Annotated in this window: 61 protein-coding genes (1 of these 61 only partly in view); 50 read left to right on the top strand and 11 right to left on the bottom strand. The window is 70.0% G+C overall.

Translation table 11 applies throughout. From position 1 onward, the window contains the following. A protein-coding gene (locus GGQ69_RS09795) for a DNA-directed RNA polymerase subunit beta' (protein WP_183527566.1) crosses the window boundary here: on the top strand, positions 1-720 show its 3' portion. The gene continues 3,171 nt to the left of window position 1, outside the view; only the last 720 of its 3,891 coding nucleotides appear in the window; the start codon falls outside the window, past its left edge; the stop codon is at positions 718-720. A 76-nt stretch (positions 721-796) separates the two neighbouring features. Beyond that, the gene (locus GGQ69_RS09790; protein WP_183527564.1) at positions 797-1,654 is read left to right on the top strand and encodes an aldo/keto reductase; all 858 of its coding nucleotides are present in this window, start codon (positions 797-799) and stop codon (positions 1,652-1,654) included. A 25-nt stretch (positions 1,655-1,679) separates the two neighbouring features. Here the strand turns inward: GGQ69_RS09790 and GGQ69_RS09785 are convergent, their stop codons facing one another. Further along, complete coding sequence (locus GGQ69_RS09785) at positions 1,680-2,894, bottom strand: peptidoglycan bridge formation glycyltransferase FemA/FemB family protein (RefSeq protein WP_255459470.1); 1,215 nt, start codon at positions 2,892-2,894, stop codon at positions 1,680-1,682. Positions 2,895-2,946: 52 nt separating this feature from the next. On the opposite strand from GGQ69_RS09785, the gene GGQ69_RS09780 reads away from it, so the two are divergent. The 37 genes from GGQ69_RS09780 to rplQ all read left to right on the top strand — a co-directional run bounded on the left by GGQ69_RS09780 (position 2,947) and on the right by rplQ (position 30,372). Next, on the top strand, positions 2,947-4,236 hold the full coding sequence (locus GGQ69_RS09780; RefSeq protein WP_183527553.1) for a carbamoyl-phosphate synthase: 1,290 nt from the start codon (positions 2,947-2,949) through the stop codon (positions 4,234-4,236). A 236-nt stretch (positions 4,237-4,472) separates the two neighbouring features. Continuing rightward, positions 4,473-4,847, top strand: a complete 375-nt coding sequence (gene rpsL, locus GGQ69_RS09775) for a 30S ribosomal protein S12 (RefSeq protein ID WP_010145326.1) — start codon at positions 4,473-4,475, stop codon at positions 4,845-4,847. Beyond that, positions 4,847-5,317 (top strand): 30S ribosomal protein S7, encoded by a 471-nt coding sequence (gene rpsG, locus GGQ69_RS09770; protein WP_010145325.1) that lies wholly within the window; start codon positions 4,847-4,849, stop codon positions 5,315-5,317. Before rpsL ends, rpsG begins: the two co-directional genes overlap by 1 nt. A gap of 93 nt (positions 5,318-5,410) precedes the next feature. Continuing rightward, positions 5,411-7,525 (top strand): elongation factor G, encoded by a 2,115-nt coding sequence (fusA, locus tag GGQ69_RS09765; RefSeq protein WP_183527551.1) that lies wholly within the window; start codon positions 5,411-5,413, stop codon positions 7,523-7,525. 288 nt (positions 7,526-7,813) lie between these two features. After that, positions 7,814-9,004, top strand: a complete 1,191-nt coding sequence (gene tuf / locus GGQ69_RS09760; protein ID WP_183527549.1) for an elongation factor Tu — start codon at positions 7,814-7,816, stop codon at positions 9,002-9,004. A 117-nt stretch (positions 9,005-9,121) separates the two neighbouring features. Beyond that, complete coding sequence (locus GGQ69_RS09755) at positions 9,122-12,877, top strand: hypothetical protein (RefSeq protein WP_183527547.1); 3,756 nt, start codon at positions 9,122-9,124, stop codon at positions 12,875-12,877. A gap of 9 nt (positions 12,878-12,886) precedes the next feature. Continuing rightward, positions 12,887-13,015, top strand: coding sequence for a hypothetical protein (locus GGQ69_RS16515; protein ID WP_255459469.1), 129 nt, complete (start codon positions 12,887-12,889; stop codon positions 13,013-13,015). A 3-nt stretch (positions 13,016-13,018) separates the two neighbouring features. Then, complete coding sequence (locus tag GGQ69_RS09750; RefSeq protein WP_298044389.1) at positions 13,019-13,537, top strand: DUF3817 domain-containing protein; 519 nt, start codon at positions 13,019-13,021, stop codon at positions 13,535-13,537. A 346-nt stretch (positions 13,538-13,883) separates the two neighbouring features. Next, entirely contained in the window at positions 13,884-14,192 is a 309-nt protein-coding gene (rpsJ, locus tag GGQ69_RS09745; RefSeq protein WP_010145320.1) for a 30S ribosomal protein S10, read from the top strand. Between the two features lie 20 nt (positions 14,193-14,212). Beyond that, the gene (gene rplC, locus GGQ69_RS09740; RefSeq protein WP_183527546.1) at positions 14,213-14,863 is read left to right on the top strand and encodes a 50S ribosomal protein L3; all 651 of its coding nucleotides are present in this window, start codon (positions 14,213-14,215) and stop codon (positions 14,861-14,863) included. Positions 14,864-14,868: 5 nt separating this feature from the next. Further along, complete coding sequence (rplD, locus tag GGQ69_RS09735; protein WP_029139315.1) at positions 14,869-15,504, top strand: 50S ribosomal protein L4; 636 nt, start codon at positions 14,869-14,871, stop codon at positions 15,502-15,504. After that, positions 15,501-15,806, top strand: a complete 306-nt coding sequence (gene rplW, locus GGQ69_RS09730) for a 50S ribosomal protein L23 (protein ID WP_010145317.1) — start codon at positions 15,501-15,503, stop codon at positions 15,804-15,806. The genes rplD and rplW overlap by 4 nt, the downstream gene beginning before the upstream one ends. A 36-nt stretch (positions 15,807-15,842) precedes the next feature. After that, complete coding sequence (gene rplB, locus GGQ69_RS09725; protein WP_010145316.1) at positions 15,843-16,682, top strand: 50S ribosomal protein L2; 840 nt, start codon at positions 15,843-15,845, stop codon at positions 16,680-16,682. Between the two features lie 12 nt (positions 16,683-16,694). Beyond that, positions 16,695-16,976 carry a 30S ribosomal protein S19 gene (rpsS, locus tag GGQ69_RS09720; protein ID WP_010145315.1) on the top strand — a complete coding sequence of 94 codons (282 nt, stop codon included), beginning with the start codon at positions 16,695-16,697 and terminating at the stop codon, positions 16,974-16,976. A gap of 46 nt (positions 16,977-17,022) precedes the next feature. After that, on the top strand, positions 17,023-17,385 hold the full coding sequence (rplV, locus tag GGQ69_RS09715) for a 50S ribosomal protein L22 (RefSeq protein ID WP_029139314.1): 363 nt from the start codon (positions 17,023-17,025) through the stop codon (positions 17,383-17,385). Between the two features lie 3 nt (positions 17,386-17,388). Further along, the gene (rpsC, locus tag GGQ69_RS09710) at positions 17,389-18,201 is read left to right on the top strand and encodes a 30S ribosomal protein S3 (RefSeq protein ID WP_183527544.1); all 813 of its coding nucleotides are present in this window, start codon (positions 17,389-17,391) and stop codon (positions 18,199-18,201) included. Beyond that, on the top strand, positions 18,201-18,617 hold the full coding sequence (gene rplP, locus GGQ69_RS09705) for a 50S ribosomal protein L16 (protein WP_010145312.1): 417 nt from the start codon (positions 18,201-18,203) through the stop codon (positions 18,615-18,617). Before rpsC ends, rplP begins: the two co-directional genes overlap by 1 nt. 2 nt (positions 18,618-18,619) lie before the next feature. Beyond that, on the top strand, positions 18,620-18,940 hold the full coding sequence (rpmC, locus tag GGQ69_RS09700; protein WP_029139313.1) for a 50S ribosomal protein L29: 321 nt from the start codon (positions 18,620-18,622) through the stop codon (positions 18,938-18,940). Continuing rightward, positions 18,937-19,239, top strand: a complete 303-nt coding sequence (gene rpsQ, locus GGQ69_RS09695; protein ID WP_010145310.1) for a 30S ribosomal protein S17 — start codon at positions 18,937-18,939, stop codon at positions 19,237-19,239. The genes rpmC and rpsQ overlap by 4 nt, the downstream gene beginning before the upstream one ends. Before the next feature lie 334 nt (positions 19,240-19,573). Beyond that, the gene (gene rplN / locus GGQ69_RS09690) at positions 19,574-19,942 is read left to right on the top strand and encodes a 50S ribosomal protein L14 (RefSeq protein WP_010145309.1); all 369 of its coding nucleotides are present in this window, start codon (positions 19,574-19,576) and stop codon (positions 19,940-19,942) included. 5 nt (positions 19,943-19,947) lie between these two features. Next, positions 19,948-20,289 carry a 50S ribosomal protein L24 gene (rplX, locus tag GGQ69_RS09685; RefSeq protein WP_010145308.1) on the top strand — a complete coding sequence of 114 codons (342 nt, stop codon included), beginning with the start codon at positions 19,948-19,950 and terminating at the stop codon, positions 20,287-20,289. Beyond that, the gene (gene rplE / locus GGQ69_RS09680) at positions 20,289-20,885 is read left to right on the top strand and encodes a 50S ribosomal protein L5 (protein WP_010145307.1); all 597 of its coding nucleotides are present in this window, start codon (positions 20,289-20,291) and stop codon (positions 20,883-20,885) included. The genes rplX and rplE overlap by 1 nt, the downstream gene beginning before the upstream one ends. Positions 20,886-20,956: 71 nt before the next feature. Beyond that, entirely contained in the window at positions 20,957-21,355 is a 399-nt protein-coding gene (rpsH, locus tag GGQ69_RS09675; RefSeq protein WP_029139312.1) for a 30S ribosomal protein S8, read from the top strand. 28 nt (positions 21,356-21,383) lie between these two features. Continuing rightward, complete coding sequence (gene rplF / locus GGQ69_RS09670) at positions 21,384-21,917, top strand: 50S ribosomal protein L6 (RefSeq protein ID WP_029139311.1); 534 nt, start codon at positions 21,384-21,386, stop codon at positions 21,915-21,917. After that, positions 21,917-22,291: a 50S ribosomal protein L18 gene (gene rplR / locus GGQ69_RS09665; protein WP_183527542.1), complete on the top strand. Its 375-nt coding sequence runs from the start codon at positions 21,917-21,919 to the stop codon at positions 22,289-22,291. Before rplF ends, rplR begins: the two co-directional genes overlap by 1 nt. Beyond that, entirely contained in the window at positions 22,288-23,070 is a 783-nt protein-coding gene (rpsE, locus tag GGQ69_RS09660; RefSeq protein WP_010145303.1) for a 30S ribosomal protein S5, read from the top strand. Before rplR ends, rpsE begins: the two co-directional genes overlap by 4 nt. Next, positions 23,063-23,302: a 50S ribosomal protein L30 gene (gene rpmD / locus GGQ69_RS09655; protein ID WP_183527540.1), complete on the top strand. Its 240-nt coding sequence runs from the start codon at positions 23,063-23,065 to the stop codon at positions 23,300-23,302. The genes rpsE and rpmD overlap by 8 nt, the downstream gene beginning before the upstream one ends. After that, complete coding sequence (rplO, locus tag GGQ69_RS09650; protein WP_183527538.1) at positions 23,295-23,753, top strand: 50S ribosomal protein L15; 459 nt, start codon at positions 23,295-23,297, stop codon at positions 23,751-23,753. Before rpmD ends, rplO begins: the two co-directional genes overlap by 8 nt. A 162-nt stretch (positions 23,754-23,915) precedes the next feature. Beyond that, positions 23,916-25,223, top strand: a complete 1,308-nt coding sequence (secY, locus tag GGQ69_RS09645) for a preprotein translocase subunit SecY (RefSeq protein WP_183527536.1) — start codon at positions 23,916-23,918, stop codon at positions 25,221-25,223. 99 nt (positions 25,224-25,322) lie between these two features. Next, entirely contained in the window at positions 25,323-25,952 is a 630-nt protein-coding gene (locus GGQ69_RS09640) for an adenylate kinase (protein ID WP_183527534.1), read from the top strand. A gap of 10 nt (positions 25,953-25,962) precedes the next feature. Further along, a complete protein-coding gene (gene map, locus GGQ69_RS09635) occupies positions 25,963-26,805 on the top strand; it encodes a type I methionyl aminopeptidase (RefSeq protein WP_183527531.1) in 843 nt (280 codons plus the stop codon). A gap of 190 nt (positions 26,806-26,995) precedes the next feature. After that, complete coding sequence (gene infA / locus GGQ69_RS09630; protein ID WP_010080397.1) at positions 26,996-27,217, top strand: translation initiation factor IF-1; 222 nt, start codon at positions 26,996-26,998, stop codon at positions 27,215-27,217. A 49-nt stretch (positions 27,218-27,266) separates the two neighbouring features. Next, entirely contained in the window at positions 27,267-27,380 is a 114-nt protein-coding gene (rpmJ, locus tag GGQ69_RS09625) for a 50S ribosomal protein L36 (protein ID WP_010145295.1), read from the top strand. 290 nt (positions 27,381-27,670) lie between these two features. Continuing rightward, entirely contained in the window at positions 27,671-28,039 is a 369-nt protein-coding gene (gene rpsM, locus GGQ69_RS09620) for a 30S ribosomal protein S13 (RefSeq protein WP_010145294.1), read from the top strand. A gap of 104 nt (positions 28,040-28,143) precedes the next feature. Beyond that, entirely contained in the window at positions 28,144-28,548 is a 405-nt protein-coding gene (rpsK, locus tag GGQ69_RS09615) for a 30S ribosomal protein S11 (protein WP_010145293.1), read from the top strand. Positions 28,549-28,709: 161 nt separating this feature from the next. Then, the gene (locus GGQ69_RS09610; protein WP_010145292.1) at positions 28,710-29,711 is read left to right on the top strand and encodes a DNA-directed RNA polymerase subunit alpha; all 1,002 of its coding nucleotides are present in this window, start codon (positions 28,710-28,712) and stop codon (positions 29,709-29,711) included. A gap of 70 nt (positions 29,712-29,781) precedes the next feature. Then, the gene (gene rplQ / locus GGQ69_RS09605) at positions 29,782-30,372 is read left to right on the top strand and encodes a 50S ribosomal protein L17 (RefSeq protein ID WP_183527529.1); all 591 of its coding nucleotides are present in this window, start codon (positions 29,782-29,784) and stop codon (positions 30,370-30,372) included. A gap of 161 nt (positions 30,373-30,533) precedes the next feature. Here rplQ and GGQ69_RS09600 read toward each other — a convergent pair whose 3' ends face one another. Continuing rightward, complete coding sequence (locus GGQ69_RS09600; protein WP_183527527.1) at positions 30,534-31,361, bottom strand: CPBP family intramembrane glutamic endopeptidase; 828 nt, start codon at positions 31,359-31,361, stop codon at positions 30,534-30,536. A gap of 58 nt (positions 31,362-31,419) precedes the next feature. Between GGQ69_RS09600 and truA the strand changes: the two genes are divergently transcribed. Further along, positions 31,420-32,388, top strand: coding sequence for a tRNA pseudouridine(38-40) synthase TruA (gene truA / locus GGQ69_RS09595; protein ID WP_183527525.1), 969 nt, complete (start codon positions 31,420-31,422; stop codon positions 32,386-32,388). Between the two features lie 35 nt (positions 32,389-32,423). Here truA and GGQ69_RS09590 read toward each other — a convergent pair whose 3' ends face one another. Further along, entirely contained in the window at positions 32,424-34,133 is a 1,710-nt protein-coding gene (locus GGQ69_RS09590; RefSeq protein ID WP_183527523.1) for an HNH endonuclease signature motif containing protein, read from the bottom strand. A 675-nt stretch (positions 34,134-34,808) separates the two neighbouring features. On the opposite strand from GGQ69_RS09590, the gene rplM reads away from it, so the two are divergent. Next, a complete protein-coding gene (rplM, locus tag GGQ69_RS09585) occupies positions 34,809-35,252 on the top strand; it encodes a 50S ribosomal protein L13 (RefSeq protein ID WP_010145286.1) in 444 nt (147 codons plus the stop codon). Between the two features lie 35 nt (positions 35,253-35,287). Then, entirely contained in the window at positions 35,288-35,785 is a 498-nt protein-coding gene (gene rpsI, locus GGQ69_RS09580; protein ID WP_010145285.1) for a 30S ribosomal protein S9, read from the top strand. Positions 35,786-36,281: 496 nt separating this feature from the next. Here rpsI and GGQ69_RS09575 read toward each other — a convergent pair whose 3' ends face one another. From GGQ69_RS09575 to GGQ69_RS09565, 3 genes are all read right to left on the bottom strand, one after another. Beyond that, positions 36,282-37,301 (bottom strand): siderophore-interacting protein, encoded by a 1,020-nt coding sequence (locus GGQ69_RS09575; protein WP_183527521.1) that lies wholly within the window; start codon positions 37,299-37,301, stop codon positions 36,282-36,284. A gap of 106 nt (positions 37,302-37,407) precedes the next feature. Beyond that, positions 37,408-38,184, bottom strand: a complete 777-nt coding sequence (locus GGQ69_RS09570; RefSeq protein ID WP_221243383.1) for an amino acid ABC transporter ATP-binding protein — start codon at positions 38,182-38,184, stop codon at positions 37,408-37,410. Continuing rightward, entirely contained in the window at positions 38,181-39,671 is a 1,491-nt protein-coding gene (locus GGQ69_RS09565; RefSeq protein WP_183527519.1) for an amino acid ABC transporter substrate-binding protein/permease, read from the bottom strand. The genes GGQ69_RS09570 and GGQ69_RS09565 overlap by 4 nt, the downstream gene beginning before the upstream one ends. A gap of 553 nt (positions 39,672-40,224) precedes the next feature. Here GGQ69_RS09565 and GGQ69_RS09560 point away from each other — a divergent pair. The 4 genes from GGQ69_RS09560 (at position 40,225) to GGQ69_RS09545 (ending at position 46,435) form a co-directional block, all read left to right on the top strand. Continuing rightward, the gene (locus GGQ69_RS09560; protein ID WP_183527517.1) at positions 40,225-43,020 is read left to right on the top strand and encodes a helix-turn-helix domain-containing protein; all 2,796 of its coding nucleotides are present in this window, start codon (positions 40,225-40,227) and stop codon (positions 43,018-43,020) included. Positions 43,021-43,153: 133 nt separating this feature from the next. Beyond that, complete coding sequence (locus tag GGQ69_RS09555; RefSeq protein WP_183527515.1) at positions 43,154-44,347, top strand: type III polyketide synthase; 1,194 nt, start codon at positions 43,154-43,156, stop codon at positions 44,345-44,347. Further along, positions 44,344-45,210 (top strand): class I SAM-dependent methyltransferase, encoded by an 867-nt coding sequence (locus GGQ69_RS09550; protein ID WP_183527513.1) that lies wholly within the window; start codon positions 44,344-44,346, stop codon positions 45,208-45,210. The genes GGQ69_RS09555 and GGQ69_RS09550 overlap by 4 nt, the downstream gene beginning before the upstream one ends. Beyond that, positions 45,200-46,435, top strand: coding sequence for an NAD(P)/FAD-dependent oxidoreductase (locus GGQ69_RS09545; RefSeq protein ID WP_183527511.1), 1,236 nt, complete (start codon positions 45,200-45,202; stop codon positions 46,433-46,435). The genes GGQ69_RS09550 and GGQ69_RS09545 overlap by 11 nt, the downstream gene beginning before the upstream one ends. A 149-nt stretch (positions 46,436-46,584) precedes the next feature. On the opposite strand, the gene GGQ69_RS09540 is transcribed toward GGQ69_RS09545, so the two are convergent. Beyond that, a complete protein-coding gene (locus tag GGQ69_RS09540) occupies positions 46,585-47,385 on the bottom strand; it encodes a bifunctional 2-polyprenyl-6-hydroxyphenol methylase/3-demethylubiquinol 3-O-methyltransferase UbiG (RefSeq protein ID WP_183527509.1) in 801 nt (266 codons plus the stop codon). 191 nt (positions 47,386-47,576) lie between these two features. Here GGQ69_RS09540 and GGQ69_RS09535 point away from each other — a divergent pair, with 191 nt between their 5' ends. Genes GGQ69_RS09535 through GGQ69_RS09520 form a run of 4 tightly spaced genes read left to right on the top strand, consistent with a single transcriptional unit; the run spans position 47,577 to position 50,843 of the window. Further along, positions 47,577-48,200 carry a TetR/AcrR family transcriptional regulator gene (locus tag GGQ69_RS09535; protein WP_183527507.1) on the top strand — a complete coding sequence of 208 codons (624 nt, stop codon included), beginning with the start codon at positions 47,577-47,579 and terminating at the stop codon, positions 48,198-48,200. After that, positions 48,197-49,213 carry a DMT family transporter gene (locus GGQ69_RS09530; RefSeq protein WP_183527505.1) on the top strand — a complete coding sequence of 339 codons (1,017 nt, stop codon included), beginning with the start codon at positions 48,197-48,199 and terminating at the stop codon, positions 49,211-49,213. Before GGQ69_RS09535 ends, GGQ69_RS09530 begins: the two co-directional genes overlap by 4 nt. A gap of 11 nt (positions 49,214-49,224) precedes the next feature. Then, positions 49,225-50,571 (top strand): phosphoglucosamine mutase, encoded by a 1,347-nt coding sequence (glmM, locus tag GGQ69_RS09525; RefSeq protein ID WP_183527503.1) that lies wholly within the window; start codon positions 49,225-49,227, stop codon positions 50,569-50,571. 29 nt (positions 50,572-50,600) lie between these two features. After that, positions 50,601-50,843 (top strand): hypothetical protein, encoded by a 243-nt coding sequence (locus tag GGQ69_RS09520; RefSeq protein ID WP_183527501.1) that lies wholly within the window; start codon positions 50,601-50,603, stop codon positions 50,841-50,843. Between the two features lie 27 nt (positions 50,844-50,870). Here GGQ69_RS09520 and GGQ69_RS09515 read toward each other — a convergent pair whose 3' ends face one another. From GGQ69_RS09515 to GGQ69_RS09500, 4 genes are all read right to left on the bottom strand, one after another. Next, positions 50,871-52,151: a heparan-alpha-glucosaminide N-acetyltransferase domain-containing protein gene (locus GGQ69_RS09515; protein WP_183527499.1), complete on the bottom strand. Its 1,281-nt coding sequence runs from the start codon at positions 52,149-52,151 to the stop codon at positions 50,871-50,873. 294 nt (positions 52,152-52,445) lie between these two features. Further along, on the bottom strand, positions 52,446-52,892 hold the full coding sequence (gene mscL, locus GGQ69_RS09510; RefSeq protein ID WP_183527498.1) for a large conductance mechanosensitive channel protein MscL: 447 nt from the start codon (positions 52,890-52,892) through the stop codon (positions 52,446-52,448). Positions 52,893-52,954: 62 nt separating this feature from the next. Continuing rightward, positions 52,955-53,506: a hypothetical protein gene (locus GGQ69_RS09505; protein ID WP_183527496.1), complete on the bottom strand. Its 552-nt coding sequence runs from the start codon at positions 53,504-53,506 to the stop codon at positions 52,955-52,957. Between the two features lie 101 nt (positions 53,507-53,607). Beyond that, positions 53,608-54,222: a hypothetical protein gene (locus GGQ69_RS09500; protein ID WP_183527494.1), complete on the bottom strand. Its 615-nt coding sequence runs from the start codon at positions 54,220-54,222 to the stop codon at positions 53,608-53,610. Between the last annotated feature and the right edge of the window lie 221 nt (positions 54,223-54,443).

The following is a 54,443-nucleotide window of genomic DNA, read 5'->3' as shown; positions in this document are numbered from 1 at the left end:
GACGACGGCTCCGAGGAGATCGCCTACCCGGTGCTGCGCCGCGCGCGCCTGCTGGTGGCCGACGGCGAGCACGTGGCCGTGGGCACCCAGCTGGTGGCCGGTGCCGTGGACCCGAAGCAGGTGCTGCGCGTGCTCGGTCCCCGGGCCGCCCAGAAGTTCCTGGTCCAGGAGGTCCAGGACGTGTACCAGTCCCAGGGCGTGGGCATCCACGACAAGCACGTGGAGGTCATCGTGCGGCAGATGCTGCGCCGGATCACCGTCATCGAGTCGGGTGACACCGACCTGCTGCCGGGTGAGCTGACCGACCGCGCCCGCTTCACCGCCGCGAACCGCAAGGCCGTGGCGGAGGGCCGTCAGCCGGCCTCGGGCCGTGACGAGCTGATGGGCATCACCAAGGCCTCGCTCGCCACCGACTCGTGGCTGTCCGCCGCGTCCTTCCAGGAGACCACCCGGGTGCTGACCCAGGCGGCCATGGAGGGCAAGTCGGACCCGCTGCTGGGCCTGAAGGAGAACGTGATCATCGGCAAGCTGATCCCGGCCGGCACCGGCCTGGACCGGTACACCCAGGTCAACGTCGAGCCCACGGAGGAGGCCAAGGCCAACCTGTTCACCGGCCCGGCCGGCTTCGCGGACTTCGACTACCCGGGGCTGGACTCCTCGTCCACGCCGGAGTTCCACGCGATCTCGCTGGACGACTACGGCACGGACTACCGCGGCTGATCCGCTGATCCACCAGTAACGCACGGGCGGCACCTTCCCTCGCGGGGAGGTGCCGCCCGTGCGTTAAGGTGGCCCCATGACCAGTCAGCGCTACGCCCTGCTCGAGGGCACCAACGTGGACGACGTGCCGATCCCGATGATCGGCCTGGGCACCTGGCCGATGACCGGTGCCGAGTGCGAGCGCGCCGTGGCCTCGGCCCTGGAGGCGGGCTACCGACACGTGGACACCGCGGAGAACTACGCCAACGAGGACGCGGTGGGCCGGGCCGTCACCGGTTCCGGGATCCCGCGGCAGGACGTGTTCGTCACCTCCAAGTTCAACCGGCGGTGGCACGGCGGACCGGACGTGGTGCGGACCGCGCTGGAGGCCGGGCTGGAGCGCGCGGGCCTGGAGTACTTCGACCTGTTCCTGGTGCACTGGCCGAACCCGGACCAGGGCCGGTACGTGCAGGCGTGCGAGTCGCTGGCCTCACTCGTGGGGAGCGGGCTGATCCGGTCCTGGGGCGTGTCGAACTTCGCCCCGTCCCACCTGCAGGCGGTCCTCGATGCCGGACTGGTCCCGGCGGTCAACCAGGTCTACTGCGAACCGGAGGACGCCCAGCGGCCGGTCCAGGAGGCGAACACCGCGGCCGGCGTGCTGACGGCGGCCTACACGCCGATCGGGCGGGGGAGCGGGCTGTTGCGGAACCCGGTGATCACCGGTATCGCCGCCCGGCTGGGCCGCACCCCCGCGCAGGTGGTGCTGCGCTGGCACGTGCAGCAGGGCCGGATCGCCATCCCCAAGTCCGCGGACCCGCAGCGCCAGCGGGAGAACCTGGACGTGTTCTCCTTCGCGCTGGGCCCCGAGGACCAGGCGGCGATCGACGCCCTGGACGTCAGCGAGTCCGGCGGGCGGTCGGCGAACCGCGCGGACCCGGAGGAGTTCGGGCACTAGCCCGCCGTCTTAGCGACTCAGCGACTTAGCCCCGGCGCGCCATGTAGAGGGCGAAGCCCTGGGCCAGCAGCCGGTTGACGGGGTAGTCCCACTCGCCGTAGGTCTGCACGACGTCGGCCCCCATGGTGGTCTTGAACCGCGTCAGCCCGGCCAGTTCGTACTCGGGGTCCAGCGACGGGCTCATCCCGCCGAGGTCGTACCAGGTGCACCCGGCGGCCAGCGAGTCCTCGATCTGGCGCAGCTGCAGCGCCCGCGGCGCGTAGCGCTTGCGCTCCTCGGCGGACGAGGCACCGTAGACGTACCAGCCGAAGGTGCCCTGCCGCACGTAGATGGCCGCGGCCAGCAGCTGCTCGCCGTAGTGGGCCAGGTAGAGGGTGCAGGCGCTGCCCGGGGAGGAGTTCAGGGCGGTGAACATGCGCTGGAAGTAGGCCAGCGGCCGGCCGGTGAACCCGTCGCGCCGCGCGGTCTCCTCGTAGAGCGCCTGCCAGGCCGGCAGGTCGGCCTCGGTGCCCACGGTGACGGTCAGCTCGGAGCGGGTGGACTTGCGGGTCTGGCGCCGGGACGTGGAGTCCATCCGGTTCAGGGCGGCGGTCACGGCGGGGTCCTCGGGGTCCTGGCCCTTGGCCGGGCTGACCGGCTCGGTGCCGTACAGCTCCGGATGCAGCGGGATGCGCGCCTGGAACTGCGGCTGGCCGGCCTCGAAGGACTCGCTCTCGCTCGGGGCCTGCCAGCCCAGCGCCTGCAGGCGGGCGCGGACGTCGTCGGCCTCGGGGGCGGTGTGCAGTGGCTCCAGGTCCGTGACGGACGCCGTCTGCCCGGTCGCCAGGGCCTTGCGCACCTCGGAACCGTCCCACCGGCGCACGACGCCGGGCAGCCCGACGCGCACCAGGAACGCCCCGCGGGACTTCAGGTACTGCACGAGCGGGGTCAGCACCGACTCCAGGTGCACCTGCGTCCGGTCGAACACCGGGCCCTCGGCGATGTACGCCAGGCTGCGGTTCCGCAGCACCGGCACCGGCACGGGCAGCCGGCGGAACAGCACGAGGGCGGCGGCGCGCAGCATGTCCCCGTCGAACAGGCCCACGGACTCGCCGCGCCAGTCGACCTTGACGTCCGGCCAGTGGGGGTTCTGCAGGAAGGAGGACTCCGCGTGCTCCGCCAGGAACCGCCCATGCTCCTGGGTGGTGATGCGGCGGACGGTCAGGGCACGGGGCTGGGGATCGGTCTCTGGCACGCCCATCACCATAGCGCGAACGGCATGACGAGCCGGGTCCGCCGGTAGGCTGGGGCCCATGATGGTTCCCGCCGAGCAGTCCTTCGTCCCTGTCATCACCGGAGGCGACGTGGGGGCCTACTCCCTGGCGCGGGAGTTCCACGAGGCCTACGGGGTCGTCTCGGCCGTGGTCCCCACCGCGGTGAACCGCAACCTGCGGCACTCGCGCATCCTGGAGGCGTTCCCCGCCGGGCCGATGACCGAGGAGGGCCCGGTCCTGGAGGCGCTGCTGGCCGTGGCGGACGAGCTGAACGGCCGCGTGCCCGGCCGGCCGCTGCTGCTGCTGGCCAGCTACGACCACCTCGTGCGCTTCGCCGCCCGCCACCGGGACACCCTGGAGTCCCGCGGTTACACGGTGCCCTACCCGGACGAGGCAGCGCTGGACGCGGCCGCGCTGAAGGAGAACTTCTACGCCCTCTGCGATCAGCTCGGCGTCCCGTACCCGCGCACCGCCGCCTACGACGCCGGCTCCCACACGCCCGCCGCCCTCGCCGGGTTCCTGGCGGGGCTGGGGGAGGACGGGCCGGCGTTCCCGGTGATCCTCAAGGCCGGGGACGGCGGGGCCTGGGCGGACGTGCGCTTCACCGGGCGGCGCAAGGTGCACGTGGTGCACGGGGCCGAGGAGCTGGGTGAGCTGATCGGCCGGGCCAGCGGGGCCGGCTACCGCGGCTCGCTGATCGTGCAGGAGCTCGTCCCGGGCCCGGACTCGCAACTGGGCATCGCCACCTTCTTCCGGGACGGCACCGGGACCACCCGCCTGGTGTCCTACGGCGAGGTGATCGTGGAGGACCACGCCCCGGGGACCGAGGGCAACGCCCGCGCGGTGCTGGCCGGGGAGCACGAGACCGTGGCCCGCCAGGGGACCGCGCTGCTGGAGGCGCTGGACTGGCGCGGCTTCGCGATGTTCGACATCAAGGTCGACCCGCGGGACGACCGGGCCCAGTTCCTGGAGATGAACCCACGGCTGGGACGCAACCACTACTACCTGACCGGCGCCGGGGCCAACCCGGCCCCGTACCTGCTGACGGAGTACCTGCCGGAGGTGGCGGACGCCGTCGGGGGGCCGGCGCCGGCCGCGGGACGGGTGAGCACGGACGGCCCGGTGCTGACCACCACCGTCCCGCTGTCGCTCGTGCGCCGTCACGCCTCGGCGGAACAGCGCGAGGCGATCCGCCGCGCCGCCCGGGCCGGCCGCGTCATCCGGCCCTTCGAGTACCGCGCGGACGCGGACCTGCGCCGCCTGGCCGGACTGCGGCTGGCGGAGCTCAACAGCCTGCGGGCCTTCCGCCAGTACCCTCCGCAGTCCTGATTTCACCGCACGTTGCGCTGGGTGGTAGTCTTTACTCAATTGTTTTGTGTGGCACGAGGGACACGGTCCGGGCTGCGGGTTTCTTGCGCAGCGAATGCCACACTTTTGCACGCCTACGGTCGTTCTCGTTGAACCCCCTGGGTGCGTAAGAAACGACCACCAAGCAGTCCTGGTTGACGCGGGCGATGTCCTGTACGCCCGCCGGACTGGAAGCCAACACTACGGAGAGACCAAGAGTGCCTACGATTCAGCAGCTGGTCCGCAAGGGCCGCTCACCGAAGGTCAAGAAGACCGATTCCCCCGCACTGCGGGGCAACCCCATGCGTCGTGGCGTGTGCACCCGCGTGTACACCACCACCCCGAAGAAGCCGAACTCCGCCCTGCGCAAGGTCGCCCGTGTCCGCCTCAACGGCGGCGTCGAGGTCACGGCCTACATCCCGGGTGAGGGCCACAACCTGCAGGAGCACTCCATCGTGCTCGTGCGCGGTGGCGGCGTGAAGGACCTCCCGGGTGTCCGCTACAAGATCGTTCGCGGCGCCCTCGACACCCAGGGCGTCAAGGGCCGCGGCCAGGCCCGCAGCCGCTACGGCGCGAAGAAGGAGAAGAAGTAATGCCACGTAAGGGCCCCGCGCCGAAGCGCCCCCTCGTCGTCGACCCCGTCTACGGGTCCCCGCTGGTCACCCAGCTGATCAACAAGGTGCTCGTGGACGGCAAGAAGTCCACTGCCGAGCACATCGTCTACGGTGCCCTCGAGGGTACGCGTGAGAAGAGCGGCACCGATCCGGTGACCACCCTCAAGAAGGCCATGGACAACGTCCGCCCGGCCCTCGAGGTGAAGTCCCGCCGCGTCGGTGGCGCCACCTACCAGGTCCCGGTCGAGGTCAAGCCCGGCCGCGCGACCGCCCTGGCCCTGCGCTGGCTGGTGGGCTACTCCAAGGCTCGCCGCGAGAAGACGATGACCGAGCGTCTCATGAACGAGATCCTCGATGCCTCGAACGGCCTGGGTGCCGCGGTCAAGCGCCGCGAGGACACCCACAAGATGGCCGAGTCGAACAAGGCCTTCGCCCACTACCGCTGGTGAGTCACGAGCGCCCGGGAACCGTAGCAGTATGGTTTCCGGGCGCCGTGCCGCCCAGCAGCACTGGACCCACACACCAAACCCAAGGGAGACACCGTGGCACAGGACGTGCTGACCGACCTCACCAAGGTCCGCAACATCGGCATCATGGCTCACATCGATGCCGGCAAGACCACCACCACCGAGCGCATCCTGTTCTACACGGGCGTCAGCCACAAGCTGGGCGAGACCCACGACGGTGCCTCCACCACTGACTGGATGGAGCAGGAGAAGGAACGCGGCATCACCATCACCTCCGCCGCGGTGACCTGCTTCTGGAACAACAACCAGATCAACATCATCGACACCCCGGGCCACGTGGACTTCACCGTCGAGGTGGAGCGCTCCCTGCGCGTGCTCGACGGCGCCGTCGCCGTCTTCGACGGCAAGGAGGGCGTGGAGCCCCAGTCCGAGACCGTGTGGCGCCAGGCCGACAAGTACAACGTCCCGCGTATCTGCTTCGTCAACAAGATGGACAAGCTGGGCGCCGACTTCTACTTCACCGTCGACACCATCATCAACCGCCTGGGCGCCAAGCCGCTGGTGATGCAGCTGCCGATCGGCTCCGAGTCCGAGTTCGTCGGCGTCGTGGACCTGCTGACCATGAAGGCCCTCGTGTGGGAGGGCGATGCCAAGGGTGACGTCACCATGGGTGCCGCCTACCAGACCGTGGACATCCCGGCCGACCTCCAGGAGAAGGCCGAGCAGTACCGTGCCGAGCTCGTCGAGGCCGTCGCCGAGACCTCCGAGGAGCTCATGGAGAAGTACCTCGAGGGCGAGGAGCTCACCCTCGAGGAGATCCAGGCCGGCGTGCGCCAGCTGACGATCAACGCCGAGGCCTACCCGGTCTTCTGCGGCTCCGCGTTCAAGAACCGCGGCGTGCAGCCGATGCTGGACGCCGTCGTGTCCTACCTGCCGAACCCGCTGGACGCCGGGGCCATCAAGGGCCACGCCGTCGGTGACGAGGAGCAGGAGATGACCCGCGAGCCGGCCCTGGACGCCCCGTTCTCCGCCCTGGCCTTCAAGATCGCCGCACACCCGTTCTTCGGCCAGCTGACCTACGTGCGCGTCTACTCCGGCAAGCTCTCCGCGGGCTCCCCGGTGCAGAACACCACCAAGGGCAAGAAGGAGCGCATCGGCAAGCTGTTCCAGATGCACGCCAACAAGGAGAACCCGGTCGAGGAGATGACCGCCGGCCACATCTACGCGGTCGTCGGCCTGAAGGACTCCACCACCGGTGACACCCTCTGCGACCCGGCCAACCCGATCATCCTCGAGTCGATGACCTTCCCGGAGCCCGTGATCTCCGTGGCCGTCGAGCCGAAGACGAAGGGCGACCAGGAGAAGCTCTCCACCGCCATCCAGAAGCTCTCCGCCGAGGACCCCACGTTCACCGTGCACCTCGACGAGGAGACCGGCCAGACCGTCATCGGCGGCATGGGCGAGCTGCACCTGGACATCCTCGTGGACCGCATGAAGCGCGAGTTCCGCGTCGAGGCCAACGTCGGCAAGCCGCAGGTGGCCTACCGCGAGACCATCAAGAAGAAGGTCGACAAGGTCGACTACACGCACAAGAAGCAGACCGGTGGTTCGGGTCAGTTCGCCAAGGTGCAGGTGTCCTTCGAGCCGATGGACACCTCCGAGGGCGAGTTCTACGAGTTCGAGAACGCCGTCACCGGTGGCCGCATCCCGCGCGAGTACATCCCGTCGGTGGACGCCGGGATCCAGGACGCCATGCAGCTGGGCGTGCTGGCCGGGTACCCGATGGTCGGCGTGAAGGCCACCCTGCTCGACGGCGCGTACCACGACGTCGACTCCTCGGAGATGGCGTTCAAGATCGCCGGTTCGATGGTCTTCAAGGAGGGCATCCGCAAGGCCAACCCGGTCCTGCTCGAGCCCCTGATGTCCGTGGAGGTCCGCACCCCGGAGGAGTACATGGGCGACGTCATCGGCGACCTGAACTCCCGCCGTGGCGCGATCCAGTCCATGGAGGACGCCCAGGGCGTGAAGGTCATCAAGGCCGGCGTGCCGCTGTCCGAGATGTTCGGCTACATCGGCGACCTGCGGTCCAAGACCCAGGGCCGCGCCGTGTACTCGATGACGTTCGACTCCTACGCCGAGGTCCCGAAGGCCGTGGCGGACGAGATCATCCAGAAGAACAGCGGCGAGTGAGCCCCGTTCTCTAGCACCACACTTGTCCGGTGACGTGGCGGGATCCGCGAGGATCCCGCCACGGACCCGGACAGGTGGCCCGGCCGCACTCCGGAGGCCGGTAGCCACCACAGGACGGAAGGTCCGGTCCGCGGAAAAGGCGGTCCGGGTGGCCTGATCCAGGACCGGTCCTGACGTAAGCCGGAGGATTTATCACCATCAGCCAGATCGAAGTAGACTTTTCCAAGTTGTCAGCACGCCACCCGCGGCTGAGAAGTCTCTTCAGATGAACAGTTCTAGGAGGAACCTGTGTCGAAGGCAAAGTTCGAGCGGTCCAAGCCGCACGTCAACGTCGGTACCATCGGCCACGTCGACCACGGCAAGACCACGCTGACGGCCGCGATCTCGAAGGTCCTGTACGACAAGTACCCGGACCTCAACGAGCAGCGCGACTTCGCGACCATTGACTCCGCGCCGGAAGAGCGTCAGCGCGGCATCACCATCAACATCTCCCACGTGGAGTACCAGACCGAGAAGCGTCACTACGCCCACGTCGACGCCCCCGGTCACGCCGACTACATCAAGAACATGATCACCGGTGCTGCCCAGATGGACGGCGCCATCCTCGTGGTCGCCGCCACCGACGGCCCGATGGCCCAGACCCGCGAGCACGTTCTGCTGGCCCGCCAGGTCGGCGTGCCGGCCCTGCTGGTCGCCCTGAACAAGTCCGACATGGTCGAGGACGAGGAGCTCCTGGAGCTCGTCGAGATGGAGGTCCGCGAACTGCTGTCCTCCCAGGGCTTCGACGGTGACGACGCTCCGGTCATCCGCACCTCCGGCCTGAAGGCCCTCGAGGGTGACCCGAAGTGGGTCAAGTCCGTCGAGGACCTGATGGACGCCGTGGACTCCTACATCCCGGACCCGGTCCGCGACAAGGACAAGCCGTTCCTGATGCCGATCGAGGACGTCTTCACCATCACCGGTCGTGGCACCGTGGTGACCGGTCGCGCCGAGCGCGGCACCCTGAAGATCAACTCCGAGGTCGAGATCGTGGGCATCCGCGACCTGCAGAAGACCACGGTCACCGGTATCGAGATGTTCCACAAGCAGCTCGACGAGGCCTGGGCCGGCGAGAACTGTGGCCTGCTGCTGCGTGGCCTGAAGCGCGAGGACGTGGAGCGCGGCCAGGTCGTCGTGGCCCCGGGCTCCATCACCCCGCACACCGACTTCGAGGGCAACGTCTACATCCTGTCCAAGGACGAGGGCGGCCGCCACAACCCGTTCTACTCGAACTACCGTCCGCAGTTCTACTTCCGGACCACCGACGTCACCGGCGTCATCACGCTGCCCGAGGGCACCGAGATGGTCATGCCCGGCGACACCACCGAGATGACGGTCGCGCTGATCCAGCCGATCGCCATGGAGGAGGGCCTCGGCTTCGCCATCCGTGAGGGTGGCCGCACCGTGGGCTCCGGCCGCGTCACCAAGATCCTCAAGTGATCTGACGTACCGCACAGCGACGACCCCCTTCGGCTTCGGCCGGAGGGGGTCTCCGCGTTAACCGGGGTCCTGGGGACAACTCCCGCCTGACCCGGCGCGCTGGCCTACGCTGACGGGGTGGGGATCGTCATCGTGCTGATCCTGGGGATCGCGCTGGGAGCCGCCCTGGGGTACGTCGTCGCGCGGTCGCGCGCCGCGAGGCGGCGCCCCGGGGAGCCCGTGCCCGGTGCGCCGGCGATCGGCCGTGAGGACCTGGCCCGCGCCTGGCAACAGGGGTACGACGCCGGCGCGGCCGCCGCCAGGGGCGCGCAGCCCACCCCACCGGTGCCCGCCGGACCACATCCCGCACCGCCGTCGCCCGCACCGGCGCCACTCCCGCCACCGCCCGCTCCGGTACTCGTCTCACGGCCCCAGCCCCAGCCCCAGCCCGAGCCCCAGTCCCACCTTCAGCCCCAGCCCCCGCGGCCCACGGCCGAGGAGCTGGCCGCTGAGAAGGAGCGGCGGGATCGGCGCAACGTCAACATCACCCTCTACACCGCCTGCCTGCTGCTGGTGGCCGCCGCGTCGCTGTTCATCGGGGCCGCACTGCCGGTGACGGCCCGCGTGTCCGGGCTGGCCGTCGTGGTGGGGCTGTTCTACGCCGGGGGACTGGTGGTGCACGTGGTGAGCCGGACGCTCCGCCCGGCGGCCGTGGCCTTCACGGGCACGGGGCTGGCCCTGGTGCCGGTGCTCGGCGTGGCGCTCGACGTGCTCGTCCTGGACGATCCCGCCCGGTCCTGGCTGATCACCTCCGTGCTGGGCACCGTCCTGTTCGCGGTGGCCGCCGTCCGGCTCGACAGCGCGGTCGTCGCGTACCTCACGGTGCCCTTCCTGCTCTCCACCGTCATGGCCTCGGGCGCGGTGGTCCAACGGGGGATGGCCTGGGCACTCATCGCCTGGATCGGGCTGGCGGTGCTGATGGCCTGGCTGAGCGCGGACCCCGGAGCCGCGGCAACCCGGCGTGACCGCCGGCTGCCCGGACCGTACCGGACGGCGATCGCCCGCACGCACCAGTGGATCACCCCGGGCGCGGTGCTGGCGGCCGTCACCGTGGGGCTGTGGGTGGAGCCGGTGCAGATGTTCCTGTTGCTGCTCGCCGCCACCGCCTACTACGCGACGGTCGCGGTCATCGGTCCACGGCGCTTCCGGCTGGCGTCCTGCTACGCCGTCCGTGCCGGGTTCCTGCTGGCCCTGGCCGCCTGGGCCGCGATGCTGGACTGGCCGCTTCCCGTCACGCTCACCGCGCTGGTGACCGGCCTCTGCCTCCAGGTGCCGCTGACGTGGTTCGGGCGCGGACACGGCGGGTTCCTGCCGGCCGGGCCGGCCGGGCACGGGGACCGGGTCGGTGTCCTCGTGGCGGCGTGGATCCTGACCGCCGCGGTCCAGGCCGGTGCGCTGTTCGACGCGGAGGGCCCCTGGCTGGTCGAGGGGTTCAGCTGGGCGCTGGCCGTCCTCGTGCTCACGACGGCGGTGCTCGCCGTGGCCTCGGTCCGCGCCACGTCCGACCTGGCCGCCGGGCTCGGCTGGCAGGCCGCCACCCCGCTGTCCCTGGTCCCGGCGGTACTGGGCCTGGCGGCGGTGGCCGGTGACGGACCCGGTCCGTGGCTGGGGGAGGCCTGCCTCGGGGTCGTCATCGTGGTCCAGCTGGTGATCACCGCTGCGCTGCGTCGCGGCGCCGATCGGGCGGCGCGCTGGGACGGGCTGGTAGCCCCGCACGGTGCCGCCCTGGCCGCGGTGGCCCTGGTGTACCTGCTCGCGGAGCGCTGGGTGCCGCCCGCGGGCTGGGATCCGTCCGTGGTGGCCGGGCTGGCGGCTCTGGCCTGGGGGACCGCCACCGCGCTGGTGCAGCGTCCCGCCACGGGCGGCGTCCCCGCGGTGATACCGCCCCTCGCCTGGTCCGTGGCCTCCGTGCTGTCCCTGGCCCTGTTGGGCAGCGCGGACGCCGTGGCCGGCTGGTACACGGTGCTCGTGGTGACCGGTGGCCTCGGGCTGTGGTGGCTGGCCGGCCGGCCGTCGGGGGCCGGTGAACGGATCGCGGTGCTGGCCGTGACGGGCACCGTCCTGACGGGCACGCTCATCCTGCTGGCCGGCGCGGCGTGGGCCTGGCACGCCGACATCGCCCTGACCGCACTGACCGCGTGGCTGGTCGCCGCCGCGGTCCTGACCCGGGACCGGTTGCCGCGGGCCGTGCGGGCCTCCCTGCTGCTGCTCGGACAGGCCGGCTCCGCCGTGCTGGTGGCCGACGTCGTCGGCCACCTCGGCGGAGACGGATCCGCCGTGCGCTCCGCGGCGGCGGTCACCCTGCTCACCGGGCTGGCGGTCCGGTCCCGGCTCGCCGGGCGCCTGGAGGGCCTGGGGTCCGGAATCGCACCGTCCTGGGTGGTCACCGCGGCACTGGGCGTGCTGTGGCTCCTGGAGGTGACCGTCGGCGCGGACCGGGCGGCGCTGATGATCATCGCCGCCTCGGTGATCGGGGCGGGGCTGGTCCTGCGCACCGACCGAGGCGGCCACTGGGCCGTGCTCGCGGGTGCCCTCGCCCTGGTGCTGCCGGCCTCGCCGGTCCTGCGGCTGGAGGGCGGATGGCTCCCGGACCCCCTGGTCCCGGCATCCGTCGCCTCGGCCCTGCTGGTGATCCTCGCCCTCGCGGTGGCCGGGTGGGAGATCGCCGCGTCCGTGGCCGGAACGCGAGAGAGCCCAGGGCGCGGGGTGGCCGACCTGGACGCCTTCCGGCCGGTCGCCCTCGGCGTGCTGTGGCTCGCGGCCGTCCTGGTCGGGTCGGTCGCCGGGCCGGACCGGGGCCCGCACCCCGGGGTCCTCGGCATCACGGCCGCGACCGCGGCCCTGGTGTGTTACCTCCTCGCCCGCACCCGCGGGATCCCCGCCCTGGTCACGGGGACGGTGGTGGCGGTCCCCGTCTCCGCCGTGCTGCTGCTCCAGTGGTGGCGGGACCGCGGCCTCTGGGCCCCCGACGAGGCGTGGCAGCTGCCGGTCGTCGCGGTGCTCTCGGCCGGGGTCCTGGGACTGTGGGCGCGGCTGGACGCCGCCGCCCTCGCCCCGGGTGCGGGGGAGCGCCTCCCTCGTGCCGCCCGGTTCCGGCCGGCGGCGTTGTGGCAGGGCGGCCTGGCCGTGGCCCTCGTCCTGGCCACGGTGTCCCTGCTGCGGACCCCGCTGCACGCCGGCCTGCCGGAGGACGCCGTCGTCTGGGTGAGCTGCGCGCTGCTCACGGGCGCGTGCTGGCTCGCGGTCGATGCCGGCGGGCGGACGCTGCTGTGGCGCGGGCCCCCGTCGCAGGACGCCGCCCGCGCGTCGTGGGTGCTGAACGGACGGGACGTCGCCGTGCTCGTCTCCTACGCGGCCGCCGCCCGGGCCTGGTGGCAGACCGCGGACCCGGAGCACAGCGGCCGGGCACTGTGGTGGACGGTGCAGGTGCTGGTGGTCCTGCTGGTCGCGCTGGGGCTGTGGCATGGATACGGGCGGCACGGCCACCGGTCCGGCGCGGGACCGCGGCCGGAGCGCCGGCTCGCCTTCCACGTAGCGGCGGCCGCCGTGTTCACCCTCGCCGCGTTCACCGTGCCCGCCGAGGGAACCTCCCTGATGCAGCTGGTCGTCCTGGCGGGCTTCGGGGCGCTGGTGGTCCTCGGCCTGGTCCAGCGGCTCCAGGTGCTCGCGTGGTGGGGCGCGGCCGGCGTCGCGCTGTCCGTGCTCTGGTACCTGCGGGAGTACACCTACGTGTACCTGGCGCTGCTGGGCGCGGCCCTCATCGTGCTGGCGGTCTGGCAGTTGCGGCGGCGGGGGAGGGGGCGGGACGCGGAGCGCGGGTACGCGGACCGGTAGGCTGGGGGCATGGAGTTCCTCATCGCCCTGGTCATCATCGCGGCCGCGGTCTTCGCCGTCGTGCGGCTGCGCCGGACGTTCGGCCGCGAGATCGACCGCGCCAAGCGCATCAAGCGCGCGAACGACAACGGGACCTGACCCGTGGCGACGACCAGCTCCGCGACCGCTCGTACCAGCGGCACGATCATGCCCGGCCCCCACGCCCTGTACCGCACCTTCGCCACGGCCGAGATGTTCACCTGGGCGCTGCTGATCCTGGCGATGATCCTCAAGTACACCGGCACCACCGAGGCCCTGATGCCCCTCGCCGGTGGCCTGCACGGCTTCGTCTTCCTCTGCTACGCCGTCGTGTCCGTGGGCGTATGGATCAACCAGCGCTGGAGCGCCGGGCGGGGCATCGCCGCCGTCGTGCTCGCCGTGGTGCCCTTCGCCACGCTGCCCTTCGAACGCCACCTGGCCCGGCGGGGCGAGCCGGACGCCACGTGGCGGCTGGCCGGCGCCCCCGGCCGTCCGGCCGAGGCGCCGCGCGGGTTCTGGGAGCGCCTCGAGGCGTGGGTGCTGCGCAACGTGGTCCTGGCCGCGGTGGTGACCCTCGCCGTCGTGGGCGCGGTCTTCCTGCTCCTGCTGCAGGCAGGCCCGCCGGACCAGTGGTTCGGCTAGGGTGAACGGCCCCATCCCGGGGTGAATTCGCGACTCGAGCGCTGATCTGTCATACTGGATCAGTTGCTCAAGCGTCTGGGCGTGCGCGGGGCTGTCACCAGCATCGCCGCCCGGGACCAAATACAACACCATCCCCACTGTTGGATCGGCGTATGCGTGCGCCTGCCCGTGACTGCGGAGCAGAGTACGACACGCCCGACCGCGTGGGTCGATGTCCTGGCAGGGCGAGGAACCCGGTTCTCCGGATTCGGCCTGTGCGGGTGAACAAGAAGCGCGGGACCGGTTCGCCGGGCCCGTTGCACACAGGGACAGGTACGGACAACAAGTACGAAAGAGGCATGACGCCATGGCGGGACAGAAAATCCGCATCCGGCTGAAGTCGTATGACCACGAGGTCATCGATACTTCGGCTCGGAAGATCGTCGACACGGTCACGCGCGCAGGCGCAACGGTGGTGGGCCCGGTGCCGCTGCCGACTGAGAAGAACGTGTACGTCGTGATCCGCTCTCCCCACAAGTACAAGGACAGCCGCGAGCACTTCGAGATGCGCACGCACAAGCGGCTGATCGACATCATCGATCCGACGCCGAAGGCCGTGGACTCGCTCATGCGCCTCGACCTTCCGGCCGACGTCAACATCGAAATCAAGCTCTGAGAGGGAGGTGCTGAGAAACTATGACCATCACGCGTAACGTCAAGGGCCTGCTGGGCACGAAGCTCGGCATGACCCAGGTGTGGGATGCCGACAACAAGCTCATCCCCGTCACCGTCGTGCAGGCAGAACCGAACGTCGTCACCCAGCTGCGCAATGAGGATGCGGACGGCTACGCCGCCGTCCAGATCGCCTACGGGCAGATCGATCCGCGCAAGGTGACCAAGCCGCTGGCCGGCCACTTCGAGAAGGCCGGGGTCACCCCGCGCCGCCACGTGGTCGAGCTGCGCACCGCAGACACCGCCGAGTACACCCTCGGCCAGGATCTCACCGTCGAGGTCTTCGAGGCCGGCCAGAAGGTCGACGTCGTGGGCACCACCAAGGGCAAGGGCTTCGCCGGTGCCATGAAGCGCCACGGCTTCTCCGGTGTCGGTGCCTCCCACGGTGCCCACAAGAACCACCGCAAGCCGGGCTCCGTCGGTGGCGCCTCCACCCCGGGCCGCGTCTTCAAGGGCCAGCGCCTGCCGGGCCGCATGGGCGCCGTTCGCCAGACCACCCAGAACCTCACCCTCCACGGCATCGACGTGGAGAAGAACCTGCTGCTGATCAAGGGCGCCGTCCCCGGCCCCCGCGGACAGGTCGTCCTGGTTCGCACCGCAGTGAAGGGAGCATGAGCTTCATGGCTACGAACTCTGAAGCCAAGACCGTGAAGGTCGACCTGCCCGCCGAGATCTTCGACGTCCAGTCCAACGTGCCGCTGATGCACCAGGTCGTGGTGGCCCAGCTGGCCGCCGCGCGCCAGGGCACCCACAAGGTCAAGCGTCGCGGTGAGGTCTCCGGTGCCGGTCGCAAGCCGTTCAAGCAGAAGGGCACCGGCCGCGCCCGTCAGGGCTCGATCCGTGCGCCCCAGATGACCGGTGGTGGCGTCGTCCACGGCCCCGAGCCGCGTGACTACTCCCAGCGCACCCCCAAGAAGATGAAGGCCGCCGCCCTGCGCGGTGCCCTGTCCGACCGGGCCCGCAACGGCCGTGTCCACGTGATCGAGGAACTGGTCGCCGCCGGCGCCCCGTCCACGAAGAGCGCCAAGGCCGTCCTGTCCTCGCTGACCGCGGGCCGCAAGAACGTCCTGGTCGTCATCGACCGCGCGGACGACTCGGCTGCGCTGTCCGCACGCAACCTGGAGTCGGTGCACACCCTGTACTTCGACCAGCTGAACACCTACGACGTCCTGGTCAGCGACGACGTGGTCTTCACCCAGGCCGCCTACGAGGGCTTCGTCCAGTCGGCTTCCGCGAAGAAGGAGGATGCCCAGTGAGCGGCTCCATCAACAAGAACCCCCGCGACGTGGTCATTGCCCCGGTCGTGTCGGAAAAGAGCTACGGCCTGATCGACGAGGGTAAGTACACCTTCCTGGTCGACCCGCGCTCGAACAAGACCGAGATCAAGCAGGCGGTGGAGGCCATCTTCTCCGTCAAGGTTGACTCGATCAACACCCTGAACCGTGCCGGTAAGCGCAAGCGCACCAAATTCGGCTGGGGCTCCCGCAAGGACACCAAGCGGGCAGTCATCACGCTGAAGGAAGGCACCATCGACATCTTCGGAGGTCCGCTCGCCTGAGGCGGAGCGGAGACCACTTAATCGAGGAAATGACACATGGCTATCCGTAAGTACAAGCCGACCACCCCGGGCCGTCGCGGCTCGTCCGTGGCCGACTTCGCAGAAATCACCCGGACCACCCCGGAGAAGTCGCTGCTCCGCCCGCTCTCCAAGAGCGGCGGCCGCAACAACTCCGGCAAGATCACCACTCGCCACAAGGGCGGTGGCCACAAGCGCCAGTACCGCGTCGTCGACTTCCGTCGCCACGACAAGGACGGCGTGCCGGCGAAGGTCGCTCACATCGAGTACGACCCGAACCGCACGGCCCGCATCGCCCTGCTCCACTACGTGGACGGCGCCAAGCGCTACATCCTGGCCCCGGCCAAGCTGAAGCAGGGGGACACGGTCGAGGCCGGTGCCACCGCGGACATCAAGCCCGGCAACAACCTGCCGCTGCGCAACATCCCGCTGGGTACCGTCATCCACGCCGTCGAGCTCCGTCCCGGTGGCGGCGCCAAGCTGGCCCGCTCGGCCGGCTCGTCCATCCAGCTGGTGGCCCGCGAGGGCAAGTACGCCCAGCTGCGCCTGCCCTCCGGTGAGATCCGCAACGTCGACGTGCGCTGCCGCGCCACCGTCGGCGAGGTCGGCAACGCCGAGCAGTCGAACATCAACTGGGGCAAGGCCGGCCGCATGCGGTGGAAGGGCGTCCGCCCGACCGTCCGTGGTGTGGTCATGAACCCCGTCGACCACCCGCACGGTGGTGGTGAGGGCAAGACCTCCGGTGGTCGCCACCCGGTCAACCCCAACGGCAAGCCCGAGGGCCGCACCCGCCGCCCGAACAAGGAAAGCGACAAGCTCATCGTGCGCCGTCGCCGTACCGGCAAGAACAAGCGATAGGAGCCTGGAGACATGCCACGCAGCCTGAAGAAGGGCCCCTTCGTTGATCAGCACCTCTACCTCAAGGTGGACGCTGAGAACGAAAAGGGCACCAAGAACGTCATCAAGACCTGGTCCCGCCGGTCCATGATCATCCCCGACATGCTCGGGCACACGATCGCGGTGCACGACGGACGCAAGCACATCCCGGTGTTCATCACCGAGTCGATGGTCGGGCACAAGCTCGGCGAGTTTGCCCCCACGCGGACTTTCCGCGGCCACGTGAAGGACGACCGGAAGGGCAAGCGCCGCTGACCGCGGTGATTGCTCCTCCGATAGAGAATTCGAAAGAAGGAAAGCAATGGAAGCCAAGGCAATTGCGCGCCACCTGCGTGTAACGCCGATGAAGGCCCGGCGCGTCGTCGACCTTGTCCGTGGCAAGCAGGCGAACGAAGCGCTGGCCATCCTGAAGTTCGCCCAGCAGGGCGCTTCGGAGCCGGTGTACAAGCTGGTCGCCTCCGCGGTGGCCAACGCACGGGTCAAGGCCGACCGTGAGGGCCTGGCGTTCAACGAGGACGCCCTGTTCATCACCGAGGCCTTCGTCGACGAAGGACCGACCATGAAGCGATTCCAGCCGCGTGCCCAGGGCCGCGCCGGACGCATCAACAAGCGCACCAGCCACGTGACCGTGGTCGTTGCCACCGAGGAAGAGGAGGGGAAGTAACCCATGGGTCAGAAGATCAACCCGAACGGATTCCGCCTCGGCATCACCACCGACCACGTCTCGCACTGGTTCGCCGACTCCAGCAAGGAGGGCCAGCGGTACAAGGACTTCCTCAAGGAAGACATCAAGATCCGCGAGCTGATGACCGACGGCATGGAGCGCGCCGGCATCTCGAAGGTGGAGATCGAGCGCACCCGTGACCGCGTGCGTGTGGACATCCACACCGCCCGTCCCGGCATCGTGATCGGTCGCCGCGGCGCCGAGGCCGACCGTATCCGCGGCGAGCTCGAGAAGCTCACCAAGAAGCAGATCCAGTTGAACATCCTCGAGGTCAAGAACCCCGAGGTCGACGCCCAGCTGGTCGCCCAGGGTGTGGCCGAGCAGCTCGCCTCGCGCGTGGCCTTCCGCCGCGCGATGAAGAAGGCCATCCAGTCCGCCACTCGCGCCGGTGCCAAGGGCATCCGGATCCAGTGCGCCGGTCGTCTGGGCGGGGCCGAGATGTCCCGCTCGGAGTTCTACCGCGAGGGTCGCGTGCCGCTGCACACCCTGCGGGCGAACATCGACTTCGGCAAGTTCGAAGCCAAGACCACCTTCGGCCGCATCGGCGTGAAGGTCTGGATCTACAAGGGCGACCTGACGGCCAAGGAACTGGCCGCCAAGGAAGCCGCAGCCCCGTCCGGCCGTGGCCGTGGTGGCGAGCGTCGTGGCCCGGGGGGTGGCGGTGACCGCCGTCGCCGTACCGACCGCGCCCCGCGCCAGGACGCCGGCCAGCAGACTGCGCCGCAGGGCGGCGCCGCTGAAGGAGGCAATGCCTGATGCTGATTCCCCGTCGAGTCAAGTACCGCAAGCAGCACCACCCCAAGCGCTCGGGTAACGCCAAGGGCGGCACCGCCGTCACCTTCGGCGAGTGGGGCATCCAGGCCCTGACCCCGGCCTACGTGACGAACCGGCAGATCGAGTCCGCCCGTATCGCCATGACCCGCTACATCAAGCGTGGCGGCAACGTGTGGATCAACATCTACCCGGACCGCCCGCTCACCAAGAAGCCTGCCGAGACCCGCATGGGTTCCGGTAAGGGTTCCCCCGAGTGGTGGGTCGCCAACATCAAGCCGGGCCGTGTGCTCTTCGAGCTGTCCGGCGTCAGCGAGGACGTGGCCCGTGAGGCGCTGCGCCTGGCAATGCACAAGCTGCCCCTGAAGGCACGTATCGTCCGCCGAGAGGGTGGTGAGTGATCATGGCTATCGGTTCGAAGGAACTGAACGTCGAGGCCCTGGACGGCCTGGACAACGCCCGTCTGGCCGAGGAGCTCAAGCGCTCCAAGGAGGAGCTGTTCAACCTCCGGTTCCAGTCGGCCACCGGCCAGCTGGACAACCACGGCCGTCTGAAGACCGTCAAGCGGGACATCGCCCGGATCTACACGATCCTGCGGGAGCGCGAGCTCGGGATCCGCGAGGACGTCGAGGCTCCGGCCGAGGACGTGGCGGCCGAGAAGACCGACAAGAAGGCCGCCCGCAAGGCTGCCAAGACCGAGAAGACCGAGGAGGAGGCCAAGTGACCGAGAACGCGAACACCGAGTCTGCGAACACCCAGACCGAGGCCAGCGCCCGCGGCTACCGCAAGTCCCTCCGTGGCGTCGTGGTCTCCGACAAGATGGACAAGACCATCGTCGTCGAGGTCCAGGACCTGAAGAAGCACGCGCTGTACGGCAAGGTCATGCGTACGTCGAAGAAGCTCAAGGCCCACGACGAGCAGAACACCGCCGGCGTCGGCGACGTCGTGCTGCTCGCCGAGACCCGCCCGCTCTCCGCCACCAAGCGGTGGCGGCTGGTCGAGGTCATCGAGCGCGCCAAGTAAGGCACGCTTCAGCCACGAGGGCCCCGGACTGCAATTAGCAGACCGGGGCCCTCGTGCGCTAGGATGACATGTCTGTGCGCCCTTGTTGGCGGGACTATCCACCCCGCGCGCCAAGGGTTTCGCAAAAAACCTCCCGACCAGCCGCCTCGGCCTTGCCCTGCGGACTGCGGGTCCTGGAACCACCGTTCCCCGTCTGAACCGGGGGAGCGGCACGGACAGGTCCGGCGGACCCGCCACCAGGGGCAGGGGTAAGCAGCCCGGGATGATCAAAATATCCGTTCCGCAAGGCTCGCCCGGCATCGGGGGAGAACCAGCGCGACGACAGGAGTAACTAGTGATTCAGCAGGAGTCGCGGCTCAAGGTCGCCGACAACACCGGTGCCAAGGAGATCTTGACCATCCGTGTTCTCGGTGGTTCCGGACGCCGCTACGCAGGCATCGGCGACACCATCGTCGCCACCGTCAAGGACGCCATCCCCGGCGGCAACGTCAAGAAGGGCGACGTCGTCAAGGCCGTCATCGTCCGGACCAAGAAGGAGCGCCGTCGTCCCGACGGTTCCTACATCAAGTTCGACGAGAACGCCGCCGTCATCCTCAAGACCGACGGCGAACCGCGCGGCACCCGCATCTTCGGCCCCGTGGGCCGCGAGCTGCGCGACAAGAAGTTCATGAAGATCGTGTCGCTGGCACCGGAGGTGATCTGACCACCATGGCAAAGATCAAGAAGGACGATCTCGTCCAGATCATCGCCGGCAAGGACAAGGGCAAGCAGGGCAAGGTCCTGCGGGTCTTCCCGTCCCGTGACCGCGTGCTCGTGGAGGGCGTGAACCGCGTCACCAAGCACCTGCGTGCCGGCCAGAACAACCAGGGTTCCACCGAAGGCGGCCTGCAGGTCGTCGAGGCCCCGGTCCACATCTCCAACGTGGCCGTCGTGGATCCCGAGACCAAGAAGCCGACCCGCGTGGGCTACCGCTTCGAGACCGTGGAGAAGAACGGCGAGACCAAGACCGTCAAGGTCCGGTTCGCCAAGTCCTCCGGAAAGGAGCTGTGATGACTGAGGTGCAGACTGCAGACACCACCGCTGCCCCGACGGTGACCCCGCGCCTGAAGACGAAGTACCGCGAGGAGATCAAGGCTGCCCTGCAGTCCGAGTTCCAGTACGGCAACGTCATGCAGGTCCCCGGCCTGGTCAAGGTCGTCGTGAACATGGGCGTCGGCGAGGCCGCGAAGGACTCGAAGATCATCGACGGCGCGATCCGCGACCTGACCCTGATCACCGGCCAGAAGCCGCAGGTCACCAAGGCCCGCAAGTCGATCGCCCAGTTCAAGCTGCGCGAGGGCATGCCGATCGGCACCCACGCCACGCTGCGCGGGGACCGCATGTGGGAGTTCCTGGACCGCCTGGTCACCTTCGCGCTGCCGCGTATCCGTGACTTCCGCGGCCTGAGCCCGAAGCAGTTCGACGGCAACGGCAACTACACCTTCGGCCTGTCTGAGCAGTCGGTCTTCCACGAGATCGACCAGGACAAGATCGACCGCGTGCGCGGCATGGACATCACCGTGGTGACCACCGCCAAGAACGACGACGAAGGGCGCGCGCTGCTCAAGGCGCTCGGCTTCCCGTTCCAGACGACCGACAAGAAGTAAGTATCTACGTCGCAGGTCCCCACCGGTGAACCGGGAAGGGAAACCGTGACGAGGAAGGGCACGAAGCCCACATGACCATGACAGATCCTGTCGCAGACATGCTCACGCGTCTGCGCAACGCCAACTCGGCCTACCACGACTCCGTCGAGATGCCGTCTTCCAAGCTGAAGATCCGCGTCGCCGACATCCTCAAGGCCGAGGGCTACATCGCCGACTACAAGGAAGAGGACGCCCAGGTGGGCAAGAAGCTCGTCATCGAGCTGAAGTTCGGTCCTCAGCGCGAGCGGGCCATCGCCGGCCTGCGCCGCATCTCCAAGCCCGGTCTGCGCGTGTACGCCAAGTCCACGAACCTCCCGCACGTGCTGGGCGGCCTGGGTATCGCCATCCTGTCCACCTCCTCCGGTCTGCTCACCGACCGTCAGGCAGCCAAGAAGGGCGTGGGTGGGGAAGTCCTCGCCTACGTCTGGTAAACGGCAGACGGAAGAAAGGTAGAACAGCATGTCACGTATTGGACGTCTTCCGATCACCGTGCCGTCCGGCGTCGATGTCACCATCGACGGTGCGACCGTGTCCGTCAAGGGCCCGAAGGGTGAACTGAGCCACCAGGTGGCCACCCCCATCGAGGTCTCCCTCGAGGAGGGCACCCTGACGGTGACCCGCCCGAACGACGAGCGCGAGTCCCGGTCCCTGCACGGACTGACCCGTACCCTCATCGACAACATGATCGTGGGGGTGACCAACGGCTACGAGAAGCAGCTGGAGGTCATCGGCACCGGTTACCGCGTGCTGGCCAAGGGCTCGGACCTCGAGTTCGCCCTCGGCTACTCGCACCCCGTTCCCGTCAAGGCCCCCGAAGGCATCGCCTTCAAGGTCGAGGGCAACAAGGTGACCGTGTCCGGCATCGACAAGCAGCGCGTCGGCGAGACCGCCGCGAACATCCGCAAGCTGCGCAAGCCCGACCCGTACAAGGGCAAGGGCGTGCGTTACGCCGGCGAGGTTATCCGCCGCAAGGCCGGAAAGGCAGGTAAGTAATGTCCACGCTGAAAGTGAAGGGCAAGGGCAAGTACGTCTCCCGTACCCGCCGCCACCTCCGCGTCCGCAAGCGGATCTCCGGCACCGCCGTGCGTCCGCGCCTGGTCGTCAACCGCTCCGCACGGCACATGTTCGTGCAGGTCGTGGACGACACCCGCGGTGTGACCCTGGCCTCCGCCTCCACCATGGAGGCCGACGTGCGCGCCCTCGAGGGCGACAAGTCCGCCAAGGCCAAGCGGGTCGGCGAGCTCGTTGCCGAGCGCGCCAAGGCTGCCGGCATTGAGGCCGTCGTGTTCGACCGCGGCGGCAACAAGTACCACGGCCGCGTGGCCGCCGTCGCCGACGGCGCCCGGGAAGGTGGGCTGCAGCTGTGAGCGAGACCAACAACGAGAAGGGCACTCAGGTGACCGAAAGCACTGAGAACACTGCCGCCGGCACCGTCTCGGAGACCTCTGCCGGTTCGGCGAGCCAGTCGACCGAGGCCGGCCGCGGCGGTCGCGGTTCCGACCGCAACGACCGCGGTGGTCGCGGTGGCAACGACCGTGGTGGTCGTGGCGGCCGTGGTGGTCGTGACGACCGCGGCGGCCGCGGTGGGCGCGACGACGACCGGGACAAGTTCCTCGAGCGCGTCGTGAACATCAACCGCGTCTCCAAGGTCGTCAAGGGCGGCCGCCGGTTCTCCTTCACCGCCCTGGTGGTCGTCGGTGACGGCGACGGCATGGTCGGCGTCGGCTACGGCAAGGCCAAGGAAGTTCCCGCGGCCATCTCCAAGGGCGTGGAAGAGGCCAAGAAGAACTTCTTCCGCGTCCCGCGCGTCGGGTCCACCATCCCGCACCTGGTGCAGGGTGAGGACGCCGCCGGCGTCGTGCTGCTGCGTCCGGCCTCCCCGGGTACCGGCGTGATCGCCGGTGGTCCGGTGCGCGCCGTGCTGGAGTGCGCCGGTGTCCACGACGTGCTGTCCAAGTCGATGGGTTCCTCGAACGTGATCAACATCGTGCGCGGTACCGTCGACGCCCTGAAGAGGCTTGAGGAGCCCCAGGCCGTGGCTGCCCGTCGTGGCAAGTCGCTGGACGAGGTCGCTCCCCACGCCATGCTCCGCACCATGGAGCAGGATCGTGCGAAGAAGAAGGCAGGTGTGGCGGCGAATGGCTGATAACACCAACAACGGAAGCACCCGTAAGAACGTGGTGGTCAGCGACGCGACGCTCGCGATCACCCAGGTGAAGTCCGTCATCGGCGGAAAGCAGAACCAGCGGGACACCCTGCGGTCCCTGGGCCTGAAGCGGATCGGCCACACGGTCACCCGCAAGGCCGACCAGGTCACCGTGGGCATGGTCAACACCGTGCCGCACCTGGTGACGGTTGAGGAGGTCAACAATGCCTGACGAGATCCAGAACGCCATCAAGGTCCACGACCTGCGGCCGGCCCCCGGCGCCAAGACCGCCAAGACCCGTGTGGGTCGTGGTGAGGCGTCCAAGGGCAAGACCGCCGGTCGCGGTACCAAGGGCACCAAGGCGCGCTACCAGGTGAAGGCCGGCTTCGAAGGCGGCCAGCTGCCGCTGCAGATGCGCCTGCCGAAGCTGCGCGGCTTCAAGAACCCGTTCAAGGTCGAGTTCCAGGTCGTGAACCTGGACAAGCTGTCGGAGCACTTCCCGGCCGGCGGTGACGTGACCGTGGACGACCTGGTCGCCAAGGGCCTGGTCCGCAAGAACCAGCCGGTGAAGGTCCTCGGGACCGGCGAGATCACCGTGGCCGTGAACGTGAAGGCCAACGCCTTCTCCTCGTCCGCGACCGAGAAGATCTCTGCTGCCGGCGGGTCCACCGAGACCCTCTGACCAGTCCTGATCAGTACTGAGGACGGCCCCCGGGCCGCCGTCGCCACCGTGCATTCGGTGGGGACTGCGGCACGGGGGCCGTCCTGCTTCCGATAGACTCGCCCAGTGGTCCGTGCCGCTTCCCGGCACCACCACGCCACCACCCCACCTCCAGGAGGACGCTTGTTCAGCGCGATTGCCCGGGTTTTCCGGACGCCCGACCTGCGGCGAAAGATCTGGTTCACCCTCGGGATCATCGTCATCTACCGGCTGGGCGCCTTCGTCCCCGCACCCGGGGTGGACTACGGCGCCGTCCAGGTGTGCCTGGCCCAGGGCAACACCTCCGGTGGGCTGTACTCGTTCGTGAACATGTTCTCCGGCGGCGCCATGCTGCAGGTCTCCATCTTCGCGCTGGGCATCATGCCGTACATCACCGCGGCGATCATCGTGCAGTTGCTGCGCGTGGTCATCCCGCGCTTCGAGGAGCTGCAGAAGGAGGGTGCGCAGGGCCAGTCCAAGCTGACCCAGTACACCCGGTACCTGACCATCGCCCTCGGCCTGCTCAACGCCACCACGATCGCCTCGCTGGCCCGCACGGGAGCGCTGCTCGGCTGCAACCTGCCGATCGTCCCGGCCGACAACCTGTGGACCGTGCTGCTGCTGATCGTCACCCTGACCACCGGCACGATCGTCATCATGTGGCTGGGCGAGCTGATCACCGAGAAGGGTGTCGGCAACGGCATGTCCCTGCTGATCTTCCTGTCCATCGCCGCCGGCTTCCCGGCCGGCCTGGGCCAGATCTGGACCACCCAGGGCTGGCGGGTCTTCGGCATCGTGCTGGTGGTCGGACTGCTGACCATCATGGCCGTGGTGTTCGTGGAGGAGTCCCAGCGCCGGATCCCGGTGCAGTACGCCAAGCGCCAGATCGGCCGGCGCACCGTGGGCGGCACCACCACCTACATCCCGATCAAGGTGAACATGGCCGGTGTCATCCCCGTCATCTTCGCGTCCTCGATCATGATGCTCCCGGGCATCCTCATCCAGTTCAACACCCCGCAGGACGGCTCCCCGCCGCCGCAGTGGGTCATCTTCCTCTCCGAGTACTTCGGCACCGGGTCCCACCCGGTCTACATGACGCTGTTCTTCCTGCTCACCATCGGGTTCACGTACTTCTACGTGACGATCACGTTCAACCCGGTGGAGATCAGCGACAACATGAAGAAATACGGCGGCTTCATCCCCGGTGTCCGCGCCGGCCGGCCGACCGAGCGGTACCTCGAGTACGTCATCAGCCGCATCACCTTCCCGGGCGCCCTCTACCTGGGCGTGCTGGCGATGATCCCCATGATCGCGTTCGTGCTGATCAACGCGGACCAGAACTTCCCGTTCGGGGGGATCTCCATCCTCATCATGGTGGGCGTGGCCCTGCAGACCATCAAGCAGATCAATGCACAGATGGAGCAACACAACTACGAGGGGCTGCTGCGCTAGCAGGTAGCATTCCCCGTGACCCCATCCGTCCTTCCCTGAAGGAAACTGAGCCGCGATCCGTCCGGATCCGATCCTCCGTATCGACAGTAAGGAACCACCATGACCCGAATGCTGATCATGGGCCCTCCCGGGTCCGGCAAGGGCACGCAGGCCGCCCGTATCGCGGACAAGCTCGGCATCGTGGCCATCTCCACGGGCGACATCTTCCGGTACAACGTCAAGGAGATGACGGACCTCGGCAAGGAGGCCAAGGTCTTCATCGACAACGGTGACTTCGTCCCGGACGACGTCACGAACCGCATGGTGGCGGACCGCCTGACGCACTCGGACGCCGAGCGCGGCTTCCTGCTCGACGGCTACCCCCGCACCGCGGGCCAGGTCAAGGCGCTGGACGCGATGCTGGCCGAGTCCGGCCAGGAGCTCGCGGTGGTCGTGGAGCTGACCGTCCCGGACGAGGAGCTCGTCACCCGCCTGCTGCACCGCGCGGAGGTCGAGGGCCGCGCCGACGACACCGCAGAGGTCATCCAGCACCGCCTGGACCTGTACCACGAGGAGACCGCCGCCGTGATCGAGTCCTACGCGGACCGCGGCATCGTCACCCGCGTGGACGGCACCGGCCAGATCGACGACGTCACCGAGCGCCTGCTGCAGGCCGTGTACTCTGTGCGTGAGCGCACCGGCAGCATCCCGGCCGTGTCCACGGTCGACGCCGGCGACGCTGAGTCCTGAGCGCCCACCCATGCTGAACCGCCGCCAGGTCGAGCTGAAGACCGTCCCGCAGATGCAGACCATGCACCGCGCGGGACTGGTCCTGCACCGGGCCCTGGACGCCGCCGTCGCCGCCGCGGTCCCCGGGACGACCACGGCCGCCGTCGACGCCGTCTTCGCCGGGGTCCTGGCGGAGGCCGGCGCGACGCCGAACTTCCTGGGATATTACGGCTATCCGGCCACCATCTGCGCCTCGGTGAACGAGGAGGTGGTGCACGGGATCCCGGGCGACCGGGTGCTGCAGGCCGGGGACGTGCTGAAGATCGACGGCGGCTGCATCATCGACGGCTGGCACTCGGACTCCGCGCGCACGGTCATCCTGGGCAGCTCGGCGGCCGGGACCGCCGATCCCGAGGACGAGCGCCTCTCCGAGATCACCCGCCAGGCGCTGTGGGTGGGCATCGCGGCCCTTGCCACGGCCAAGTACGTGGGGGACATCGGGGACGCGATCGACGACTTCGTGAGCTCGCAGCCGGGCGCCCCGCTGGGCATCCTGCAGGACTACGTGGGCCACGGCATCGGCACCGCCATGCACCAGGCCCCGGACGTGCTCAACTACCGCTCGAAGCACCGCGGGCCGAAGGTCAAGCCGGGCCTGTGCCTGGCGATCGAGCCCATGCTGGTGCGCGGTTCGCTCGAGACGGACGTGCTGGAGGACGACTGGACCGTCGTCACCCGGGACGGCGCCCGGGCCAGCCAGTGGGAGCACTCGGTGGCGCGCCACCGCGGCGGCATCTGGGTCCTCACCGAGCCCGACGGCGGCGCGGCCGGCCTGGCCGCGCACGGCGTGGTTCCGGTGCCCCTCGGCGAGTGACCGGTAGATTCCTCCCCGTGGCCTGCTGATTTCCCTTCCTCCACCAAAGCCAGTACCATAGATTGCTGGTTGTCTCTACGGTGCGTGTCCACGCCCCGATCGGGCAATTGGAAACATCCCCGTCCGTCCTCCCGCCGCCGTGGCCCCGTGTCACCGGTTGCGGGGAGCGGGCACAACGTAAGTGGAGGACATGGCTAAGAAGGAAGGTGTCATCGAGGTCGAGGGCACGGTCAGCGAGGCATTGCCGAATGCGATGTTCCGCGTCCGCCTGCAGAACGAGCACGTCGTTCTGGCCACGATCTCGGGAAAGATGCGTCAGCACTACATCCGGATCCTCCCTGAGGACCGGGTCGTCGTTGAGCTTAGCCCCTACGACCTCAACCGGGGTCGAATCGTGTACCGCTACAAGTAAACCCACCCACACAACTGCTAACTAAACAGCTAGCGCTGGAGGAGGAACCATGAAGGTTCAGCCGAGCGTGAAGCGGATCTGCGACAAGTGCCAGGTCGTGCGCCGTAAGGGCCGCGTTCTGGTGATCTGCGAGAACCCACGCCACAAGCAGCGCCAGGGCTGACCTCGTCTCACGACGGGATCGTCCACGCGCAGCACCGGTCCTGACGGACCTGGTCCATTCCGGACCGAACAGCAGCACAGCCGGCGTCATCCACGGATGACCACGGCAACCCCTGGACGCAGAGGCCGGGGACCCGAACCGCGTGAGACGCCGGTCGGCGGAATGAGAACCCGGAACTTCGCCGGGACCGCCGTACAGGGCACCGCAGGGAATCCACGTCACGGTGATTCCCGGGGGAGGGGACGTGCTGGTGCAGACCTTTGCTTCAGAAGAACGAGGAGGACGGCCATATGGCACGTCTAGCAGGCGTCGACATCCCGCGCGAGAAGCGCATCGTCATCGCTCTCACGTACATCTTCGGTGTGGGCCAGACCCGCGCCGAGCAGACCCTGGCAGCGACCGGGGTCGACCCGAACACCCGCGTGAAGGATCTCAGCGACGAACAGCTGGTGGCTCTGCGCGATTACATCGAGGCCAACTTCAAGGTCGAGGGCGACCTGCGGCGCGAGGTCGCCGCGGACATCCGCCGCAAGGTGGAGATCGGCTCCTACGAGGGGCTGCGCCACCGTCGTGGACTGCCCGTCCGCGGTCAGCGCACCAAGACCAACGCCCGTACCCGCAAGGGTCCGAAGAAGACCGTCGCCGGCAAGAAGAAGTAACGCTTCCCGGCTCTATCGCCTCGATCCGGGCCTGGCTGGCTGCACGGTTGTGCCGCACAGCGAGTCCGGGTCCCGCCCAGATCCAGCTTTCGTAGGAGACACACATGCCCCCCAAGACACGTGCTGCGGGTGTCCGCAAGCCTCGTCGCAAGGACAAGAAGAACATCACCGTGGGCCAGGCCCACATCAAGAGCACCTTCAACAACACCATCGTGTCCATCACGGACACCACCGGTGCTGTCATCTCGTGGGCCTCGGCCGGCGAGGTGGGCTTCAAGGGTTCGCGCAAGTCCACCCCTTACGCCGCCCAGATGGCCGCTGAGAAGGCCGCCAAGGCCGCTCAGGAGCACGGGCTGCGCAAGGTGGACGTGTTCGTGAAGGGTCCCGGCTCCGGCCGCGAGACCGCGATCCGTTCGCTGCAGGCCGCCGGGCTCGAGGTGGGCTCCATCTCGGACGTCACCCCCTCCGCCCACAACGGTTGCCGTCCGGCCAAGCGCCGCCGCGTCTGACCCCCGTGCCGAGCGCACGCCCCGGGCGTGCGGTCCTCACTCGAGTTCTCTCGTGAGGGCCGCCCGTCGCGGGGCGTGCGCGCCGGTGCTTCCAGCCCACCCCATTCGTTTCCACCCATCGTGTGCGTCATATGGCGGACGCTCGCCGAAAGGAAATGTCAGTGCTCATTGCACAGCGCCCCACGCTGACTGAAGAAGTCGTATCCGACAACCGCTCCCGATTCGTCATCGAGCCCCTGGAGCCGGGTTTCGGCTACACCCTCGGCAACTCCCTTCGCCGGACCCTGCTGTCCTCCATCCCGGGCGCTGCTGTCACCAGCATCCGCGTGGATGGCGTGCTGCACGAGTTCAGCACCGTCGCCGGTGTGAAGGAAGACGTCACCGAGGTCATCCTGAACATCAAGAAGCTGTCGGTCTCCTCCGAGCACGATGAGCCCGTCGTGGCGTACCTGCGCAAGCAGGGCCCCGGCGTCGTCACCGCCGCGGACATCACGTCCCCGGCCGGCGTCGAGGTCCACAACCCGGACCTGCACATCGCCACGCTGAACGGCAAGGGCAAGTTCGACATGGAGCTCATCGTCGAGCGTGGCCGTGGTTACGTCACCGCCGCCCAGAACAAGAGCGCGGATGCCGAGATCGGCCGGATTCCGGTCGACTCCATCTACTCTCCGGTCCTGAAGGTCACCTTCAAGGTCGAGGCCACCCGTGTGGAGCAGCGCACCGACTTCGACAGCCTGATCCTCGACGTCGAGACCAAGGAGTCCATGCTTCCGCGTGACGCCGTGGCCTCGGCCGGCACCACCCTGGTGGAGCTGTTCGGGCTGGCTCGCGAGCTGAACGTCGATGCCGAGGGCATCGAGATCGGCCCGAACCCGACGGAGACCGACATCACCACCGATCTGGCCCTGCCGATCGAGGAGCTGGAGATGACCGTGCGCTCGTACAACTGCCTGAAGCGCGAGGGCATCCACACCGTCGGCGAGCTGGTCGCTCGCTCCGAGGCCGACCTGATGGACATCCGGAACTTCGGTGCCAAGTCCATCGACGAAGTCAAGGAAAAGCTGACCGAACTGGGTCTGTCCCTGAAGGACTCCCCGGCTGGCTACGACCCCTCGCTGCACTCCCAGGAGTCGGACGAGGAGTCCTACGGCGCCGAGTACTGAGCCGCCGTACCACCACCCATAGCGTCCTGATGGCCGGCAGCCGTCAGGGTCCATCTGAGGAGAATCACCAATGCCTACCCCCACCAAGGGACCGCGCCTGGGCGGCGGCCCTGCCCACGAGCGGATCATGCTGGCCAACCTCTCGGCCAACCTGTTCGAGCACAAGAAGATCACCACGACGGTGACCAAGGCCAAGCGCCTGCGTCCCTTCGCCGAGCGCCTGATCACCTTCGCCAAGAAGGGTGACCTCGCGTCCCGCCGCAAGGTCCAGGGCATCATCTCGGCGAAGAACCGCACGAACAAGACGATCGTGCACGAGCTCTTCACCGTGATCGCACCGGCCATGGCCAACCGCGAGGGTGGTTACACCCGCATCACCAAGATCGGCAACCGTCACGGTGACAACGCCCCCATGGCCGTCATCGAGCTCGTCATGGAGCCGGTGTCCCCGAAGCAGGCCGTGGTCCAGGAGGCCGAGAAGGCCACCGAGACCGCCGCTCCGGCTGCCCCGGCCGCCGAGACCGAGGCCACCGAGGCTCCGGTCAACGAGGCCGAGACCGCTGAGGCTCCGGCCGCTGAGGCCGATACCCCGGCCGCTGCCGAGACCGAGTCCGCCGACTCCACCGAGGCTCCGGCCGAGGAGAAGTCCGAGGACAAGTGATCCTCACCCGCCGTCCGTGACAGCCCGGCTGTTCGCGACTGCGTCGTTCCGACCCGCTTTCCCCACGTACGTGGGGGAGGCGGGTCGTTGCGTTGGGGGTGAAGGCGGGGGCGGGCCAGGGCCGCGTGGGGGCGGCGGTGCGTGGGCGGGCGACGGGTGGGTCAGACCAGCCCTGAGGCCAGTACGAAGATGGCCCCGCCGTGGGCGACCGTCGACCCGAGGACACCGTGCCGCAACGCCACGATGGCGCAGACGAGTCCTTCGAAGAGCGTGAACGCGACCAGCGGCCAGCCGATATCGGTCACGGTGTAGGCCAGGAACAGGTGTCCGGCTGCGAAGATCAGGCCCGACAGCAGGGCGGCCCTCCAGCGGCCGCTCCGGCCTGGACTCTCGTCCTCCAGGTGCGCCTGGAGGAAGCCGCGGAACAGCACCTCCTCGAGGAGGTTGCCGCACAGGGCGAACACCGCGAGCACGATCAGTAACCCCGCGGGGACGGCGCCGCCGCGGTCCTCGACGGGGATCACCGGCATTCCGCCCGACAACGCCGGGAACCACGCGCCGATCGTGCCGTACAGCCACAGGAACGGCAGCACGATGAGGGCCATGCCCAGCACGCCGGCCAGGACCGAGGTCCACCAGCGGTGTCCGGTCCACAGGACGGTCCAGCGCTGTTCCCGGCACGCCAGCACGGCGCCGGCCGCCAACACGAGCGAGGCGACCGCCAGCACGAGCAGCGCGATCGGATCGTCGGTGAACCGCAACCAGAGCCGCGGTATCTCGAACGGGGCGGCCTCCGCGGCGGAACCGGCGTCCGTCGTGCCGAACTCCCAGAGCCCGTGGGAGGTCATCGCGTCCCGGGCGAAGATGAATCCCAGGATCAGCACCAGGACCCGTACACCGTGGGCCTGACGGGGGAGGAGCATCACGACGACAGACACCAGGATGATGCCCGGCGTGACGGTCAGCAGGTAGGACATCCACGGTTCCATGCCTGTCATTCTGCCGTCCCGGCCGCACCGCTCCGGTCTCCGTCCTAGGATGAACCCCATGCCCTCGACGCCCGAAACCGTACCGAGCGACTCGGCGCTTTCTGGAGGTGCACCCTCGGATCCCGCACTCGTCCGCGTCAGGCTGGACCTCGCCTACGACGGCACGGACTACAACGGCTGGGCCACCCAGCCGGGGCTGCCCACCGTCCAGGGGGCACTGGAAGACGGCCTGGGGATGATCATCCGCCGTCCCGTGCGAACGGTCGTCGCCGGTCGCACGGACGCGGGCGTGCATGCTCGGGGACAGGTCGTCCACTTCGACCTGACCGAGGCCGAGTGGCTGGGGGTCACGCGCGGCCGCGAGGGTCTGGATCCGGCGTCGACGCTGGTGCGGCGGCTGTCCGGCGCCCTCAGCCGCGAACACGGGGCCCTGACCATCCACCGCGCCGCACGGGCGCCCGAGGGTTTCGACGCGCGATTCTCCGCCCTGTGGCGGTCCTACAGCTACGCGATCAGCGACGCGCCGGAAACCCGTGACCCCCTGAACCGCCGCTACACGTTCTGGCACAAGACCGCCCTGGACGTCGAGGCGATGCATGCGGAGGCGGTCTCCGTCCTGGGTCTGCACGACTTCCTGACGTTCTGCAGGCCGCGCGACGGGGCCACGACCATCCGGGAACTGCAGGATTTCGGATTCACGCGGGATGCCCAGAGCGGCGTCATCGTCGCCCGGCTGCAGGCCGATGCGTTCTGCCACAACATGGTGCGGGCGCTGGTGGCCGCCGTCATCCAGGTGGGGGAGGGCCGTCACGGACAGGGCTGGGTCGCCGAGCGGTTGGAGGTCATGGTCCGCGACTCGCAGACCAAGCTTGCGCCGCCGCACGCCCTGGTACTGGAACACGTCCGGTATCCGGACGACGGCGCCGACCCGGGTGCCCATGCCGCCCGTGCCGAGGGAACGCGCGCCAAGCGCCGCAGCCACGAAACGGTCGCGCGAGGACGGCCGAACGTCGGCAACGGGTCCTGAAACAACCGCACGGCAGACCGCGCTCGCGGGACCCACTACTGCCGCCAGTATCGGTTGCGCTGGGGTCGCTGCCGTGGATCCAGATAGGGAGCCGGTATGAACCACGGCCGCCCGGATCTCATGTCGATCTCCCAGGCGCCGGCGTGCACCGCGTGATGATGATGGTTGCACAGCAGTACCCCGTTGTCCGCAGACGTGGGTCCACCCCGTTCCCAGTGCTCCACGTGGTGGACATCGCACCACGGTGCAGGAATGCTGCATCCCGGTGCAGCGCAACCGCCGTCCCTGGCAGCGATGGCCTGACGGAGCCGTGCGGGGAAGAGCCGCTGGGCCCGTCCGACGTCAAGCACCTGCCCGTCACCACCCAGGACCACCGGCAGGATGTCCGCGTCGCAGGCCAGGGTGCGGATGTTCTGTGGGTGGACCGTCCCGGTGAAGGCAGCATGCGACTGGAACCGGGCCAGGTCCTCCACGGTGATGGTTCCCGTGTCCACGAGATCCCGCAGCAGCGTCCGGTAATCGATGGTCACGGCCACCTGGGGACGCATCCCGCCCGCCCAGGGGAGGGTCTTGCTGTCGGCCACGGCGAGGCCTCCGGACAGGCAGGCAATCAGGCCGTCGAGCCGCTTCTGGTTGTCCGTGCGCGGATCGGTCGGTGGTTCGGTATCGCCGTCGTCGGCCTCCGCTCCGCGCGCGGCCTGCCCGGGTTCGGGGCTGTTCTGCCGGGCCCGGGGATTGGTCGCAGCAGAGGCGATGGTCATGAGGATCTCGTGCTGGGCGTCGTTCGCGGACAGCAACCACTGATGGAAACCGTTGCTCTTGCCCTTGTGCACCAGCCCCTGGAGCCGTGGGGAATCGAGGTCGACCGGTTCCTTCCCGTCAGGATCCACTGCAGCCTCGAAGTGCTTCAACCAGTGATGGCACACCTTCTGCAGGTTTCGCGGGTCCATGGTCTGCCCCTGCTCGACCATGAGGTTTTCGCCCTGGCGGATCATGTGGTCCGCGGCCTGGGGATCGATGCCTGCGCGGTCGGCGATCGTGCGAGCCTCGGCCAGGGTGTTGTTGACGTGGTCGATGGCGGATCGGTCCAGCAGGCCCTCGAGCACGGCGCCGGCGAGCTGGGGAAGCCGAGGAGGCAGAGTCTCGCCCGTCATGGCCCGTGACTCGCAGAGGACGGCGGCATGGCGAAGCCTGCGCCTGCTCTCGGAGATGTCCACGCGAAGCACGCCCCGCAGGTAGTCGGCCGTGTCCCGGAATGCCGTCTTGCCCTCCGGCATCCCGAGCAGCCGAGACCTCTCGGCCGGCAGGTCGAAGACCTCCGCCGTGTGGCCCGCCAGGGACATCTGCGCCGCCGTGACGGAGCGGGCCACAGTCTCGAGCGCGTGGTGGAGGGCCGGCAGCGTGAGAGTGGCATCCTCGATGTCAACCCCCGGGAGAGGTCTCCCATCCATCACATCAGCACGGGACGCGCGCGAGGATTGGGCGCAGGGAGTCGACGGTGGCAGGCGGTCCACTGCGGTTTCAGTGCCTGACGAACCATTGGGGTGACGCATGGTTCCACAGTCGCGCTCACGCCCCTCCCGGTGGAGCACGGGAGCGAGTTCGTCCAGTGACCGTGCAGATGAGAGCCTGCGCGTCAGCGACGTGGATGCCGCAGAGGCGAGCCGAATGAGCTCCTCGAGAGGCAGCAGGTCGAGGTCGTCGGCGAGAGGTGCCGCGGGAGTCTCATGTTCCTGCGCCGTCATCCTGGCCTCCTCCCGGCCTGCCCCGGAGGCTGTTGACCCCGGTTGTAGAACTGATGTTCGAATACATCCATCCCATCACGAGCCTCGTGGAGAGGAAAGCGATTGAGAGAATCTGTGGACGACACGCGGTAAGTGGTCACCTGTGGAGTTCGGAGTGGGGTCGGGCGTCACTCCCGGCTCCCGGTGCTGATGCCCGGCCTGCCAGTGCCCGGACCCGGTGCGAATATCGGGACCCGGCCTCCAGGTCGAACGCCGGCTGCCGCCCCGCCGGTGCGAACGCCGGCTGCCGCCCCGCCCGGCCTCATCCCGGGCGCCCGGCCCGGCCCCGTCCCGCCCCGGGTGCCCAACCTCGGTATCCCGGCCGCCCGACGTCGACCCCGGACCTGCGCCCACCGGCAACCGGGCGCCGTCCGAACCCACGCTTTGCCCGCCGTGCGTCGGTCCGGTAGTATGAATCTTCGTTGTGCGTGTCCTTTCCCGGATTCGCTGTGCCCTCGGGTGGCCTGGTTGCATGGTCACTAACGCCCGGAGCGCCGCCGGGAAGCTTTCGGACCCGGCCTCACATCAGTCCTCACCTGATGTACCGGTTGCGCACCGAAGAACTCAGTGCCCGCCCGCGGACTCACGCCCTGCGGCCAGGTCACTGTACCGACACCGAACACGAAGGCAAACACCGTGCGTACGTACACTCCCAAGCCCGGCGACGCCGACCGCCAGTGGCACGTCATCGACGCCACTGACGTCGTGCTGGGTCGTCTTGCCAGCCAGACCGCAACTCTGCTGCGCGGAAAGCACAAGCCGACCTTCGCCCCCCACATGGATATGGGCGATTTCGTCATCATCATCAACGCCGAGAAGGTGGCCCTGACCGGCGCCAAGCTCGAGAAGAAGCGGGCCTACCGCCACTCCGGTTTCCCGGGTGGTCTCTCGTCCGTGTCCTACGCGGAACTGCTGGAGAAGAACCCGGTCCGCGCCGTGGAGAAGGCCGTCCGCGGCATGCTCCCGAAGAACTCCCTGGCCGCTGAGCAGATCCACAAGCTCAAGGTGTACCGCGGTGCCGAGCACCCGCACGCCGCCCAGCAGCCGAAGACGTTCGAGATCACCCAGGTCGCCCAGTAACGGGTCAGCCCCACCACAATCTTTCAAGGAGAACCATGACTCTGAATGAGAATGAGTCGACCGAGGAAGTGGAGCTGACCAGCTACACCTCCGAGTCCACCCCCGCCGCCGAGGCCGTTGCGGTCTCCGAGCGCCCGGCCCTGACCGTCGCCGGTGGCGCCGTGGGTCGTCGCAAGCAGGCCATCGCCCGCGTCCGCGTGATCCCCGGCTCCGGCCAGTGGACCATCAACGGCCGCAGCCTCGAGACCTACTTCCCGAACAAGCTGCACCAGCAGGAAGTCAACGACCCCTTCAAGCTCCTCGAGCTCGAGGGTGCCTATGACGTCATCGCCCGCATCTCCGGCGGTGGCCCCTCCGGTCAGTCCGGCGCCCTGCGTCTGGGCGTGGCCCGTGCCCTCAACGAGATCGACCGGGAGAACAACCGCCCGGCCCTCAAGAAGGCCGGTTTCCTGACCCGCGACGCCCGCGTCATCGAGCGCAAGAAGGCCGGCCTCAAGAAGGCCCGCAAGGCCTCGCAGTTCTCGAAGCGCTGATCCTTCGCTGCCTCAAGGCAGTTCCCGACGGCGGCAGCTCGCCTGCCGCTCTCGGCCCACGGAACCCCGTGGCCCGGTCCTCACGGACCAGGCTGCGGGGTTCCGCGGTTTAAGCCGGCTCTCAGCCTGCAGGAATGGGCAGCGGTATCCACCTGGAGCGCGGCCGCCTGCAACCGTGACTGTCACGGACCGGACTGCTTCGGGGCGAGGGCGCACCGGATGGGCCCCAAGGACGCGGTCGGCGGGGACGCGATGGCCGGGAACGTTCCAAGGCAGTGCCCCCGGGCGACGTGGTCGGCGGGGGGCCTGGAGCCGGGGATCCCGGCCTGCCGTCGTCGAGGATGTCCTGCGGCGGCGCCCCGGCCTGCCGGCGGGAACGCACTGCCGGCACGGGTTCCCGAGCGTCAGGCCGGGGCTGCCGCGCCATGAGGGCTGCAGTGCCATGAGGGCTGCAGTGCCCTGAGGGCTGCAGCATGCCCGGGGACCGGGCGCGGGATCAGCTGCCCTCGGCGCGGCCCTGCTTCCAGTAACCCATGAAGGACACGCACTTGCGGTCGATCCCGAGGTCCTTCACGAGGTGCCGCCGGATCGACGTGATCGCCCCGGCCTCACCGGCCAGCCACGCGTACCAGCGCCCGTGCGGCCCCTCGGTGGGCACGTCCCAGAGCGGGGCCTCGCTGTCGGCCTCGGCCTCGATGGCGACGCCTGTCTCGGTCCCGGCACCGATCCCCGCCGCGGCACCTGCCCCGCCGCCGTCGGGACGTCTGGTCGCGATCACAACACCCGTCCCCGCGACCGCGGCGCCGTGGTCCCGGCCCCAGGCGCGCAGGGCCTCGGTCAGCGCCTCGCCCTGGGGGCGGTCGTCGCGGGGCAGCCACTGCAGTTGCACGGAGGCACGGGTGTGGACCGGCAGGGTGTCCTGGGCCGTGGGCACCTCGACGTACACGTGGCCGGAGTAGCGCTCGTCGAGGGTCTCGAGGATGGCGCAGATGGCGGGGGCGGCGGTCTCGTCGCCGGCCAGCAGCAGGGTGGTGGCCTCGCCCGGGTCCCACTCGATGCCCCCGCTGCGGCCTCGTCCGCCGGTCTCGGAGCGCTCGTCCGGACCGATGACCACGAGCTCGTCGCCCACCGCCGCGGTGGACGCCCACGCCGAGGCGGGCCCGTCGGTGCCGTGCAGCACGAAGTCCACGTCGATCTCCCGCTCGGCGGGGCGCACGGCGCGGACGGTGTAGGTCCGCATGGGGTTGCGCTCCTCCTCGGACAGGGACCGCCACCGCTGGTACCACTCCATCATCGGGGGAGCGGGGTCCTCGAACAGTCCGACGTCCGGCAGCGAGCCGTCGGCGCGCGGGATCATCAGCTTGATCCGCTGGTCCAGGCCCCCCGTGCCGAAGAACTGCAGGTCCTCGTCGGCCAGCGTGAAGCGCACGAAGTGCTCGCTGAGCGGGTCGATCCGGGTCACGCGCGTCCGGTAGGCGCGCGTGGCGGGGTAGGTCCGGGTGGCCGTCACGGTCATGGCAGGGGGACTCCGTCGGGTCGGGGACGCCTCGGGATCCTCGAATGAGGTAAGGCTTACCTATTAACCTACGGAGCCGTGCCGTATTGCGCAACGCCCTGCCCGGTCAGAGGACCTTGGAGAGGAACTCCTGCAGTCGCGGCTGCTGCGGGTTGTCGAAGATCTGCTCCGGCGGGCCGACCTCCACGATCTTCCCGTGGTCCATGAACAGCACCCGGTCGGCCACCTCGCGGGCGAAGCCCATCTCGTGGGTGACCAGCACCATGGTCATGCCCTCCACGGCCAGGTCGCGGATGACCTGCAGCACCTCGCCCACCATCTCGGGGTCGAGGGCGGAGGTCGCCTCGTCGAAGAGCATGATCTGCGGGCTCATGGCCAGCGCCCGGGCGATGGCCACGCGCTGCTTCTGGCCACCGGACAACGACGCCGGCCGCGCGTCGGCCTTGTCCTTCAGTCCCACACGGTCCAGCAGCCGCTCGGCGGTCTGCCGTGCCTCGGCCTTGGAGACATTCTTGACCTCGGTGGGGGCCAGCATGATGTTCTCCGCCACGGTCATGTGGGGGAACAGGTTGAACTGCTGGAACACCATGCCGATGTGGCGGCGGACCTTGTTGATGTCCACCTTCGGGTCCGTGAGGTCGAAGTCACCGACCCGCACGGTGCCACCCGTGGGCTCCTCGAGCCGGTTCAGGCAGCGCAGGAAGGTGGACTTGCCGGAGCCGGAGGGGCCGATGACGCACAGCACCTCGCCCTCGTGGATCTGCCCGGTGATGCCCTTGAGCACCTCGTGGTCGCCGAAGGACTTGGTGAGGTCCTGGACGTCCACCACGACCTTGCGGCTCGGGGCGGTCCCGCCGGTGCTCTCTACGGCCTGGGTGCTCATTTGTTGACCTTCCTGTCCACGTAGTTGGCGAGCTGGGTGAGCAGCGTGATGGCCACGAAGTAGATGACGGCCACGATCAGCAGCACCTCGGTGACGCGGAAGTTCGCGGCGTAGATCTGCTGGGCCTGGTAGAGCAGCTCGGCGAAGCCGATGGCCAGCAGCAGGGATGAGTCCTTGAGCATGATGACCAGCTGGTTGATCAACGAGGGCGTCATCATCTTGAACGCCTGCGGCAGCACCACGCGCTGCATGGACTTGCCGTAGCCCAGGCCCAGGGACCTCGAGGCCTCCATCTGGCCGGGGTCCACTGACTGGACGGCGCCGCGGACGATCTCGGCGATGTACGCCGCACCGTTGAGCGTCAGCGTCAGCACGCCGGCCACCCAGATGTTGACGTTGGTGCCGATCAGCTGCGGCAGGCCGAAGTAGAAGAAGAACGCCCAGACGAGGATCGGGGTGCCGCGGAAGATGCTGATGAAGGTGACCGCGATGCCCCGCAGAACGGGATTGCGGGCGATCTTCATGAACCCGAAGAGCAGGCCCAGCACCATGGCCAGGGCGAAGGAGATGGCGGTGACCAGCAGGGTGTTGCCCAGGCCGGACATCAGGGCGGGGAACGAGGTGACGAGCAGGCCCCAGAAGGTGGAGCGGTCCACCCCGTCGTCCTCGCCCTCGCCGCCCAGGTAGCGGTTCACGATCTCGTCGTACTCGCCGGAGGCCTGCAACTCGGCCAGGCCGGCGTCGAACATGGCCAGCAGTTCGGCGTTGTCGCCCTTGTTGACGGCGAAGCCGTAGTCACCCGTGGGGATCTGCTCACCGACCGTGACCAGGCCGGAGCCCTGCTCCACGCCGTAGGCGATGATCGGGTAGTCGTCCATCAGGGCATCGGCGTTGCCGGACTTCACGGACTCCACCATCGTGGTGGTCTGGTCCAGCGGGAGCAGCTCGAAGCCGAACTCTTCCTGGTTCGCCTTCGCCTCCTCCTCGGACAGGGACCCGGTCTTCACGGCCAGGGTCTTGCCCTCGAGGGACTCGAAGCCGGTGATCTCGCCCTCGTCGCCCTCGTTCACGGCCAGGGTCAGGGTGCCCGTGAAGTAGGGCTCGGAGAAGTCGAAGATCTCGCGGCGTTCGTCGGTGATGCCCATGCCGGCGATCACGCCGTCGGCCTGGCCGGACTGCACGGCCTGCAGGGCGGCGTTGAAGCCGAGGGACTGCCACTCGACCTCGAATCCCTGGTCCTCGGCGATCGACTCCATGATGTCGATGTCGATGCCGGTCAGCTCCCCGGAGGAGTCGCGGAACTCGAAGGGCGCGAACGTGGTGTCCGTGGCGATCGTGTAGGTCTGGCCGGATCCCGCGGGCGTCGCCGCAGCGGCCGACGGTGCGGTCGCCAGGGTGGTGGCGCCCGAGAGCGAGGCGCCGCCGAAGACCAGCGCGGCCAGTGCGACGATCACCGCCAGGGCAGGCCTGTTCTGGATGGATCTCACAAGGATGTCCCCTTCTTCTGTGTCTCCTCCCCGCCGTGGTGGGTGCGGCGGGAGCGGTGCGAGGCCGGCCGGACTCCCGAACGGATCGGCGGGACGGCGGGCGTGATGTGACAGTGGTGACCAGCCTACAGAAGTCGTGATCCACGCCTCAGAGGTGGCCTGCGACGAGGCAGGGGACACCAACATGACGTGTGTGATGTCACGTCGTCCCCGGTCCGGCGTACGATGCGAACACCGACGTGGAGGGGGAATCTCATGGGGGTCGGCTCGATCTATCCGCAACCAGGCGCACGCGTCTTGCCGGGTGGCACCGGAGCGGACGTCTCGGCGGGCTGCGCCGTCCGGGACCTCTCGCCGGGATGCGCCGGAGTGGGCGTCTCACCGGGCTGCGCCGGCCGGGACCTCTGGCCGGGTGGCGCTGGTCGCTCCGGAGGCGCGGACCCCACCGGTCGACCACCCCGGGACATCCGCCGCAGGCCTGTGACACGCTGGTCTTTCCCCGTGCCACTAGCGCAGATCCGCCAGCGGAATGACTGATCCCGGACCCGAGCCGATGACGCCGACCCCACTCTTCGAAGACCTCGGAGCCTCCCACCCGGCCCTCAACCGGTTCCTCCGGACGCCCTCCGGCGAGGAGCGGCTGCTCATCGTCCGCGCCCCGATGGGCACCGGGGCGCCCTGGCTGGCCGCCGGCTGGGTCGCCGCGTACGGGTCCGTCCCGGCCGCCACCCGTGCATTCGCTCCCGAGCCCACCTCCGAGTCCGCCTCTGCGCCCACCTCCGACTCAGAGCCCGCGCACGAGCCCACCGCAGCGCCCCCTCCCGCGTCCGCCCGCACGCCCGCCCCGGCGTCCACCTCCGGACGGCCCGACGACGGCCGCCTGGTTGCAGGGCCCGGTGACAGCCGCCCGGCCGCGCGACCGGGCGTCGCTCCCGCACCGGGTGTCGCTCCGGCACCGGGTGTCGCTCCGGCACCGGGTGTCGCTCCGGCACCGGGTGTCGCTCCGGCACCGGGTGTCGCTCCGGCACGGGGTGCCGCACACGGCCCGTTGGGGGAGCTGTACGGCCCGGAGGTGCGCCGGCGCATCTTCTCCTGGGAGCAGTCCGGCGGTGAGGTGCAGGCGTTCATCGACCGGGTGGGCTCACTCCTGGACGATCCCGACGGCGGCCGGGTCGCCGTCGTCGGGGGGCACGAGGTGCCCGTGGCCGCGCTCGCGGCCGCCTTCCCCACGCGGCTGGCGGGGCCGGACGACGTGCTGCTGACCGTGGACGAGATCGAGGCCTACGGTGCCCCCGATCCGGCGCGCCAGCCGGCCGGCGTGCCGGTCCAGGTCCCCCTGAGGGGCCAGGCGTCCGCGCAGCTGGCCCGGCGGGCGGCCACCAACGGCCACTCGCCGAAGCCGCTGACGCCGCTGCAGATCCACACCCGGACCGGCGGCTGGCTGCGGGCGGTGCGGATCCTCCTGGACGACCCGCTGGGCAACCACGCGGCGAAGCTGGCGGTCATGTCCTCGCTGATGCGCTGGCTCGGTGGGCGCGAGGACCGGGAGGTCGTGCAGATGGCGGCGTTCCTGCCCGAGTTCACGGAGGAGATCCTGGCGGCGTTCAGCGCCCACCCCGCGGGGCCCGGCGCCGGGCCCTCACTGCAGCAGTTGCAGGAGCTGGGACTGGTGGTGCGGTGCTCGGACGGTCAGCGGCGGATGCCCACGCTCGTCCGGGAGGCGCTGCAGATGTCGGTCATCGACGCGGACCCGCAGCGGGCCCGCGAGCTTGGCGAGGCCGCGGTCGACGCCACCACCCTGAACGTGGGGGTGGAGACCGCCGTGGAGACGGCATTGCGGGACCGGGCGTGGAAACGCCTGGAGGGGCTCATCCTGGACCACTGGGTGGACCTGTACATGCGGAACGCACCGATGCTCGCACAGGCCGTCGGCCGGCTGCCCAGCCACGTCATCTCCGGTCTCGGTGCGACCGGGATCGTCTCCCGGCTCATGGCCGTGACCCGGGCCGACGGCATGGACTTCATGCCGGCCGTCACGAGGCCGGACTACGCCCGGGACGAGACCGCGCAACGCCTGCGGGTCCGCACGGCGCGGATGCCGCTCGAGCCGGACCGCAGGACGCTGACCCTGGGCATCGCCGAACTGGCGCACCTGCGGCTGTCCGGGCACTTCGCGGAGGCGGCCGAGGCGGCACAGCGGGTCCGGGCGACGGTGGACGCCGCCGTGGACAGCCTGCGGGTCCGCCCCGCGGTCGCGGGATTCGCCGACCTGCAGGCCGGCATCGCGCTGCACCTGGCCGATCGGCAGGTCGAGGCGAAGGCAGCCTATGAGGCCGCCTATTTCTGGGGCAGCAGCGGTGAGGTGGACTTCGTCAAGGCCGATGCCGCCGGCAAGCTCGCGCTGCTCTCGGCGCACATGGGCAACCTGTACCAGACCCGGCGGTGGCTCGAGAAGGTGGACGAACCGCTCGCCGCCGTGCGGTGGGGCCGTCCCATGCTGGCCCGTGCGGCCATCCTGGCCCGGATCCACGTGGCGACGGCCGAACTCGAGCACGACACGGCCCGGCAGCTGCTGGCTGAGCTCCCGTTCGAGCCGGATTCCAACGAGTTCTGGGCCGCTCACGCCAGCGCCATCGCGTACTCCCTCACGCTGGACGGGCGCCTGGGGGAGGCCGAACACCGGATCGAGGAGTGGCGGCAGCAGCGGCCCTACGCCTGCCGGGCGCCGCTGGCGGACCGGCTCCTCCGCGAGGTCTCGAACCTGGCCACGCTCGTCGGCGGTCGCGGCGGGGCGGTGCCGGACTGGGACCACAACCCGATGCTCGCCAACCTCGAGGCAATGCGCTGCCTGTGGAAGCAGGACTTCGACGGAGCGCTGCGGGCCCTGCACGAACCGGAGCGCACCAACATGCGGCACCGCGCCCTGGCGGACCTGGCCGAGGTCATCGCCCGGGCCCAGGCCACGCCGGACACGGCGGACGAGTCCGTGTTGCGCCAGCTGCCCCTCATCGCCCGCCAGGGTGCCGAACTGGCGGACCTGGCCTACTTCCATCCCTTCGGCTGGACACCGGTCTTCGCCCGCCTCGGCATGATCGACGACGACGAGGCCGCCCGGATCGCCGCCGTGACCAACCCCGCCGGGGCCGACCAGGAGGTCGTCCCGGAGCTGACACCGCGCGAGCAGGAGGTGCTGCGGATGCTGCGGGAGGGCATGACCCGCAAGCAGATGGCCACCTCGACCTTCCGTGCCGAGAACACCATCAAGGGGCAGCTGCGCAGCCTCTACGCCAAGCTCGGTGCCTCGACGTCCGAGGAGGCCCTGGAGGCCGCCCGCCACTACGGGCTCTGACCGGCCTCCCGCCGGGACGTTCCCGCGCAACGGTCGCCCGGGCTGCTCCTGCGAGCCGTTCGGGCGGGCTGCGCGTCCGGGTGGTTCGTACGCGGTGGTTGTGCCCGAGGCGTGGGGGCTGTCACGATGAGGCATGCCTGCTCTGATCCGGTCCCTGCACACCGCCGTCCCTCCCATCGTGCTGGAACAGGAGATGGTCCGGGACGTGCTGGTCGCCCAGCCCGGACTGAACCGGCTGGGGCAGCGGCTGGTCCCGGCCGCGTTCAACGCCTCGGGCATCGAGCGCCGGCACACCGTGGTGGAGGACTGGCGCGACGCCGGCCGCGGCGCCAGCGGGCCGATCGGCACCTTCTTCGACCCGGCCACCGGCCACGTGCTCAATCCCAGCACGGGCACCCGCAACCTCGTCTACACCCAGCACGCCGCCGACCTCTACGAGGAGGCCGGCCGCGGTGCGCTGCAGTCCTGTCCGGACCTGGGGCCCGAGGACGTCACGCACGTCATCACCGTCTCCTGCACCGGGTTCTTCTCCCCGGGCCCGGACTACCAGCTGGTGCGCCGGCTCGGGCTGCCCGCCACCACCAAGAGGACCCACATCGGCTTCATGGGCTGCTACGCCGCCCTGCCGGCCCTGCGCGAGGCCGCGGCGGTCTGCGAGGCGGACCCGTCCGCCGTCGTGCTGGTGGTGAGCGTGGAGCTGTGCACGCTGCACGTGCGGCTGGGCAATGACCAGGACACGATCGTGGGGGCGTCCCTGTTCTCGGACGGCGCGGCCGCCGCGGTGGTCACGGCGGACACCGCAGCCACCGCAGCCACCGCAGACACCTCAGCCACCTCGGGGCCCACCGAGACCGGCGGCTCCGGCCCGTCGCGGCCGCGCGGGCTGCGCCTGGACGCCTTCGCCACGGTGCTGACCCCGGTGGGGGAGGAGGCCATGGCCTGGAACATCGGGGACAACGGCTTCGAGATGATCCTGGGCACCTACGTCCCGCACATCATCGACGAGCACATCACCTCCGCCCTGGAGCCGCTGCTGGCCACCGATCCGGACTTGGCCGCCCGCCCCTACGCGGAGCTGGAGCACTGGGCCATCCACCCCGGTGGCCGGTCCATCCTGGACAAGGTGCAGGCCCGGCTGGGGCTCAGCGTGGAGCAGCTGTGCCCGGCCCGCGAGGTGCTGCGCGACTTCGGGAACATGTCCTCGGCCACCGTGATGTTCGTGCTGCAGCAGATCATGGACTCCCCCGGCGAGGCGGGGGAGCGGGTCTGCGCGATGGCCTTCGGCCCCGGCCTGACCGTGGAGTCGGCCCTGATGACCCGGGCATGAGCGCCGCGTCCGCGCACCGGAGGATCACGCTGCCGGGCGTGCCGGACCTCTCCGTCCGCCGCCCCGAGGTGCCCGAGCAGATGGACAGCCCCGACTGCGACCTGGCCGCCCTGCACCGCACCTACGCGGGGTTCCGGGCCGTCAACACGGTCGTGGCCGGCTGGCAGCTCACCTACCGCACCCTGATCCGCCCGGCCCTGGACGAGGCGGCGGCCCGGACCGGCGGGGCAGCGGCGCCGGACCGGGGCGCCGTGCCGGTCACCGTCCTGGACATCGGCGCCGGGGGCGGGGACGTGGCCCGGGCCCTGCTGCACCGGGCCCGCCGGGACGGGTTCACCGTGCGCGTCACCGCCGTGGACCCCGACGCGCGGGCGCACGCCTGGGCGAGCGCGCGCCGGCCGGAGGAGGGGCTGGAGATCCTGCGGGCCCTGAGCGGTGACCTGGTCCGGGAGGGGCGGCGGTTCGACGTCGTGATCTCCAACCACCTGCTGCACCACCTGGACCCCGGCCAGCTCGACGCGGTGCTGGCCGACTCCGAGGCGCTGGCCACCGTCCGGGCGGTCCACAGCGACATCCGCCGCGCCCCGGCCGCCTACGCGCTGTTCTCCGCCGGCACGCTCCCGTTCTTCCCCCGTTCGTACATCCGCGCCGACGGGCTGGCCTCGATCCGGCGCAGCTACACCCCTACGGAGCTCGCCGCGGCGGTGCGGCCCGGCTGGCGGGTGCAGGCGCAGGTGCCGTGGCGGAACCTGGCGATCTGGGACGCGGCCGGGCGGCACGCAAGGAACCCGGAGACGGATGCCCCGAACATGGATCACCCGAACGCGGATGCCCCGGACGCGGCGGGCCCGGGTGCGGACTGAGGTCCTGGTCGTCGGTGCGGGGCCGACGGGGCTGTTCCTCGCCGGACTGCTCGCCGCGCGGGGAGTCGACGTCGTGGTGCTGGAGCGGCGGCCCCGTCCGGCGGAGCACTCGCGCGCGATCGGCCTGCACCCGCCGGCCCTGCACGCACTCGAGGCACTCGGGATGGCCGAGGCCGCGGTGGACGCGGGGGTACGGGTGCGCAGCGGCGTCGGGTACGGCGACGGCATAGGACACCGATCCCTGCTGGGGGAGCTCTCCCTGGGCCGGGTGGACGCGCGGTTCCCGTTCGTGCTCACCCTGCCGCAGGTGAACACCGAACGGCTGCTGGCCGCCCGGCTCGAGGAGCTCGCCCCCGGGACGGTGCGCCGTGGGCGGGAGGTCATCGGTCTGGAGCAGTCCGGCGGTGGCGTCACCGTGGTGGCCCGCGCCGGCGCCACGGAGGAGCAGTGGGAGGCCCGGGTGGTGATCGGCGCGGACGGCACGCGCAGCCGGGTCCGCGAGCTGGCCGGAGTCGGGAGCACGGCGCGGAACTGGGGCGACCACTACCTGATGGGTGACTTCGACGATCCCGACGCCGAGCCGGTCGCACACATCCACCTGCACCGGGACGGGGTGGTCGAGCGGTTCCCGTTGCCGGGCGGGCGGCGGCGCTGGGTGGTGCACACCGGCCGCGAGCGCGTGCCCGAACGCGCCGGGGACCTGGCACAGCGGGCGTTCGAGCGGATCGGCCTGGCCCCGGATCCGGACACGGCCACCATGCTCAGCGCCTTCACGGTGCAGCGCCGGCTGGCCGCACGGATGGTCAGTGGCCGGACGGTGCTCGCCGGGGATGCCGCGCACGGCATCAGCCCGATCGGCGGGCAGGGGATGACGCTGGGGTGGCTCGACGCGCTCGCGCTCGCACCCCTGCTCCAGGACCTGCTCCAAGACCCGGCCCGCGATGGCCCCGGACACCCGGGACCGCGCCCCGCGGACGATCACTCCGCGGGCGACCACCCCGCCGGCCGGCTGGAGGACCACCCCGGATTCGCCCGGTTCGATGCTCGACGGCGGCGCGCGGCCCGGATCGCCGCACGGCAGGCGGAGGCCAACATGCTGCTGGGCCGGCCGATGTCCCCGGCGGCGTGCCGCGTGCGGGATGCCGCCGTGCGCGCCGCGCTCGCGGTCGGGGTGCGGAACCGCCTGGCGCGGCTCTACACGATGGGCTGGGCCGGACGGTCCTGAGATCCCACCCGGACCACGCCGCCCGGATCCCGGCGCCCAGCCCACGTCACCCGGCCCGCGCAGCCCGGATCCCGGCCGTCCCGCCCGCACCGGTGCGGACAGGACGGCCGGGACCCGGCCCCCTCCGAGGGCCGTCTGAGGGCAGTCCGTCAGTGCGTGGTGCCCTGGATGGCCCAGGCCCGGGCCGTCAGCGTGATCCTGGTCAGCGTGCGGCCGGGCAGGTGCTTCCGGAGCCGGCGGGCCACCTCGGCGCGCTGGTCCTCGTCCAGGGAGGCCAGGAACGTCGGCGCCGGTCCCGTGCCGTGGAGCAGGGCCTGCCAGTAGTCGTCGAAGCCGGCGAACACGGTGTGCATGCGCAGGGGCTCGCAGCGGATGCCCCGCAGTCCCGGCCCGCGGAACAGGGGGTCCAGGGTGGCGGGACGGTAGTGGCCGAACCGGTGGCCCTCGTCGAACTCCCGGGCCCGGTGGTCCACCGCGGCGGCGGCCTTCCAGAAGTAGTGCAGCATCTGCATGTTCTCCCCGTAGTCCCACACGCAGGCCGAGACCAGGCAGTCCGGTCCCGCGGTGAGCTCGATCATCCGCTGCACCGCGGCGGCCGGGTCCGGGAAGTAGTTCAGCGCCAGCATGGAGGTGACGCTCGTGTACCCGCCGTCGCGCTCGGGCAGGTCCGGAACGGACGCCAGGACGAACCGCACTCGGTCATCACGCACGTGCTCCCGGGCGTAGTCGAGGAGGGACTCGGAGGAATCGCAGGCCACCACCGACGCGGGTGCGGACTCGGCGACGATGGCCGAGGTGAGCGCCCCGGTGCCACACCCCACCTCGAGCCAGTCGGCTGCGGGCGGGGGCTGCAGCCACTGGAGGAACGCCGGTGCCAGCTTGCGGCTCCACCGGCCCATGAACCGCTCGTAGGCGGACCCTTCGACCCACTGGTCCAGTGTCTCCAGCATGTCTCGCTCCCATCACCCGAAGACCCCTCGTGCAGGAACGGTACTCCCGTCCCGCAGCGGTGAACAGGGTCCGGACCAGGTGGATCGGCAGGAGTCGGAGCGCGGCCCACCGGTGGCCCCCGAACGCGGCTTCGCACCGGTGCCGCGACCCCACTAGAATGATCTGTCTACCGAGCGAAGGGAGAGGGGTCATGACCGGAGGGATACCACCGGGGACTGAGGCGCGGGGGACCGAGGCGACGTCGGTGCGCGGCCGCCTGCTGGCGGCGGCGTCCCGGCTGTTCTACGCCCGGGGGATCAACGCGACCGGGATCGATGCGGTCATCGCCGAGGCCGGGGTCGCCAAGCAGAGCCTCTACAACACCTTCTCCTCCAAGGAGGAGCTGACGCGGGCCTACGTCACCGCGCGGCACGAGGAGTGGCTGGAGCTCTACCGGGCGCGCGTGGCGCAGGCCGACTGCCCACGGGACCGGGTCCTGGCGGTCTTCGACGCCTACCTCGACCACGCCTCCGGGACGTACGAGCACGGTTTCCGCGGCTGCGGGCTGCTCAACGCCGCCGCGGAGTTCCCGGTGGGATCACCGGGCCGCGAGGCGGTGCGCCGGCACAAGGAACAGGTGCAGTCCCTCCTCGCCGGCCACTTGGCCGAGACCGGGTCCGCGGACCCGGAACTGGCCGAGCACCTGGCCTTCCTGCTCGAGGGGGCCATGAGCCGTGCCGGGCTGGAGGGCCGCGCCGACCTGCTGCTCAGCGCCCGCCGCATCGCCGCGGCCGTGCTGGACGCACGCCCGGACGCAGGCCTGGACGAGCGGTGAACCGCGCCCAATTGGCCGGGGTCGCCGCCATCACGGTCACCTCCCTGCTGTGGGGAACCACCGGCACGGCCGCCACCTTCGCTCCCGACGCCGGCCCGCTCGCCATCGGCGCGGCGGCGCTGGGCATCGGCGGACTGCTCCAGGCCCTGATCGCCCTGCCCGCCCTGCGGGCGGCCGGTCCCGTGCTGCGCCGGCACGCGGGCCTCGTGGCCCTCGGCGCGCTCGCCGTCGCGGTCTACCCGCTGGCGTTCTACAGCTCCATGCACCTGGCCGGTGTCTCGGTCGGCGCGGTCGTATCGCTGGCCTCGGCCCCGTTGGCCTCCGGGCTCCTGGAACGGGTGGTGGAGGCCCGCCCGCTGAGCCGGTGGTGGATGCTCGCCGCGGGCCTGGGCGTGCTGGGCAGCACCCTGCTGTGCCTGTCCACGGCCGGCGGCCCGGAGGAAGCGGGTCTGGCCACACCCGCCGGGGTGCTGCTGGGGCTGGTGGCCGGACTGACCTACGCCGTCTACTCCTGGGCCGTGCACCGGCTGATGTCCCACCGTGCCGGGCGCGCCGCGTCCATGGGAGCGGTGTTCGGCGCCGGCGGCCTGCTGCTGATGCCGGTCCTCGTCCTCACCGGGGCTTCCCTCGTGGCCTCCACCCCGGCGTTCCTCGTGGCCGGGTACATGGCGCTGGTCCCGATGTTCCTGGGGTACCTGCTGTTCGGGTTCGGCCTGAGCCGGGTGCCCGCCAGCACGGCCACGACCGTGACGCTGTCCGAACCGGCCGTCGCCACGGTGCTGGCGGTCGTGATCGTGGGGGAGCGGCTCACGCCCCTCGGCTGGACCGGGCTGGCCGTCATCTGCGCCGTGCTGGTCCTCCTCGCGCTCGCGCCGGCCACCGCGCCTGCCACCTCGCCGGTCCCCGCGCCGGTCCCCGCGCCCGCCACCGCATCGGCCCCCGCGCCGCCCCGTGGGACGCGGAACGCCGCACCACAGCGACATGACACGGAAAACTCATTCCCGGGGGCATAGAATCCACCGTGATGAGCAGATTATTCGGAACTGACGGCGTCCGCGGCCTGGCCAACGGAGAGCTGACCGTCGAACTGGCAATGCAACTGTCCCAGGCCGCCGCCGCGGTCCTCGGGCACGAGGTGTCGGCCGGCCGACGGCCGACCGCGGTGGTGGCCCGGGACCCCCGGATCAGCGGCGAGTTCCTGAACGCCGCCGTGCAGGCGGGACTGGCCAGTGCCGGCGTCGACGTCTATGACGCCGGCGTGCTGCCCACCCCGGCCGCGGCCTTCCTCGTGGGGGACCTGGACGCGGACTTCGGGGTGATGATCTCCGCCTCGCACAACCCGGCCCCGGACAACGGCATCAAGTTCCTGGCCCGCGGCGGTGAGAAGCTCACCGACGACCAGGAGGACGCGATCGTCCGGCAGATGGACCGCGCCCCGCTGCGGCCCACGGGGGCCGACGTCGGGCGGATCCAGCGGTTCGCGGACGCCGAGGACCGGTACGTGATCCACCTGCTGAAGTCCCTGCCGAACCGGCTGGACGGGCTGAAGGTCGTGCTGGACTGCGCCCACGGCGCCGCGGCCGGTTGCTCCCCGCAGGCGTTCAAGGACGCCGGCGCGGACATCGTGGTGATCGGTGCCGATCCGGACGGGATCAACATCAACGACGGCTACGGCTCCACGCACCTGCAGAACCTGCAGCAGGCCGTGATCGAGCACGGGGCGGACTTCGGCATCGCCCATGACGGCGACGCCGACCGGTGCCTGGCCGTGGACGCCACCGGCACCGTGGTGGACGGGGACCAGATCATGGGCATCATGGCCGTGGCCCTCAAGGAGGCCGGCCGGCTCAAGGACGACACCCTGGTGGTCACCGTCATGAGCAACCTGGGGCTGAAGCTGGCGATGCAGCGCGAGGGCGTGCGCCTGGTGGAGACCAAGGTGGGCGACCGGTACGTGCTGGCCGGGATGAAGCACGGGTCCTACTCCCTGGGCGGCGAGCAGTCCGGCCACGTCATCTTCGCCGACTACGCCACCACCGGGGACGGGGTGCTCACGGGCCTGCAGCTCGGGGCCCGGCTCGCCGCCACCGGCAAGACGCTCGCCGAGCTCGCCCGGGTCATGCAGCGGATGCCGCAGGTGCTGGTCAACGTCAAGGGCGTGGACAAGTCCCGCACGGGCCTGGACGCCGAGGTCCAGGCCGCCGTCGCCGACGCCGAGGCCCGCCTGGGTGCCTCCGGCCGCGTGCTGCTGCGCCCCTCGGGCACCGAGCCCGTGGTCCGGGTGATGGTGGAGGCCGAGCACGAGGACGTCGCCCGCCGCGAGGCCGAGGACCTGGCCACCATCGTCAAGCGCGAACTCGCCCTGTCCTGAGCGGCCCCGGCGCCGGGTATGAGCAGGGCATGACCACCGAGCAGGAACCGACCGCACCGGACGGGGATCCGTCCGGGGAGGACCGTGATCTCGAGGAGGCGGTGTCCGAGGAGCTGTCGCCGGAGGAGGCCACCCCGCGCCTCAGCAAGGTGCTGCTGTTCCTGGGCGTCCTGGCCGCCGGGGCGGTCATGATCGTCATGGTCCTCTTCGCCATGACCCTGCCGACCTGCGAGGACCCGGACCGCGACTGGGTCCCCTGCATCGGTCCCTGACACCGTCGTGACCCGATCGGGCCCCGGTCAGGCCCCGGGCCGGGCCGAGGGGGGTGTGCTGGACGGGGGCGTGGTGGCCGTCCCGGCGGCGACGGATCCGGGTTCCCGGTCCAGGACCAGCTGACGGGTTCTGCGGGCGACGGTCGCCACCCCCTTCTCCAGCGGTCCCTGGCCGAACCTGCGGTGCCAGTACCAGGCGAAGGCGGCGGCCGCGGCGAGGTGCAGGACGAACCAGAGGGTGGGATCGTCGTAGTGGAGCTCCGGGGCCAGGGCGATCAGGTGCGCCGAGTACAGGGTCAGAGTCATCGAGCCCATGGCCGCCAGCGGCATCAGCACCCGGCCGGTCCGCTCGGCGAGGAGCAGGAACAGTCCGGTCACGAGCAGTCCCAGGCCCAGGCTGGCTCCGATGGCCAGGGTCGTGTTGGCGTGGGGAGTGTCCACGGCCAGCCACCAGGCAGAGGTGTCCGGGATCTCCTCGCTGCCGAAGGTCAGGGTCCAGTCCAGCTCATCCTCCGACAGGTCCGAGGCGGCCAGGAGCGCGTTGTACCCCCCGGCGGGGCCCAGCAGGAGGGCGGACAGCAGGTGGGACAGGGCGGCCAGCGCGGCGCCGGCACCGGCGATCATGGCCTGGACGCGCGTGCTGCGCAGGTTCAGTCGGCCGAGACCGAGGCCCACCAGCAGGTAGGTCATGTACGCCAGGGCGGGGTAGTTGCCGGTCAGCAGCAACTCCGAGACGGTGCCGAGGGGCTCGGTGACCAGGTTGACCACGGTGTGGTTCCAGGCGGAGGACTCGGGCAGCTCCGGTCCCACCTGCTGGAGCAGGATGGGGAAGATGACGGCGAAGGCGGCGGCACTGAGGAAGAGCGCGCGGGTCCGCAGGTGCAGGAACGGGATCGTCAGCAGGAAGAACACGGCGTAGTAGGTCAGGATGTTGTTCGCCGGCGGGTCCCAGGGCAGGATGGCCGAGATCACCAGGCCGATGGCGCCGATCACCAGGGCCCGGGCCACGAGGCCCAGACGGTCCGCGGCGAGTTGCCGTCCCCGGTGCGGGGTGGCCCCGCCGGTGCTGAAGGCCAGTCCGACGCCGGCCAGGAGGGCGAACAGCGCGGCCGAGTCACCGGAGAACAGGTTCCAGGCCAGGGTGGGATCACCGGCGTCGGTCTCGTCCGGGAAGATGTGGATGGCGATCAGCCCGATCAGCGCCAGGCCGCGGGCAGCGTCGATGCCGATCAGCCGTCCGGTGCGCCGGGGTGCGGGGGGTGCCAGGGGGGAGACAGCGGCGTCCTGGGATGCCTCATGCGTGCTCATCGGTGTTCCTCGTCCGTGAGGCGACTCCCCCGGGGGCGGGATCGTCGCGTGATCTGGTGCAGGTACCAGACCACCACCGGCGTCTAGGTCTCCCGTAGGTCACGCCTGTGCGGAACCTGTGACCAACGGCCTTGTCAGACGCCGGGAGCGCCGCAGGTGTCTGCGGCGCTCCCGGGTCCGGGGGAGGGACGAGAGGTATCAGGGGTGTATCGGGACGGTGCGGGGTGGGCCGGATGGAGGAGGAACGGGGTCGAAGGGACGGCCGGCGCTGTGGCTCAGGTCGGCCGGGCGGGATCAGGACGGCGGGGTGTCCGCGATGCCCTCCGTGTGGGCGCGGCGACCGGTCGCGCCCGTGGGTGAGGTCAGGGCGTCGCGGATCTCGGTGAGGAGCTTGACGTCCTCCGGGACCTCCTCGGCGGCCGGGGTGATGCCCAGCTTGCGGTTTCGGGCCTCCACGATCTTGTTCATCGGCATGATGATGACGAAGTAGACCGCGCCGGCCACGAGCAGGAAGTTGACGATGGTGGTGAGCAGGACGCCGAACTTGATGTCATTGCCGTTGAAGGTGACCACGGCGAAGGAATCGAAGTTGGGTGAACCGACCAGTCCGGAGATGAACGGCATCAAGACCGAGTCGACGAGTGCGGTGACGACGGCGCCGAAGGCGGCACCGATGATGACGGCAACGGCCAGATCGAGCACGTTGCCCTTCATGATGAATTCCTTGAATCCCTGGAGCATGGTCCGAGGCTAGCTTGGGAAACGGTCCGTGCCACGCCGTCATCGTCGGGGATCCGCGGGCATCACCACCGGTGCGCCACGTCGATCACCAGGCGCGAGCCCGTGCCGGGACCGTCCAGGATCATCACGCGCATGGGGAGCCGGGCACGCACGCCCAGCCCGAAGGTGGTCTGGCCCTCGAAGCTGCCGGCGTAGGCGACCTGCCGGAAGGTCCGGTGGTCGTCCACGTCCGCCACGTGGTCCCAGTCGGCCGGGGCATAGGTGGCCCGCCCGGAGTCCGTGTAGGTCCGGGCCTTGACGATGATCCGGATGTCCGTGCCGGTGAGCGGGACGTACTCGCCCTGGCCCTCGGTGTAGACGCGGCCGTAGCGGACGTCATAGCCCTTGACCTTGTACCGCAGGTCCACGACCATCCGGTCGAAGCAGGTGTGGCGTCCGGTGCGGACGCCGGTGATCTGGGCGGTGGACTCGATGGCCCGGGTCTTGGCCGCGGATCCCCACGTGATGCCGCAGTAGGGGGCCGCGGTGGCCGGCGGTGGGGCCGTGACCCCCAGGCCCAGTCCCAGCCCGACGGCCAGGGCGGCGGTGGCTATTGCGGCGAACGGCTTCTTCATGACGGTGTCCTTCTCTGTCTGTGGTGGGTCTGTCTTTGGTGGAACTTTCCGGAGTCGTGGCCCGCGGGGTGTGGGCCGGCTCCTGCGTGGCCGAGGGGGCGTCACCAGCGGTGGGCGACGTCGACGACCAGCCGGGAGCCGCCGCCGGGGCCCTCGAGCTGGAAGACGCGGAACGGCAACCGGGCGCGCACGCCCAGGCCGATCGAGGTGTAGGCCTCGTCGTGGCTGCGCAGCTGCCCGTCGGACTCCCCGGTGACCGTCTCCCGGTGGTGGGAGGCGAGGGCGACCTGGCGGAACGTGCGGTAGCCGGAGACGACGCGCAGTTCCCGGGTGTTGCCCGGCGTCCAGGTGAGCGTGCCGGCGCTGGTGGTGGACGGGTTGGTGAAGAACACCTGCAGGTCGGCGGCGCCCCGCAGGGACAGGGTCCGGCCGTCGCCGTCCCGGACGGGGCCGTACCGCACCTGGTGCCAGATCGCCGGCCCGCGCACGTCCACCACGAAGCGGTCGAAGCACGCGTGCCGTCCGCTGCGCACGCCCTTGACCGTGTGCGGGGAGAACCAGGCCTCGCCGGACGCGGTGGCGGTGGCCTGGGGCTGCGAACCCCACGTGATCCCGCAATAGGCGGCCTCGCTCGGTGGCGGTGCGCTCACGCTGGTCCCGGCGAGCGTCCCCAGGGCCAGGGCGGCCGAGGCGAGGGCCACGAGCGCTTTCTTCATGACGATGCTCTATCTCCGCAGGCTCCGGGGGGATCCGGCGCCAGGTAGCAGAAGTGTGCCCGGGGACCGAAGGAAACGGACAGCGCGGAGCGGTGCCTGTTCGGTTGCGGTTCGGTGCCGCATCCCGCCGGCCGCACGGCCTCAGGACACGGTTCGGTGACGGTGGGGGAGCAGCCCGGGCGATCCGGACCAGGTGGTCGCACTCCTCTGTCGGCGTGATG

This window comes from Micrococcus sp. TA1, from assembly GCF_014199555.1.
Classification (GTDB): domain Bacteria; phylum Actinomycetota; class Actinomycetes; order Actinomycetales; family Micrococcaceae; genus Citricoccus.
Note: the sequence above shows the minus strand (reverse complement) of the source record. Positions and strands in the feature narration are given on the sequence as shown.

What these genes read in the sequence shown, in the direction of transcription:
- rpsG (WP_010145325.1), top strand. Translation starts at nt 4,847, where the DNA reads ATGCCACGTAAGGGCCCCGCGCCGAAGCGCCCCCTCGTCGTCGACCCC.
- rpsK (WP_010145293.1), top strand. Translation starts at nt 28,144, where the DNA reads ATGCCCCCCAAGACACGTGCTGCGGGTGTCCGCAAGCCTCGTCGCAAG.
- rpmC (WP_029139313.1), top strand. Translation starts at nt 18,620, where the DNA reads ATGGCTATCGGTTCGAAGGAACTGAACGTCGAGGCCCTGGACGGCCTG.
- GGQ69_RS09640 (WP_183527534.1), top strand. Translation starts at nt 25,323, where the DNA reads ATGACCCGAATGCTGATCATGGGCCCTCCCGGGTCCGGCAAGGGCACG.
- rpsI (WP_010145285.1), top strand. Translation starts at nt 35,288, where the DNA reads ATGACTCTGAATGAGAATGAGTCGACCGAGGAAGTGGAGCTGACCAGC.
- mscL (WP_183527498.1), bottom strand. Translation starts at nt 52,892, where the DNA reads ATGCTCCAGGGATTCAAGGAATTCATCATGAAGGGCAACGTGCTCGAT.
- rpmJ (WP_010145295.1), top strand. Translation starts at nt 27,267, where the DNA reads ATGAAGGTTCAGCCGAGCGTGAAGCGGATCTGCGACAAGTGCCAGGTC.
- GGQ69_RS09560 (WP_183527517.1), top strand. Translation starts at nt 40,225, where the DNA reads ATGACGCCGACCCCACTCTTCGAAGACCTCGGAGCCTCCCACCCGGCC.
- GGQ69_RS09600 (WP_183527527.1), bottom strand. Translation starts at nt 31,361, where the DNA reads ATGGAACCGTGGATGTCCTACCTGCTGACCGTCACGCCGGGCATCATC.
- rplV (WP_029139314.1), top strand. Translation starts at nt 17,023, where the DNA reads ATGGAAGCCAAGGCAATTGCGCGCCACCTGCGTGTAACGCCGATGAAG.
- rplR (WP_183527542.1), top strand. Translation starts at nt 21,917, where the DNA reads ATGTCCACGCTGAAAGTGAAGGGCAAGGGCAAGTACGTCTCCCGTACC.
- glmM (WP_183527503.1), top strand. Translation starts at nt 49,225, where the DNA reads ATGAGCAGATTATTCGGAACTGACGGCGTCCGCGGCCTGGCCAACGGA.
- GGQ69_RS09555 (WP_183527515.1), top strand. Translation starts at nt 43,154, where the DNA reads ATGCCTGCTCTGATCCGGTCCCTGCACACCGCCGTCCCTCCCATCGTG.
- rplQ (WP_183527529.1), top strand. Translation starts at nt 29,782, where the DNA reads ATGCCTACCCCCACCAAGGGACCGCGCCTGGGCGGCGGCCCTGCCCAC.
- rpsM (WP_010145294.1), top strand. Translation starts at nt 27,671, where the DNA reads ATGGCACGTCTAGCAGGCGTCGACATCCCGCGCGAGAAGCGCATCGTC.
- rplO (WP_183527538.1), top strand. Translation starts at nt 23,295, where the DNA reads ATGCCTGACGAGATCCAGAACGCCATCAAGGTCCACGACCTGCGGCCG.
- truA (WP_183527525.1), top strand. Translation starts at nt 31,420, where the DNA reads ATGCCCTCGACGCCCGAAACCGTACCGAGCGACTCGGCGCTTTCTGGA.
- GGQ69_RS09575 (WP_183527521.1), bottom strand. Translation starts at nt 37,301, where the DNA reads ATGACCGTGACGGCCACCCGGACCTACCCCGCCACGCGCGCCTACCGG.
- rplD (WP_029139315.1), top strand. Translation starts at nt 14,869, where the DNA reads ATGGCTACGAACTCTGAAGCCAAGACCGTGAAGGTCGACCTGCCCGCC.
- GGQ69_RS09535 (WP_183527507.1), top strand. Translation starts at nt 47,577, where the DNA reads ATGACCGGAGGGATACCACCGGGGACTGAGGCGCGGGGGACCGAGGCG.
- GGQ69_RS16515 (WP_255459469.1), top strand. Translation starts at nt 12,887, where the DNA reads ATGGAGTTCCTCATCGCCCTGGTCATCATCGCGGCCGCGGTCTTCGCC.
- rpsS (WP_010145315.1), top strand. Translation starts at nt 16,695, where the DNA reads ATGCCACGCAGCCTGAAGAAGGGCCCCTTCGTTGATCAGCACCTCTAC.
- rplX (WP_010145308.1), top strand. Translation starts at nt 19,948, where the DNA reads ATGGCAAAGATCAAGAAGGACGATCTCGTCCAGATCATCGCCGGCAAG.
- GGQ69_RS09590 (WP_183527523.1), bottom strand. Translation starts at nt 34,133, where the DNA reads ATGACGGCGCAGGAACATGAGACTCCCGCGGCACCTCTCGCCGACGAC.
- GGQ69_RS09505 (WP_183527496.1), bottom strand. Translation starts at nt 53,506, where the DNA reads ATGAAGAAGCCGTTCGCCGCAATAGCCACCGCCGCCCTGGCCGTCGGG.
- GGQ69_RS09780 (WP_183527553.1), top strand. Translation starts at nt 2,947, where the DNA reads ATGATGGTTCCCGCCGAGCAGTCCTTCGTCCCTGTCATCACCGGAGGC.
- rplP (WP_010145312.1), top strand. Translation starts at nt 18,201, where the DNA reads ATGCTGATTCCCCGTCGAGTCAAGTACCGCAAGCAGCACCACCCCAAG.
- GGQ69_RS09520 (WP_183527501.1), top strand. Translation starts at nt 50,601, where the DNA reads ATGACCACCGAGCAGGAACCGACCGCACCGGACGGGGATCCGTCCGGG.
- GGQ69_RS09785 (WP_255459470.1), bottom strand. Translation starts at nt 2,894, where the DNA reads ATGGGCGTGCCAGAGACCGATCCCCAGCCCCGTGCCCTGACCGTCCGC.
- rpmD (WP_183527540.1), top strand. Translation starts at nt 23,063, where the DNA reads ATGGCTGATAACACCAACAACGGAAGCACCCGTAAGAACGTGGTGGTC.
- GGQ69_RS09570 (WP_221243383.1), bottom strand. Translation starts at nt 38,184, where the DNA reads ATGAGCACCCAGGCCGTAGAGAGCACCGGCGGGACCGCCCCGAGCCGC.
- rplF (WP_029139311.1), top strand. Translation starts at nt 21,384, where the DNA reads ATGTCACGTATTGGACGTCTTCCGATCACCGTGCCGTCCGGCGTCGAT.
- GGQ69_RS09540 (WP_183527509.1), bottom strand. Translation starts at nt 47,385, where the DNA reads ATGCTGGAGACACTGGACCAGTGGGTCGAAGGGTCCGCCTACGAGCGG.
- GGQ69_RS09550 (WP_183527513.1), top strand. Translation starts at nt 44,344, where the DNA reads ATGAGCGCCGCGTCCGCGCACCGGAGGATCACGCTGCCGGGCGTGCCG.
- rpsH (WP_029139312.1), top strand. Translation starts at nt 20,957, where the DNA reads ATGACCATGACAGATCCTGTCGCAGACATGCTCACGCGTCTGCGCAAC.
- GGQ69_RS09515 (WP_183527499.1), bottom strand. Translation starts at nt 52,151, where the DNA reads ATGAGCACGCATGAGGCATCCCAGGACGCCGCTGTCTCCCCCCTGGCA.
- rpsJ (WP_010145320.1), top strand. Translation starts at nt 13,884, where the DNA reads ATGGCGGGACAGAAAATCCGCATCCGGCTGAAGTCGTATGACCACGAG.
- rplB (WP_010145316.1), top strand. Translation starts at nt 15,843, where the DNA reads ATGGCTATCCGTAAGTACAAGCCGACCACCCCGGGCCGTCGCGGCTCG.
- map (WP_183527531.1), top strand. Translation starts at nt 25,963, where the DNA reads ATGCTGAACCGCCGCCAGGTCGAGCTGAAGACCGTCCCGCAGATGCAG.
- rplC (WP_183527546.1), top strand. Translation starts at nt 14,213, where the DNA reads ATGACCATCACGCGTAACGTCAAGGGCCTGCTGGGCACGAAGCTCGGC.
- rpsC (WP_183527544.1), top strand. Translation starts at nt 17,389, where the DNA reads ATGGGTCAGAAGATCAACCCGAACGGATTCCGCCTCGGCATCACCACC.
- rplE (WP_010145307.1), top strand. Translation starts at nt 20,289, where the DNA reads ATGACTGAGGTGCAGACTGCAGACACCACCGCTGCCCCGACGGTGACC.
- GGQ69_RS09790 (WP_183527564.1), top strand. Translation starts at nt 797, where the DNA reads ATGACCAGTCAGCGCTACGCCCTGCTCGAGGGCACCAACGTGGACGAC.
- GGQ69_RS09500 (WP_183527494.1), bottom strand. Translation starts at nt 54,222, where the DNA reads ATGAAGAAAGCGCTCGTGGCCCTCGCCTCGGCCGCCCTGGCCCTGGGG.
- infA (WP_010080397.1), top strand. Translation starts at nt 26,996, where the DNA reads ATGGCTAAGAAGGAAGGTGTCATCGAGGTCGAGGGCACGGTCAGCGAG.